We start from the raw sequence: 56949 nt of genomic DNA, 5'->3' as shown, positions 1-56949 counted from the left end.
CGGGTCGTCTGGCTGCTCGCCAACGACCTCGTCTCCGTGTCCGGCATCTTGGGACTCACCTTCACCCGCAAGGCCGCCGGGGAGCTCGCCCACCGCATCCGCTCCCGCATCGACCAGCTGTCGGCTGCGCGTCTCACCGAGACGGTCTTCGATCCGTTCGACTCGCCGACTGTCGCCACCTACAACTCGTTCGCGAACAGCATCTTCCGCGACAACGCCCTCCTCGTCGGAAGGGAGGGTGATTCGAGCATCCTGAGCGAAGCGTCCGCGTGGCAGATCGCGCGCCGGCTCGTCATGGGGAGCACGGATGACCGCCTGGTCGGCCTCGACAAATCGACCGACTCCCTCACCGAGGCCGTGATCTCCCTGAGCCGAGCCATGAGCGAGAACGTCGTGACCTCGAGCGAGGTCGTGCGGATGGCCGAGGAGTTCACGGGTCTCGCCGAACTTCCCACGGGCTCGAAGCGCGTTCCCACGCTGAACGCCGAGCTCCGCGCGTCGCTCCAGGCCGTCAGTGCCCTCCCCGTGCTTGTCGATCTTGCCGACCGGTTCGCAAAAGAGAAGGTGCGGCGCGGCTTCGTCGAGTACTCCGACCAGGTCGCCCTCGCCCTGTCGATCGCCGAGCGGGTGCCGCGGGTCGCGGCCGAGTACCGGGAGCGGTTCCGCGTCGTGCTCCTCGATGAGTACCAGGACACGAGCGTCGTGCAGACACGCCTGCTCTCGACGCTCTTCGGGGGCCGTCCGGTGATGGCGGTCGGCGATCCGCACCAGTCGATCTACGGCTGGCGCGGTGCGAGTGCGGCGAACCTCGGAACCTTCGCGCTCGACTTCACCGGTGACCGCTCCGGGGCTCTCGCCTTCCCGCTCTCGACGAGCTGGCGCAACCCCGTTCGGGTTCTGGATGCCGCCAACCACCTGGTGGCTCCACTCACCGAAGCGTCGACCGTGCCGGTCTCGCGCCTCGACCCCCGCCCCACAGCAGGACAGGGCCAGCTCGATGTCTTCTTCGGGGAGACGGTCGACGAGGAGGCTGCTGCCGTCGCGGGCTGGTTCGCCGCAGAACTCGAACGCCCGACGCCCAGCGGGGGAGTGCGCTCCGCCGCAATGCTCTGCCGTTCCATCAAACGGATCGGTGCCTTCACCTCGGCTCTCACGGCACGGAGAGTTCGGTTCCACGTGCTCGGCCTGGGCGGGCTGCTCGAGGAGCCTGCCATCGCCGACCTGGTATCGGCGCTCCGCGTGATCTATCACCCCACCGCCGAGTCCGAGCTGGTGCGCCTGCTCACGGGGGCTCGCTGGCAGGTGGGTCTTCGCGACATCGCCTCGCTCAGCGCCGTGGCGGTCTGGCTGGCCGAGCGCGACCACCACCACGCGAAGCTCGATCCGGCCCTGAAGCAACGCATCCGTGAGTCGGTGGTCGTCGACGAGTCACGTTCGCTCGTCGATGCGCTCGACTTCGTGGCCGAGGCTCCCGTCGGGCACCGGATGCTCGAGCACTTCAGTGCGACCGGCGTCGAACGCCTGCGCGCCGCCGGCCGGCAGTTGGCCTTCCTCCGTACCCGCACCGGGCTCGACCTGCCCGACCTCGTGAACCTCGTCGTGCAGGAGCTCCTGCTCGACATCGAGGTCGCGGCGAACGAGGGATCCGCTCTCGGGCGCGCGAGCCTCGACGCCTTCTCCGAGCAGATCGCAGCATTCATCGCCGCGGATCCGTCCGCCGGTCTCGGTGCCTTTCTCTCCTGGCTCCAGGAGGCGGAGAAGCGCGACAGGCTGAGCCCCCGTTCCGACGACCCGGAGCCGGGCACCGTGCAGATCCTCACCATCCACGGGTCGAAGGGTCTCGAATGGGACAGCGTCGTGGTACCCCGGATGGTCGAGGGCGAACTCCCGGGCAAGCCGCAGAGCAAACAGGGTTGGCTCGCTTTCGGCGAACTGCCGTACGAGTTCCGGGGCGACTCGCGGGAGCTTCCCGTGCTGGCATGGCGGTCGGCCGCCAGCCAGGCGGAGTTCGCCGCCGCGAAGCAGATCTTCACCGAGCAGATCGTCGACCGCTACGCCGAGGAGCAGCGCCGGCTGGTCTATGTTGCTGTGACCCGAGCCCGCGGGAGCCTGCTGCTCAGCGGATCGTTCTGGTCCACCACGACGAAGCCACGGATGCCCGGACTCTTCCTCCGCGAACTCGAAAGCGCCGGGCTGATTCCGCCGGATGCCCTGCCGGAGGGCCCCGCAAGCGAGGATAACCCGCTGGCTGAGTCGACACAGCTGGTGCCGTGGCCGCTCTCGCCGCTCGGCTCGCGCGCCGCCCGGGTCGAGGCCGCGTCCAGAGCAGTGGTCGACGCCGACGCGGGTGCGACGACTCCGTGGTCCCACGACATCGACCTGCTGCTTGCCGAACGGCGTGCGGGGCTCGAGGGGGAGCAACTCGTCGTTCCGACGCGTGTGGCGGCCTCCCGGTTCAAGGACTACGTGACCGACCCCGACGAGGTGCTCCGCCGGCTCCGCCGCCCGATGCCGGAGCGACCCTACCGGCAGACGAGGCTCGGCACTCGCTTCCACTCCTGGGTCGAGAGTCGGTTCGGCCGCGTCGGCGGTTCTGAGCAGTTGGATGCCGGCCCCGGCGAGCTCGATCTGGATCTGGATCTGGATCTGGACGTCGATCTGGACTTGGATCCCGTCGCCGCCTCGGAGACTCCCACCATCGACGGGGGCGCTGCCGAAGAGGAGGAACTCCAGCGGCTGCAGGTGACCTTCGAGGCCTCGCCGTGGGGCGGCCGGAAGCCGGAAGAGGTCGAGATCGAGATCCACCTCGTGCTGGGTGGCAACATCGTCGTCTGCAAGATCGATGCCGTCTTCCGCGACGGTGACCGCTACCAGATCGTCGACTGGAAGACCGGCCGCGCTCCCTCAGGCGCCGACGACCTCGAGGTGAAGCAGCTTCAACTCGCTCTCTACCGGCTCGCCTACGCGCAGTATCGGGGCATCGATCCCGAGCGGATCGATGCCGTGTTCTACTTCGTGTCGGTCGACGAGATCATTGCTCCTGATCGCGTGTACTCCGAGTCCGAATTGCTGGCACTCTGGGAGCAGGTGACGGCGACGACGGCGGCGACGAGCCCAGGGGCCCCGAATCCCGTGGCCCCCACCCCGCCGGCCCCGTTCAGTCGTCGTCGCTGATCCGGGCCGCGTTCACGTGGTCGTGGGCCGGCACAGGCTGGCTCCGCGGCGTCTTGCTGAGCATCGCCTCGACCTCGTCGACGGCGAGCACCCGCCCGGTGTCGGTCGACAGCGGGTTCACCAGGTCGGCCTGCGAGCTCGACGCCAGGCCGTTCAGCATCCCGACAGCATCGTTGACGATGGACGGGTCACGGAGGTCCGAGCCGTGCACCAGCCACTTCGCGATCTCGAGTTCGGCGTAGAGCCGTGCACGCTTGCGGAGCTGCCTGTCGACAGGGCCTGAGCGCGCAACGTTGTAACCCGAGAACACGCTGGTGGCGGACTCCTCACGGGTGACCGAACTGAGCCAGAAGAGGTCGGCGGCCGGGTCACCCACCTTGAGGTTCGACCAGTCGAGCACACCGGTCACCCGTTCGCCGGAGACGAGGAACGACTCCGGCCCGAGGGAGCCGTGGATGACCGCCGGCTGGAACTGCCAGAGCGCACTGTCTTCGAGGGCGAGCGACCACCGCGTCAGCAGTTCGACGGGAACCTTGCCCGTCGCGGCAGCGCGATCCTTCACCACCGTCGCCACGCGCGCGGACTCGGTGGCGCTCAGAACGGGCAGCCCCGCATCGGTGATCACCGAGGTGGGGAGGGAGTGGATGGCCGCGATGGCGCGCCCGAACGCCTCCGCCAGTTCGACACTGTTGTCGAGACTGTCGAGGGTGGCCGGAGAGCCCGGGATGAAGTCGTACACCACGCCCCGGGTCTGCCCGATCGGCGCCTGACCGCGGAATTCGGGGGCACGGAACGGCAGGCGCCCCCGCGAACCGGTGGTGAGTGCGCGCAGCGCCACGAGGTCGCCGGACTGCTCCGTCTCGGTCTCCTGCGAGGTGGGAACCCGGATGATCACCTGGTCGCCTCCCCGTACGGAGAGCAGCGCGGAGTCGAAACGACCGGTCAGACCGGTCGAGATGGGGGTCGTTGAAACGACGTCGAGCCCAGCGACGGCAGCGGTGGCGAGCGCGGCTAGAGTGAGAGAGGATCTGGCCATACCTTCAGGGTAGGGCGGCTTCCTCGCTCGCAGGCTTCCGCCACGCATGATTGGTCAACCCGTGCACAAGACTTTGCTTCCCTCCCTGCCTCTCTCGCGTTTCGAGATCGACCGCGACCACCTCTTCCGGGACACTCCCGACGTGTTCGAGGTGCTGTGGGCAGACCAGAGCACCCGGGTGCTGCCGATCTGGCGGCAGCAGGCCCTGCTCGCGAAGGGCGACCCCGAGTCGGGCGCGGCGGACTGGGCGGGAACACCGGTGCGCGAAGCGGGAGAGTCCGAGCATCCGACCCTCACGCTGTTCTCTCCGGCCGATGCACCGGCCTCCGACCTGTTGGTCTACCTCGGTCGTTCTCTGGCCGATGGCAGAGCCGAAACGCTCGGAACCCGGATCGTCGCGGCGAATCTCACCGACGAGGCTGCCGCCCTGCTCGAACCCGACGAGAGCCGCTGGGTCAACCTCCGAACGGTCGCAGCCGAACTCGACGACCTGGACGCCGGGGCCTTCACCGAGGCGCTCGGCATCATCAATTGGCACCGTTCCCACACGCACTGCCCGCGCTGCGGAGCCGAGACCGTTCCCGAGAAGGGCGGCTGGGTGAGGCGTTGTCCCGTGCAAGACATCGAGATCTTCCCCCGCACCGACCCGGCCGTGATCGTCGGCATCGTCGACGCCCAGGATCGCATCCTGCTCGGCTCGAACGCGCTCTGGGAAAACGACAGGTACTCCCTGCTCGCCGGTTTCGTCGAACCGGGGGAGTCGCTGGAAGCGGCCAGCATCCGCGAGGTGTTCGAGGAATCGGGCGTCCGGATCCTCGAGCCGCAGTACCTCGGCTCCCAGCCCTGGCCGTTCCCGGCCTCTCTGATGTGCGGCTTCCTCGCCCACGTCGACCCCGACACCGCGGCCGATCCGCTGCTGCCCGACGGCGAGGAGATCCTCGACGTGCGCTGGTTCAGCCGCGAAGACCTCGAATCCTCCGACGCGACGGTGCTGCTGCCCGGCTCGTCGTCGATCGCCCGCGCCATCATCGAGCACTGGTACGGCGGGCCGCTGCCCCGTCCGACATGGTGACGAGCGAACAGGAGGAGCGTTCGCTTCCGGCGACGGGCGTGGATGCCCTGCTCTCCGGCCTCGACGACGAGCAGCGCGTGGTGGCTAAGACTCTTCTCGGCCCTGTCGTGGTGCTGGCGGGAGCCGGAACCGGCAAGACCCGTGCCATCACGCACCGCATCGCCTATGGGGTCGCGACCGGGGTCTTCCCACCCGGCAAGGTGATGGCGCTCACCTTCACCAGCCGGTCTGCGGCGGAACTCCGTTCACGCCTCCGGCCGCTCGGCGCCGGCGGCGTCTCGGCGCGCACCTTCCACTCCGCAGCCCTGGCCCAGCTGAACTTCTTCTGGCCGACGGTCGTCGGCGGCGACGTGCCGCGTGTGCTCGAGGGCAAGGCCCGGCTGCTCGCCCAGGTCGCCGAATCCCTGAAGCTCCGGGTCGACACGGCCTCGCTCCGAGACCTCGCCGCCGAGATCGAGTGGCGGAAGATCTCGAACCTCTCGCTCGACGCCTACGCCGCGGCCGCCCACAGCAGTCGCACGATGCCCGGATCGTTGAGCATCGACCAGGTGATCGACCTGCAGCGCGGGTACGAGGCGATCAAAGACGAACGCCGTCAACTCGACTTCGAAGATGTTCTGCTCGCGACCGCCGGCATGATCGAGACGGAACCGTCTGTGGCCATGCAGGTGCGGGAGCAGTACCGCTTCTTCGTCGTCGACGAGTACCAGGATGTCTCGCCTCTCCAGCATCACCTGCTCTCGCTCTGGGTGGGGGATCGCCGCGACCTCTGCGTAGTGGGAGACGCGAGCCAGACCATCTACTCGTTCGCCGGGGCGCAGTCGGCTTTTCTGCTGACGTTCGCCTCCGCTTACGAGAACTCGACGGTCGTGCGACTGGAACAGAACTACCGCTCCACACCGGCGGTCGTCGACACGGCCAACCGACTGATGCGCGGCCGCACCGGTGCGCTCACCCTGCGGGCAGCCGGTGACGCACCGACACGCGGGGCGGAGCCTGTCATCACGGGGTACTCGTCGGAATCGACGGAGGCGCGCGGAGTCGCCGCCTCCATCGCCCGGCTGATCGCCGACGGAACCCGCCCCGAGGACATCGCGGTGCTCTACCGCATCAATGCCCAGGCGGCCGCGCTCGAGGGCGCGCTCGCTGAAGCGGGTGTCACCTACCAGATCCGCGGCTCCCAGCGCTTCTTCGACCTGCCCGAAGTGAAGCAGGCCATCATGTCGCTGCGCGCGGCGTCGGTCTCGATCAGTGGCGAACCGCTCTTCAAATCGGTCAGCGACGTGCTCCGCTCGCTCGGCTGGTCGCAGAGCCCGCCCGAGGGCCGGGGGGCTGTGCGCGACCGTTGGGAGTCGCTCAACGCGATCATGGGCCTCGCCGAACAGCTGCCGCCCCGCACCAGCTTCCGCTCGTTCACCGACGAACTGCTCGAACGCCAGGCCGGCCAGCACGAACCGACGATCTCGGCCGTCACCCTCGCCACCCTGCACTCCGCCAAGGGTCTCGAGTGGCCGACGGTTTTCGTGATCGGGCTGAGCGAGGGCCTGATGCCGATCAGCTACGCCACCACCCTCGAGCTCGTCGACGAGGAGCGCCGGCTGCTCTACGTCGGCGTCACCCGGGCCCGCCAGCGGCTGCTGCTGTCGTGGGCGGAGACCGGGGCGTCCCGCTCCCAGACCAGGGCGCCATCGAGGTTCCTGGCAGAGCTCGGCACGCGCACTCCGGATGCGACGCCAGCCGGCTCTCGCTGACCTCACCTGTCACCGCGTCGACGTGCAGCACCAGGCCCTCGGCGGTTGACGCACCGCCCCGCAGGGAGTCGATGCAGAACGACGCCACCAGGGGAACGACCCGCGCGATTGTGAGCGGAACTTCGGTGGGTGCGGGCCTGCCGAGCAGTTGGCCGGCGATCGCGGGCCAACTGTCGTCCGAATCGATCCGGAAGCGTTCGCGGCAGTGCAGGCACGCCCCGGCGCCCGGTGTGACGAACGGGCCGACCGTCACTTCGGTGTCGCTGAACACCACATCGACGTGAGGCAGGTCCCGCTGCATCCACACCGCGGCTTCGGGGGGAGGTGTGAACCACGAGGAGGCGATGAGCGCGAGGTCTGCCGGCTCCGTCGGTGAGCCGATCTCGGCCGCCGGCAACACGACCGCGCCGAGTTCGCCGAGCAGCCGCGCGATGGCCCGGGCCGGAGCACCTCCGCAGAGGGCGATGGTGCGTCCCGCCAGCGGCCGGTCTTCTGCGGAGGAGGCCGCTCCACCGACCAGCGCAGGGGCGACGCGGGCGAGCAGGCGCGCTACGGACCTCTCGCTTGCATGCGACCGGGATCCGATCATCCGGAGTCCCTCGACGCTCACCCCACGCGTGAGGGCGTGGATCATCTGCTCCTCGGCCGGGCTCACCCGAGCGAAGTGGGCCCGCGGCCGGTCGACGCCGATCTGCAGGCAGGTGGGGGAGCGCCAGACCACGGGGAAACGGGGGTCGAGCCGAAGGGTGCCGCTGTCTGTTCTCATGGGCACAGCATGCACCCATCGGGCGGGTGGCGTCAGAAGTTATCCACAGGCCCGAGCCACTGCCCTGACGGCCGGATCAGACCGCGGGCGGCGCTTCAGGATCCTGCTCGGTCTTCGTCTCTGTTGCCGACTCGGTCGCTGTCTCCGTCTCTTCCTCGCGGAAGAAGTCCTCCAGCGCCAGATCCATCTCGTCGGGCTCCGGGGCACCGGCGAGCAGCCGGGCCACGAGTGCGTCGGGGTTGTCGATGTCCTCTGTGGTCGGCACCACGTCCGGGTGCGACCAGAGTGCGTCGCGAGCCTCGGGGCCGACGGCATCCGTCACGGCCTGCCACATCGCCGCGGCCTCACGGAGCCTCCGCGGCCGGAGCTCGAGGCCGACCAGCGTCGAGAAGGCGGACTCGGCGGGCCCCCCGGTCGCGCGTCGGCGCCGCACGGTCTCCGCGACGGCATCGCGCTTCGGCAGTCTGACCGTTGCGGCGGCGGTGACGACATCCACCCAGCCCTCGACCAGCGCAAGCGTCGTCTCGAGACGGGCCAGCGCCTGCAGCTGCGATTCGGACTTCGGCGGGATGAGCGCACCGCTCACCATCGCCTCCCTGAGTTCTTCGGGATTCGACGGATCGAAGCTCGAGGCCAGGTCTTCGAGCCGGTCGGTGTCGATCGTGATGCCGCGCGCGAACTCGGTGATCGAGGAGATCTCGTGCAGCCGCAGCCACTTGGCGTGCCGGAAGAGCCGCGCGTGGGCGATCTCCCGAACTGAGAGGTACAGCTCCACCTGGTCGGCCGGGATGTCGAGCCCGTCTCCGAAGGCGGCGAGGTTCTGGGGCACGAGGGCGGCCTGCTGGTCGTTCATCAGCGGGATGCCGACATCACCACCCGAGACGACCTCAGTCGAGAGCTGCCCGACGACCTGGCCGAGCTGCATCGCGAAGAGAGCCCCACCGATGTTCCGCATCAGCTGGCTGGCGTTGGCCATCATGCCCGACAGCTCCTCGGGCGCCTGGTCTTTGAGCACCCGGGTGAGGGCGTCGGCGATGCTGAGCGCCACGGGCTCGGCGACCTGGCTCCAGACGGGCATGGTCGCGCTCGTCCACTCCTTGCGGGTGAGCACGCGGGGAGGGGCGGCGAGTTCGGAGACGAAGGTCACCTCGTCGAGCCAGAGCGCGGCAACGTGCAGTGCCTGTTCGAGCGCCGAACGCTGGCCGGGCGTGATCGTGACGGCATCGGCGGAGGCGATCTGCTCCGCAGCATCCTGCGCGACCTTCCAGTCGACCCCGTCGCCGGTGTGCTGCATCGCGTTCTGCAGCTGTTGCATGAGGGCGGCGACAGCGGCCGGATCCGACGGCAGGCCCGCAGCGCTCGCGAGCTTCGACGGATCGAGCTCGGAGTTGCCCGACAGGAATTGGCGGAGCATGTCGGTGAACTCGTCTTCGGGGTTCTTGTCTGGCTCGTCAGTCACGGTCTTACCCTTCTTGCGCGTCAAGCCGGCTCTGTGCGGCCTGTCAGCATTGGCTTCTACGCTAGCCGGTGGCCTCTTCGTCAAGCTGGGATTTCTCATAAGCTGGGAAGTCGGGCCGTGCGCCCGTGGCGAACAGCGCCCCCCCTCGAAAGGAACCCGTGAGCATCTTCGACGACCAGGAGGCGCCCGCGCCCGCGAAGCCGCGCTCCCGTCGTCGAACCGTCGGTTGGACGAGCCTGATCGTCGCGCTCGTGCTGGCGCTCGGGATGAGCTTCATCCCCCTGCCGTATGTGATCGAGCAGCCCGGTCCGGTCTTCAACACGCTCGGCACGAGCGATCACGACGGATCGGCCGTGCCCCTGATCTCCATCTCGGGAACAACGACCTACCCGACCGCCGGCTCCCTCGACATGCTCACCGTGTCGGTCGTCGGCACGCCTTTGTCCCGGCCCAGCTGGGCGGAGATCATCGGTGCCTGGTTCGACTCGACCCGCGCGGTCGTGCCGATCGACGCCATCTACCCGCCGTCGGTCAGCGTCGATCAGCAGAACGCCCAGAACGCAGCGCAGATGGTCGACTCGCAGCAGGAGGCGATCGCCGCCGCCCTCACCGATCTGAAGATCCCCTTCACCTCGAGCCAGAAGGTCGGTGTCGCACAGCTGACGGCCGATTCGGCGGCCACGGGCATCCTCGAAGCCGGGGACCTCATCGACTCCGTGAACGGATCGGCCGTGAGCACGATCGACGAGCTGAAGGCCGCGATCACGGCGAACGGGGATGCCGCCGCCGCCACCCTCGTCATCACCCGTTCGGGCGCCGACCAGACCGTGCAGGTCACGCCCAGAAAGGCGGCGGACGGCAGCATCCTGCTCGGCATCGCCGCGGCGTCGGCCGACTCGTTCGAGTTCCCGTTCACCGTCGACATCCAGCTCGACAACGTCGGCGGCCCGAGCGCCGGGATGATGTTCGCGCTCGGCATCATCGACCAGTTGACTCCCGGCGATCTGAACGGCGGCGCGCAGGTCGCCGGCACCGGCACGATCACGGCCGACGGCACGGTGGGCCCGATCGGCGGCATCCGCCAGAAGCTCTATGGGGCATCCGAGAGCGGTGCGACCGTCTTCCTCGCACCGGCCTCCAACTGCGACGAGGTCGTCGGGCACGTACCCGACGGACTGAAGGTGTTCGCGGTCGAGAGACTGAGCGACTCCCTGACAGTACTGAACGACCTGGCCTCCGGGGCGAGCACGGATTCGTTGCCAACCTGTGACACGGTTCAGGCCGCGGGCTGAGCCGAAGGGGCCGCTTCCCAGCAAGGGTTGTCTAGGATGGGCGAACACCCCACAGCAACCACAAGAGGCTATCCGTGACTTCCTCCACAGCCCAGAAGCCAGCACGCAGATCGCGCACGGTGATCGCAGTCGCCATTGCGGTCATCGCCGTTCTCGCGATCCTGTTCTTCGTCTTCACCAACCTCTACACCGAGGTGCTCTGGTTCAACCAGCTCGGCTTCCTCAGCGTGCTGACCACCCAGTGGTTCGCCGGCGCGGCCATGTTCGGCATCGGTTTCTTCGCCATGGCCATCCCGGTCTTCGTGAGCATCGAGATCGCGTTCCGCTTCCGTCCGGTCTACGCGAAACTAAACTCGCAACTCGATCGCTACCAGCAGGTCGTCGAGCCCCTCCGCCGCCTTGCGGCCTTCGGCATCCCCGCGCTCCTCGGCCTCTTCGCCGGCGTCTCGGCCGCGGCCCGGTGGCAGGTCACGCTGCAGTACCTGAACCGCACCTCGTTCGGCACGACCGATCCGCAGTTCAACCTGGACATCTCGTTCTACGTCTACGACCTGCCGTTCTGGCAGGGCGTGGTCGGCTTCGCTTCGGCTGTCGTGCTAATCGCGGGCATCTCGGCGATCGCGACCAGCTATCTGTACGGCGCGATCCGCTTCGGCCAGCGCGAGGTGCGCATCTCGAAGACCGCGCGCATCCAGGTCGCGATCACCGCGGGCATCTACCTGCTCCTGCAGGCCGTCAGCATCTGGCTCGACCAGTTCGCGACGCTGTCGAACTCCGGCGGTCTCATCACGGGTGCCTCGTACTCCGACGTGAACGCCACCATCCCGGGCCTGCAGATCCTCGCCGGCATCGCCGTGATCGTGGCCGTGCTGTTCCTCCTCGCCGCGTTCATCGGTCGCTGGCGGCTGCCCGTCATCGGCACGGTGCTCCTCATCGTGAGCGGGCTGATCCTCGGATCGCTCTACCCGTGGGTCGTGCAGCGCTTCCAGGTCGCCCCCTCCGAGCGGAGCCTCGAGCAGCCGTATCTCCAGGACAACATCGACCTCACGCGTGACGCTTACGGTGTCAGCAATGTCGAGTCGATCGCCTACGACGCGACCACGACCGCTGCGCCCGGCGCGCTCCGGGCGGATGCGGCCACCACCTCGAGCATCCGCATCCTCGACCCGGCCCTCGTGAGCAGCACCTTCGCGGCACTGCAGCAGTTCCGGCAGTACTACCAGTTCCCGACAGACCTGAATGTCGACCGCTACACGATCGGCGGCAAGACGCAGGACGTCGTCTCGACCGTTCGTGACCTGAACCTCGCCCAGCTCGGTACATCTGCCAGCTGGTACAACCAGACCGTCGTCTACACCCACGGCTACGGCATCGTCGCGGCCTACGGCAACCAGCGCGCGGTCGACGGCCAGCCGGTGTTCGCCGAGCAGGGCATCCCCAGCACGGGTGTGCTCCGCGACTACGAACAGCGCATCTACTTCGGTGAGAACTCGCCCAACTACTCGATCGTGGGTGCGCCGGCAGGCTCCACCCAGATCGAGCTCGACTACCCGTCGGGAACGGATGGCGCGTCGCAGACCTACACGACCTTCACGGGTGATGGCGGGCCGAAGCTCGACAACGTCTTCAACAAGCTCGCCTACGCGCTGAAGTTCCAGTCGGAGCAGATCTTCCTCTCCGAGGCTGTCAACAACGATTCGCAGATCCTCTACGACCGTGACCCTGCCACCCGGGTGTCGAAGGTCGCGCCCTACCTCACGATCGACTCCGCACCGTATGCCTCAGTGGTCGACGGCAAGGTCGTCTGGATCGTGGATGGCTACACGACGACATCCGAGTACCCGTACTCGCGCACGGAGGGGCTCAGTGCGGCGATCGCCGACACGTACACCACGAAGCCCGGGTACGCGCCCGACAACAACATCAACTACATCCGCAACTCGGTGAAGGCGACTGTCGACGCGTACGACGGCAAGGTCACGCTCTACGCGTGGGACGAGACGGATCCGCTGCTGCAGACCTGGCAGAAGATCTTCCCGTCGACTCTCAAGCCGATGAGCGACATGAGCGCCCAGCTGATGAGCCACGTGCGGTACCCGGCCGACCTCTTCAAGGTGCAGCGGGCCATCCTCGGGCAGTACCACGTCACCGACGCCGGATCGTTCTACTCGCGTGAAGACGCCTGGACGACGCCGAACGACCCGACATCGCCCGCCTCGAACCCGACGACGCAGCCGCCGTACTACCTGACGCTGCAGGTACCGGGCCAGGATGCTCCGTCGTACTCGATCTACTCGACCTTCATCCCGCTCACCGGGCAGGACACGTCGAAGAGTCTCAACGGGTATCTCGCGGTCGATGCGAACGCGGGTTCCGTGGCCGGTCAGAAGGCCGCGGACTACGGCAAGATGCGATTGTTGACTCTGCCGAAGGATGCGACGGTGCCCGGCCCCGGCCAGGTGCAGAACAAGTTCAACTCGGATCCCACCGTCTCGCAGGCTCTCAACCTCCTGAAACAGGGGTCGACCGAGGTGCTGAGCGGTAACCTGCTCACCCTGCCGGTCGGGGGAGGGCTGCTCTACGTTCAACCGGTGTATGTGCGCTCGCGCGGTGAGACGAGTTACCCGCTGCTGCAGAAGATCCTGGTCGGCTTCGGCGACAAGATCGCCTTCGAGGACACCCTCGACGCTGCGCTCGACGATCTCTTCGGAGGCAATTCGGGAGCCACGGCCGGCGATGGGGGCATCACGACGCCCGCCACGGGCACAGGAGCCGGAACGGGCACCTCCACGAGCACGGGTAACAATGCTGCCCTCACGAAGGCGCTGAGCGACGCCAAGGCCGCACTGGATGCGCGCACGGCGGCGCTCCAGGCTGCGGACTGGACCGCGTACGGCGTCGCCGACCAGCAGCTCAAGGACGCGGTGGCCGCGGCAATCGCGGCCTCCGGCGCCCAGTAGGGGCTCGCCCTGCCGCGGTCTTCGGGCCGCGGGAGGGCTCGGTGGTCGAGACCATCCAAATGCTGTGATAGTGTTACATCTTGTGCCGCGGGGTGGAGCAGTTCGGTAGCTCGCTGGGCTCATAACCCAGAGGTCGCAGGTTCAAATCCTGTCCCCGCAACAAAAGCAGCAAGCAGAAGGCCCGGTCTCGGTGAGATCGGGCCTTCTGCTTTGCGCCGGTGCTGGTTCTGGTGCCCGTTCGACTGAGCTGCGCGGGCGTTCTAGGTCTCGGGTTCGAGATAGGCGCGGAGCGAGTCCGTCATCGACTCGACGCCGACGAGTTGTTCAGGTGTCAGCGCCTCGAGAAACAGATCCTGTACTGCTCGCAGGTGGGGGACCGAGCCCCGGCGGAAAGCGGTTGCCCCCATCTCGGTGAGCCGGATCTCCGACCCCCGGGTGTCCTCGGCAGAGGGGCTCCGGCAGATCAGCTCGCGCTTCTCCATCCGTCCCAGGTGATGGGACAGACGGCTGCGCTCCCAGCCGACCACGGCCGCCAGGTCCGACGAACGGAGAGTGTGCTGGTCGGCCTCGCTGAGCGCGAGAAGCACCCCGTAGTCGCCGGAGGACAGCGAGGAGTCGCTCTGCAGCCGTCGCTCGAGACGAGCCCGCAGAAGCTCGGCGGTCTCGATGTAGTTCCGCCAGATGCGGAGCTCGTCTGCTGAGATCGACTCGCGCCTCGGTTCAGTCATCTGCAACCCCTCCCGACTCGTGTGCTCTCGTAGCCGCGACCAGCTGGCCGCGGGGGGTCGCTGGAAAGTCGTCGATCGCCGTGCGCACTGCGTCCGCGGTGAAGTTGGCGCCGAACAGCGAGCTTCCCGGCTGCAGCGAGATGCTGTCTCGCAGGCTGCCGATGGGCACGGGGTCGAACCCCACCGCGTCGACGAGCTGCGCCACCCGGGCAAGGCCGGCGTCATCGTCTCCAGCGATACCGATCGCCGTGCGGTCGACACTGCCCGCGGGTCGCGGGCCCGCGTCGAGGTCGTGGTACCCGACGTGATTGAAGGCTTTCACGACGCGCGACGTCGGCAGGAAGTCCTGGATGATCTCGCTCGTCGAGACCCGCGGGTCGTCGAGGTCGTCTCGGATGCCGTCGATCTCCCACCAGTAGTTCATGGCGTCGATCACCAGTTTGCCCTCGAGCTGACTGCGCGGGATGGAGCGATACTTGCCCAGGGGCAGCGCGAGAACGACGATGTCAGACTCACGAGCGACGACATCCGCCGTCGCCGTCACCGCGCCCGGAACGAGCACCTCGATGGTGAGTTCGATGCGCGAAACCGGTCCTGATCCTGCGATGAGAACGCGGTAGCCCGCCGCCAGGAGCAGCCGGCCGAGCACCGTGCCGACCTTGCCCGCTCCGAGGATTCCGACCGTGACGTCAGACATTGACGCTCTCCTCGGCGAGGATCTCCCGCACGCGCGGTGCCACGACCGTGCCGAGCAGCTCGATCGAATGCGCCCGAGCCGATCGTGAGAGGCCCGGTACGTCGTACTTGAGGTCGAAACGGCTGATCCGCAGCTCGCGCACCATCCGCGCGATCTTCTGTGCGACGGTTTCGGGGGAGCCCACGAAGAGGGCGCCCGTCAGAAGCTCCGATTGGTAGCGCTCGCGTGTGGGCGGATAGAAGCCTCGCTCCTTTCCCATCATCTCGATCATCGGCTTCCATGATGTCCACCAGGTCTCAGCGGCCTCGTCGTCCGTGTCGGCGACCAGTCCGAGCGAATGCTGGCCGACCGGTTGCAGCGGCTTTCCGAACTGCTCGAGGGCGCGAAAGTACAGGTCGACGTGACCGGCGAATCGTTCTGGCTCGCCGCCGATGATGGCGAGCATCAGGGGCAGGCCGTATTGGGCCGCGCGGATGACGGAGTTCGGGCTCCCCCCGACGCCGATCCACGTGGGGATGCCGCCTGCACGCATGGTCGGGTGCAGGGTCACGTCGACGAGAGGCGCACGCACCGTGCCGGACCAGGTGATCGGTGACTCGCGCTGCAGCCTCATGAAGAGCTCGAGCTTCTCTTCGAACAGTGCCTCATAGTCGGCCAGGTCATAGCCGAACAGCGGGAACGACTGGGTCTGTGATGCCCGCCCCAGCACCAGCTGTGCGCGGCCGCCGGAGAGGGCATCCAGGGTCGAGAACTCGTTGTACAGGCGCACAGGGTCGTTGGTGCTGAGCACCGTGACGGCTGTGCCCAGTCGAATGCGGTCGGTGACGGACGCGATCCCGGCGAGAATGACTGCGCCTGCCGAGTCGACGAAGCCTTCACGGTAGTGCTCGCCAACGCTGAAGACGTCGAGACCGACCGCTTCGGCGAGTTTCGCCTCCTCGACGATGAGTCGCACCGTCTCGGCATCGGTGAAGGTGCGCCCGTTCTCCGTCGGTACATCGCCGAACGTGTTGAGACCGAGTTCGAACGGAACAGCACTCACAACATCCTCCAAAGTAGTTGACGTTTCAATTATGTCTACATTTGATTGACGCGTCAACTAACGGGGGCGAATACAGTGTCAAAACGGATTGCTGAGGGAATGTCAGTGGTTGGTGTTTGACTTGGAGCATGAACCAGCCAGCCTCCTCTTGTGACATTGCTTCGGTGATGGAGTGGGTTTTGGATGCCCGGCAGCGGTTCGACGCCTTGTTGGCTTTGGGTGGTGGTGGGGCTGCCGCGCCCTGCGGGCTTGCCGATGGGGATGTGATGGTCGCGACGGCGGAGGTCGAGTCGTTGGGCCGGATTGTGGATGGGTTGCGTGTGCGGATGGCTGGGGAGGTGGCGGCTTTGTCTGCTGTCGAATACGGCGATGACAGGTTGTGCAAAGTGCATGGGTTCAGTTCTGTGCAGTTGTTCCTTGAGACGGTGACGCAGGCGTCTAAGCGGACCGTTCAGGATCGCCTTCGGCTCGCCACCCGAACCCACACGACGATGTCTCTGGCGGGGTTGCCGAACCCGCCGCAGTTCCCCCGCGTCGCAGAAGCTCTCGCGCGCGGTGATATTGGGGTGGATGTTGCGGCGTTGATCACCCGCCGTCTCACTGATGTGGCTTCCCGGGTGGGGTTCACTGAGGAGGTCGAGGAGGCGGAGGGTGGGCTGGTGTCGTATGCGCAGGATCGGGTCGCGGGGTTCGGGTATTCGGTGCGTGAGGTCGACGATCTCGCGATCCGGTACAGGGAGCACCTCGACCCCGACGGCGCGGAACCCCGCGACGCGGAACTGCATGAGCGCCGGTACCTCACGCTGACACCGCACTGTTCCGGGATGACTCGTATCACGGGGATGTTGTCCGCCCCGATGGCCGGGATCATCGGCGCCGCCCTCGAACCGTTCACAAGCCCGCGGATCGTCTCGTTCCAGCCTGACACCCCCGATCCTGATGCGCTCGACGATGATGGTGTGCCGGGTGATGCTGTGACGGTGGATACCCGGAGTGCGGGTCAGAAGCGCGCTGACGGTCTTGTGCAACTGATCGAGCTGGGGGCGAAAGACCCAATCGTGCCCCGACTGAACGGTGCGGCACCGACTGTGAACCTGCACGCCACCCTCGACGACGTCACCTCCGGGCGTGGTGTGGGCTGGATAGACGGCCTCACCGAACCCGTCCCCTACACCACCGTCGAAGCGCTCCTCTGTCACGCGGATGTCATCACGACCCTGTTCGGTCAGCACGGGCAGGTCCTCCAACACGGGAAGACCCGACGCCTGTTCACCGCCGCCCAGAACCGGGCCCTGGCAGCCCGGGACGGCGGGTGTGTCTGGCCAGGCTGCAACGCACCACCGTCATGGTGTGAGAGTCACCACGTCGACGGGTGGCTTTCCCCAACCCATCCGGGCGGCCTGACGGATCTGGACAACGGGGCCCTGCTCTGCCACTTCCACCACTCAAACGTGCACAAAGCCCGCTGGAAACTGACCATCCGAAACGGCACACCACACGTCATCCCACCCCAATCCCTCGACTGGAACCAAACCCCCCGACCCTGCCAACAAAACCGGGCCAGACAGTTGAAACCCGGCCACCACCCACCAGGTCATGAAGTCGACGACCAACTCCGAGACGACCATTCCAGCGACACCGGGTAGAACGACGCCCTCACCCGGCCACCACAGCCAACCATCTGCATTTCGAGCCTCGCTCGGCTGGCCACCCCACCGATCCAGCCACGCGCATCCAGAACCCATCCATCCGACGGCAAGCCCGCAGGGCGCGGCAGCAGCGGTACGGAGCGGCCTACGAGCGAGCCGCGAGAAGCTCCGTCATGTAGCCGATCTCGCTGGTCTGCGCCTTGATGATCGAGTTGGCGAGAGCGAGTACGTCTGGGTTCGTCGACCGCTCGACGAGCGCCTGCGCCATCTCGACGCCGCCCTTGTGGTGCGCGATCATCAGGGTGAGGAAGAGCTTCTCGGCATCCACTCCTGTGAGGGTACGGAGGCGCGCCAGATCCGCAGCCGACGCCATCCCGGGCATCAGCGTGCCGGGCGCGAAGGCGTCTCCGGCGCCGGGGGTCGACTCCGCGGCGCTCATGTTCATGCCGTGGTCGGAGGCGCTCTGGTCGAGGGTCGGGAGAGTCATCCACGTCATCTGCGGCGACGGCGAGACCTGGGGCAGACCCCAGAGGTTCAACCAGGCGAACATCTGCCCGGCCTGCTGGCTCTGGGAGGTGGCGATGTCGTAGGCGAGTTGGCGCACGTCCGGGTTGGTGGTCTGCTCGCGCACCGTCATCGCCATGTCGACGGCCTGCTGGTGGTGCACCTGCATGTCGCGAGCAAAACCCGCCTCTGCGCTCAGGATCGAGGGAAACGTGACGGTCGGGGTGGTGACCCGCCCGACGACGAGTCCGATGGCGACGAGAAGCACGGCTCCGACCGCGATGGCGAGCCGTATCCGCACGGTGCGGCCCGAGCGGGAACCGAACCCGCCCGAACCGCCAGGGGTGCCGGCCTCTGGCGGCCCGGGCTCGTCGAGCAGGTCGTCGGGGCCGACGACATCCGTGGATGCGCTCACGACACCAGGCCGGGAGCCGTCACACCACCGGTGCAGGCTGCGCCCGGCTCAGGAGCGTTCGGAGACTGCCAGTACGTCTTCAGGAAGTCGGCCAGGCGGGTGTCGTCAGCCCCGGTCAGCTGGATCTGGGCGCCCCACGCGGAGGCGACCACGGGGGAGGGCAGCCCGACGTACGGCGAGAGCACGATGTAGGTGGTCGGCAGTGCGGCTCGAAGCGCCGTCAGCTGGTCGCCGCTGACCCGGGAGGCGTCGTAGGTCACCCAGACGGCCCCGTGCTCGAGGTCGTGTACGGCGTTCTCGTTGGGTACGGGCTGGTCGTACACGCCGCAGTTCAGCCAGGCGGCCGCGTGGTTGCCTCCGACGGGCGGCACCTGCGGATAGGTGACCGTGCCGGTGACGTGGTTCTGCGTCAACCCGGTGAAGGTCTGAACGCCCTCGGCCTTCGTCGCGACCGGTGCGGGTGCAGAACCCGATCCGGTGACCACGAAGACGACGACCAGAACGATGATCAGCGCCGCGGCTCCGATGCCTCCGCCGATTCCGAGGCGGCGATTGCGCGTCTGCCTCGCCTGCGCGCGTTTCATCGCCGCGACTTTCTCCGCCCGGCGCGCATCGCGCTCCTGCTTGACGGTGAGCGCGCTGTTCTCGTTACCGGATGCCACGGGGGGAGCCTCTTCTTCTCAGGGGTGTTCTCGCAGGTGTGCCTGGACAGACTAGCGATGCCAACCGGGAGGAATCTGTTAAAGCGACAACTAACTGGCACTCTTCTTGGTGCGAGCGGGAGTCTTCGTCTCGGCCCCGCGCGCACCCCGGCTCTTCTCGACGCTCTGGCGGAGCGCCTCCATGAGGTCGAGCACCTCGCCGCCCGAGCCATCCGCATCGCCATCGCCGTCGTCCGCCGATTCGCCGAACGTCTCCTCGGTGTCGACGGAGTCGCCCTTCGCCAGTTTGGCGTCGATCAGTTCCCGCAACTGCAGCTGGTAGTCGTCGCTGAACTTGCCGGGTTCGAAGTCGGTCGAATACGACTCGACGAGCTTGGCCGACATGTCGAGTTCCTTGCGGGACACGGTGGGATGATCATCCAGACTCGGGAACTTCGCCTCGCGCACCTCATCGTCCCAGAGCAGGGTCTGCAGCAGCAGCACGTCGCCTGCCACGCGAAGGGCCGCGAGTCGCGTCTTCTGGCGGAGGGCGAAGTGCACGATCGCGACACGCTCGGTCTCCTCGAGGGTGCGGCGCAGGAGGGCGTAGGCCTTCGACGACTTCGAGTCGGGTTCGAGGTAGTAGCTCTTGTCGAAACGGATCGGGTCGATCTGCTCGCTGGGCACGAACTCGACGACATCGATCTCGCGGCTCTTCTCCGCCGGCAGCGAGGCGATGTCGTCGGAGGTGATGATCACCGTGCGTTCGCCGTCGTCGTAAGCCTTGTCGATGTGGGCGTACTCGACGACCGCGCCGTCGATCTCGCAGACCCGCTGGTACCGGATGCGTCCACCGTCGGCGTCGTGCACCTGGTGCAGGGAGATGTCGTGGTCTTCTGTCGCGCTGTAGACCTTCACGGGCACGTTCACCAGCCCGAACGTGATGGCACCCTTCCAAATGGACCTCATGCCCTCCAGTGTGGCGCGGCGACCCGTCAAGAGCTAGTGCCTTGACGCGCGGGCGGGCAGGATGGGGCCATGAGCGCCGCACAGCGAAGGCCAGGCTCCCGGGCATCCACCTCCTCGGCTGATGTGATCGTCGACGTCGACGGTCATCGGCTGAGACTCACCCACCTCGAAAAGGTGCTCTACCCGGAGACCGGTACGACGAAGGCGGACGTGCTGCAGTACTACTCCGAGATCGCCGAGTACCTGCTGCCGCACACGCGCGACCGGGCGGCCACCCGCAAACGCTGGGTCAACGGTGTGGGCACTGACGAGCATCCGGGTCAGATGTTCTTCCAGAAGAATCTGGATGACTCGACGCCGTCGTGGGTGCGCCGGCACTCGATCGAGCATTCCGACCACGCCAACGAGTATCCCCTGGTCAACGACCGTGCCACTCTCACCTGGCTGGCGCAGATCGCGGCGCTCGAGCTGCATGTGCCGCAGTGGCGGTTCGGGCCGCGGGGGGCGAGACGGAACCCCGATCGCCTGGTGCTCGATCTCGACCCGGGCGACGGTGTGGGCCTGGCGGAGTGCGTCGAGGTCGCGAAGCTGGCGCGGGTGCTCCTTCAGGGGATGGGGCTCGAGCCGATGCCGGTGACGAGCGGGAGCAAGGGCATCCACCTCTATGCCGCGCTGGATGGCACCCAGAGCAGTGAGCAGGTCTCCGCCGTGGCGCACGAGCTCGCCCGCGTTCTCGAAGCCGATCACCCCGATCTGGTTGTCAGTGACATGAAGAAGTCGTTGCGGGTCGGGAAGGTGCTCGTGGACTGGAGCCAGAACAACGGATCCAAGACCACGGTGGCGCCGTATTCGCTCCGCGGGCGATCGCACCCGACCGTTGCGGCGCCCCGCACGTGGCGGGAACTCGCGTCGCCCACGCTGGCGCAGCTCGACTGCACGGAGGTGCTCGCGCGGGTGAAGCGGCGCGGAGATCCGCTCGCGGTGCTGCTGGACGGTGGAGTGCATCTGGAGCCGGAGTCGGACGCGCTGCACACTTACCGCAGCATGCGCGACAGCGCGAAGACCCCCGAGCCGGTTCCGGATGCGCGGCCAGCGCCCGGCGCCGGTAACACGTTCGTCATCCAGAAGCACGACGCGTCGCGGCTGCACTACGACTTCCGGCTCGAGCATGACGGCGTGCTGGTGTCGTGGGCGATCCCCAAGGGGCCGCCGACCGACATGAAGGTGAACCACCTCGCGGTGCAGACCGAGGATCACCCGCTGGAGTACGCCACCTTCGCCGGCACGATCCCGAAGGGCGAGTACGGCGGTGGCACGGTCGAGATCTGGGATGAGGGCACCTACGACCTCGAGAAGTGGCGAGACGGCAAGGAGGTCATCGCGACGCTCCACGGCACGAAGAAGGGCGGGCTCGGGGGCGACCGCAAGTTCGCACTCATCCATACGGGTGCGCGGGGCGCTGCGGGGCCCGGTGCGGCCGGAGGCGGCGAGGAGAAGGGCGCCAGGAACTGGCTGATCCACCGCATGGAGCTGACGTACACGAAGGCCCAGGAGGAGAAGCACCGGGGGCTGCCGCCCCAGCCCGACGACGAGGCGCCGGCCATGAATGCGGCTCAGGCGGCGGCGCGATCGACGGGGCGTGCCCTGCCCGAGAAGCCGATCACGCCCATGCTCGCCACGCTCGGCTCGGAGAAGGACCTCGGAAAGGCCGGCGACTGGGCCTTCGAGATGAAGTGGGACGGCATCCGGGCTGTCGCCTACGTCGAGGGTGCAGATGCCGCGGGCGAAGCCGGCGTGCGGCTGCTCACGCGGAACGGCAACGATGTGACGAGCCAGTATCCCGACCTGCTCGACTCGATCCGGGCATCCGTCGGCTCGCACTCGGCTGTCATCGACGGCGAGATCGTGGCACTCGATGCGAAAGGGCGGCCCGACTTCGGCCGGCTGCAGCAGCGGATGAACCTGCAGGGCACGGCCGAGGTGGCCCGGGCCGCGCGGGGCGTCGCCGTGCACTACTTCGTCTTCGACCTGGTGAACCTCGACGGCCGATCCCTTCTCCACGAGGCGTACGACGAACGGCGGGCCCTTCTCGTGCAAGCGGTGGTTCCGGATGCCCGTTCCCGTGTTCAGGTGCCGCAGGCCTTCGACGGTGACTTCGATGGCGCGTTCGCGAGCAGTGAGCAGCTCGGACTCGAAGGTGTCATGGCGAAGAAGCACGGGAGCACGTACACGGCAGGATCCCGTTCGCGGTCCTGGATCAAGATCAAGCACCATCTTGCCGAGGAGGTCGTCGTGGGCGGCTGGCGTCCGGGAAGGGGGCGCCGCTCCGAAACCATCGGATCGCTGTTGCTCGGCATCCCCGACGACGGGCAGCTCCGCTACGTGGGTCGCGTCGGCACGGGCTTCAGCGAGAAGGATCTGGAGCGCCTGGTGCAGCAGATCGCGCCGCTCGCGCGATCGTCGAGCCCGTTCGCCGAGGTTCCCCGCGAGGTGGCGGCGGACGCGCACTGGATCGAGCCCACCCTTGTGGGCGAGGTCGAGTTCGCCGAGTGGACGGGCTCCGGGCATCTCCGCCAGCCGAGTTGGCGCGGCTGGCGAACAGACAAGTCCCCGTCTGATCTAAGATGGACCCATGAATGAGATCGGTAAAGGCCCTGTTGAGACCCGGCAGACGTCAGGTGGAGTGACCACCGTCGTCGCCCTGGTGTTGTCCCTCGGGCTGTTCATCGGCGGGATGTTCCTGTTCGGTGTCGCCTTCGAGTTCCCCGACTTCGGGGCGTTGATCTTCTCGTCGGGTCTCGTCGCCGTCTGCCTCGGTGTGTTCATCCCGCTGCAGGTGCTGCGTCACGTCGACGGTGCGTAGTTTGGACTGATCGTTCGAAGAAGCCCCGGACCCGTGTGGTCCGGGGCTTCTTCGTGTTAGCAGTGGTTCTTCGTGTTCGGAGGTCCTCTGGCCTGAACCGCTACTTGTAGTCGTGGATGAAGGCCGCCATCCCGTTCTCGGCATCGCCCGGTGTCGCCACGTCGCTCAGCCGCAGAACGGTGAGGCCATAGAAACGCCGGACCGGGTCGCGGTCGAACGCCTGGCGGATGTGGGACCAACCCGCGTGCGAGGCGTCGCCGTCACTGTAGAGGCCGCCGTTCAGGGCGTTCTCGCCCTTCAGGAGCACGCCGGCGTTCCAGGCGGCGTCGGCGATCCAGCCCACCTGGTCTGCGGCGGCAGAGTAGGCGCGATACGGGCCGTCGTCGACGAGGTTCGGCTTCTCGAGCTCGGTGTAGTGCAGCACGATCCGGTGCGTCACCGGCAGGGTTCCGTCGCCGTGCACGTTGACGTCGCCGATCATCGAGAGGATCGAATTGTAGCCGTGACCGGTGGCCGCACTGTTCATGTCGGTGTCGGTCGAGATGAGGCCCGCGGTGACCTCGGGCACCCGCTGGATGCTCGAAGCCGCCATCGTCTGCCAGTGCACTCCGGGGATCTTCTCGCTCAGGTCGAGGTTCTTGAACGCGCCGTCGAACGCCTGGATCGCGGCGTTCAGCACTTTCCGCCCGTGGCCGACCAGGCTCTGGGTGTTCCAGCTGGTGAAGTCCTTGCCGTACTGCAGGTTCTTGAACGCGCCGGAGGTGAAGAAGTTCTCGTGGTCGTTCGGTGCCGAGATGGTGTCGAGGGTGAGTCCGGGGATGCTCCAGGCCGTGGCCGCACCGGCGACGGATCCGTACTTCGCCAGCACCCACTCCGTGAACGAGGCTCTGGCTGCAGGGCTGTAGGTCTGCAGCACCCCACGGTTCGGGTAGTTCGCGGGCGAACCGGCGACACTCGCGTCGTGGGCGTTGTAGGACGGTTCGCGCAGCTCACCGGAAGCGCCGGCGCTCAGGGCGATCTCGCTGATCGAGCCGCGAAGGTCAGAGCCTGCGCCCGGCCCTGTGCCGCTGAAGTGGTCTTCGAACGCGTTCATGAAGTTCTTCATCTGCTGGTAGGTGCGCCCGGCGGCGGCTCCCCAGGGCGACACCGTCTCGCGGGAGATGTTGCCGTACTCGCTCTGGTAGTAGTTGTCGGCCGGCCGGGTGCCGACGACGCCGCCCACGGCCAGGGGCGCCCAGACGAACGACGGGATCGTGATCGGTACCTTGCAGTCGCCGTCGTCACCGACGTTGCCCCCGCACTGGTGGAACGACATCACCGGCACGATGCTGAGCCCGGAGGCCTTGATCGCCCCGAACGTCTTGTCGTAGTAGGCCCAGTTGTAGCTGGTGGGGCTCGTCGCCGCCTTGCCCCACCAGACGTCGACGGAGATTCCCGTTCCCCCGATGCGTTTGAACTCGGTGAGCTGGCGGGTGAAGGCCTGCCACTGGGGGCCGTCACTCGACCAGTCAGCCATCCAGAGCGGAGCCATCGCATTGACGGTGGGGGAATCGCCGGCGTCGGCCAGGGCCGTGCTCGGCAGCGCGACCACACCGGCCGCGAGGGCAGTGGTGAGGCCAGCGACGAGCAGCAGCCGGCGGAGGGGGTTGGAGTGCACGGGGTGGGAGTGGGGGTTGTGTCTGATCTTCATCGATCTCTCTCGGTACGAAAATGGTGAGCTCACGTCCCCTCGGGCGTGAGCTCACCATGGTAGCTGAGAGAGACTCAGTTAAGCGTCCGGTGTCGCGAGACTCTCAGCTTCGCGCTTCGCGACTGCCTCGTCGTATTCTTTCCGCACCTCGGTCATGTCGAGCGCGCGCACCTGGTCGATGAGGCCTTCGAGGGCCGGTTGCGGCAGCGCGCCGGGCTGTCCGAAGATCGGGATGCCGTCGCGGTAGACCACGAGCGTCGGAATGGAGGTGATGCCGTAGCTGGCCGCAAGGGCCTGCTGGTCCTCGGTGTCGACCTTTGCGAAGGTGATGTCGGCATTTTTCTCGCTGGTCGCCTCGAAGACGGGAGCGAACTGCTTGCACGGGCCACACCAGTCCGCCCAGAAGTCGATCAGGACGATGCCGTCTGCGACCGTCTGGTCGTGGTTGTCTTGTGTCAGTGTCTGGGTGCTCATAGTGAGTAGAACGTTCAGCTCTGAACCGTATTCCCCGTCGCTTCGCCAACGAGCGATCTCACGGGCTTCACGAAGGCCTGGCGCATGTGGTCGGTCGAGAGGTATTCGCTGATACCGAACAGCACCAGGCTGAAGAGGATCTGCTCCACGATCATCCAGAGCGGGTAGAGACCGGGGATCGCGGCGATGACCAGCGTGACGATGGGGAAGATCCGGCTGAACAGGCGGAGCCTCGAGTACGCCCAGTAGTAGCCAGCGCGGGCCCGCCAGGCGAAGTAGAAGAGTGTCGTGGTGATACCGAGCACGACCAGCCCGCGGAACCAGACCGGCCACGGCACCTGCTGGCCGTCGAGGGTGAGCACGGAGGCGATGGTCAGGGCGGTGATCCCGAGCAAAAGCTCGACCGCCAGCAACCAGGTGATGACGGTGAAGGAGCGCTCGGTTCGGGGGTGGGTGCGCTGCCCCTCGGGGATGCGGATGCTCGCGTTCCGCCCGGCAGCGAGGCGATCCAGCGACTCCACGATCATGTCGGGAAGTCTACGCGTTGGCCGTCTGCCGGAGCGCACAGCGGCGGTGCCCGCTTAGGCTTGACGCATGAGAGCAGCCGTCTACAACGCCCCGTTCGACATCTCGGTCGAGTCGAGGCCGGATCCGGTCATCCAGAGCCCGCGTGAGGCGATCGTGCGCGTGACCTCGACATGCGTCTGCGGGTCGGACCTCTGGTACTACCGCGGGGAGAGCAAACGGAAGGGCGGCGGCCCGATCGGCCACGAGTTCCTCGGAGTGATCGAGGAGATCGGTGCCGATGTGAGCGCCCTGAAGGTCGGTGACTTCGTGATCGCACCGTTCATGTGGAGCGACGGCACCTGCCCGCACTGCCTGCACGGCGTCACGTCGTCGTGCGTGCACGGCGGGTTCTGGGCCATCGGCACCGACGGCGGCCAGGGTGAGTACGTTCGTGTTCCCGAGGCCGACGGCACGCTGGTCGTCGTGCCCGGTGGGGCTCCGGATGCCGCACTGCTGCCCTCGCTCCTGACCCTGTCAGACGTGATGGGCACGGGCCACCACGCGGCGGTCAGCGCCGGCGTCGTGGCCGGCTCGACCGTGGCTGTCGTCGGCGACGGTGCTGTCGGACTCTGTGGTGTGCTCGCCGCCCGTCGCCTGGGCGCCGGCCGGATCATCGCGCTCAGCCGGAACCCCGAGCGCCAGGCCATCGCTCGGGCGTTCGGCGCGACCGACATCGTCTCCTCGCGCGGCGACGACGCCGTGGCCGAGGTACGCGACCTCACCGACGGGGTCGGCGTCGACGCCACCCTCGAGTGCGTCGGCACGGCGCAGGCCTTCACCACGGCGTTCGCCGTCGCGCGCCCGGGTTCGCGGGTCGGTTTCGTGGGGGTGCCGCACGGCGTCGAGTTCCCGTTGCAGGCGGCATTCGCCAACAATGTCGGGCTGAGCGGTGGGCTCGCCCCCGTGCGCGCCTACCTCCCCGCGCTTCTCGACGACGTGCTGAACGGGTCGATCGACCCGGGGCTGGTATTCGACTACGAGTTCGACTTCGAGAACATCGCCGACGCCTACGCGGCGATGGACGGCCGCCGCGCCATCAAAGCGATCGCGCACCTGTCATGAGTGCGGTGGCAGAAACGGGTGCTGCGCCTGAACATGACGAACCGGAGCAGGGGGCGCCTCTCGGGATCGCCGTGGCGCAGTTCGCGCCGGGCGGCGACAAGGCGGCGAACCTCGGGACGATCCGCGGGCTTGTCGAGGCTGCTGTGGCCCGGGGGGCGTCGCTCGTCGTGCTCCCGGAGTACTCGATGCACTTCGTGTCGCCGCTCGGCAGCCAGACCCTCGGGGCCGCGGAAGCCGTCGACGGGGAGTTCGTCACGGCGCTCGGTGCGCTCGCGGTGGAGTTCGGCATCCACCTCGTCGCCGGCATCATCGAGAAGGCCGACGGGCCGCGGGTGCACAACACGCTGGTCGCGCTGTCGCCGGCGGGCGCGGTCGTCGCGCGGTACCGCAAGCTGCACCTCTACGACGCGTACGGGGCTCGCGAGAGCGAGTGGATGCAGCACGGCACCATCGCGCATCCGCAGACGTTCGGCGTGGCCGGCTTCACGGTGGGGCTGCAGACGTGTTACGACATCCGGTTCCCCGAGGTGACACGGTGGCTGGTCGATGCGGGGGTCGACCTCGTGCTGGTACCCGCGGAGTGGGTTCCGGGGCCGGCGAAGGAGCGGCACTGGACGAGCCTGCTCGAGGTGCGGGCCATCGAGAACACGGTCTTCGTCGCGGCGGCAGATCACACCGCACCCGGTGGGGTGGGCCTCAGCCGGGTGATCGACCCGACCGGTGTGACGGTGGCGGCGCTCGGATCGGAGGCCGGCGTGGCGGTGGCGTTCATCGCGCCGTCGCGGCTCACCGAGGTGCGGCGCGTGAACCCGGCGCTCGACCTCCGCCGTTTCGGCGTCGTGCCGCGCTGACCTGCCGCCCGCCCCGCGCCCCGTGCCCCGCGCCCCTAATGAACCGCGCCCATTTGTCGCATCCGCGGGTGCGCGCGCAGGCGCCAAAGCGACATTGCGTAGCGGATGGCGCGGCGCGGGTCAGCGGCCGAGGCGAGAGAGCTGCTTTGCGGCGAGCTCGAGCACGTCGACGCGCTTGCAGAACGCGAAACGCACCAGCGACGAGTACTCGGCGCCCAGCTCGTCGTGGCAGAAGGCCGAGATCGGCACCGCGACGACCCCCGCGAGCTCGGGCAGCTGCCGGCAGAGCTCGGTGCCGTCACTGAATCCGAGGGGAGCGGCGTCGGCGACGACGAAGTAGCTCGCCTGCGACTCGAAGACCCCGAAGCCGGCCTTCGCGAGGCCCACCGAGAGCACGTCGCGCTTCTGGCGGAGGTCGTCGGCGATCCCGGCGAAGTACTCATCCGGCAGGCCGAGCCCGACCGCGATCGCCGGCTGGAACGGTGCGGCGTTCACATAGGTGAGAAACTGCTTCACGGCCACGATGGCGGTGATCAGCTTGTGGCGTGCCGTGATCCAGCCGACCTTCCAGCCCGTGGTGTTGAACGTCTTGCCCCCGGAGGAGATGGTGATCGTGCGCTGCCAGGCGCCCGGCAGCGTCGCGATCGGGATGTGCTGGCGCCCGAAGGTGAGGTGTTCGTAGACCTCGTCGGTGACGATCAGTGCGTCGTGCTCGTGGGCCAGCTCGACGATCAGTTCGAGCGTCTCCTGGGGGAGTATCGTGCCGGTCGGGTTGTGCGGGTTGTTGATGACGATCAGCTTGGTGCGATCCGTGACGGCGGCGCGCAGGTCGTCGTGGTCGGGCAGGAAGTCGGGCAGCCGGAGCGGCACGGTGCGGTGCTCGCCGCGACTGAGCGCGATCAGCCCGCCGTAGGCGTCGTAGAACGGTTCGAGCGTGACCACCTCGTCGCCGTCGTCGACGAACGCCAGGATGACCGCCGCGAGGGCCTCCGTGGCGCCCGCGGTGACCAACACCTGTCGGTCGGGGTCGACGTCGAGGCCGTAGAACCGGCGTTGGTGGTCGGCGATCGCCTCGCGGAGCACCGGCATCCCCAGGCCGGGTGGGTACTGGTTGAGCCCCTCGCTGATCGCACGGCGTGCTGCATCCAGAACCTCGGCGGGAGCGTCTTCGTCGGGGAACCCCTGTCCCAGGTTGATCGCTCCCGTCGCCGCCGCGAGTGCACTCATCTCGGCGAAGATCGTGGGCCGGACGACTCCGTCGGCCCCCAGGAGGCCGGCTCCCACTGCGGTTCGCTGCCAGGGTCCACTGATCGACATCGTCCCAATCTACCGTCAAGCCCCTCGGCCCCGGAGCGCCGGACACCTCGCCGGAGTGCACAATTGAAACAACAGTCTGCTCGCAGCCCACGCATAGTGAATGCACAGGTGACACGGTAAGGCTGGGAACGCTTGGAAGGAGCACCACTTGACCGACAGCACCGAAAACTCCGCAGACATTCCGGACCGTCGACCGAACGAGCCCGAACACGGCGCCAGCGAGAACCCGACCGAGAACCTCAGCGCTGCCGCTGAGACGCCCGTCGCTGTTGCCCCGGTGGCACCTGTCGCTCCTGCACAGCCGCAGGCACAGACGCAGGCACAGGTCCAGCCGCCCGCCCAGCCCCAGCCGCCCGCGCAGGCCGGCCACGGCTACGCCCAGAATCCCGGTTATGCCCAGCCCGTCGGCTACGCGCAGCCCGGCTACGCCCAGGCCACGCAGCCGACCACCCCTCTTCCGAACTACGGCAACGGCGCCTTCGGACAGCAGCCCGGCCAGCCGGATGTCGCAGGCGCAGATGCCCGTTCCGACGCTCCGAAGCGCCGCGGCGGTGTCGCCCTCGTAGCGGCGCTCGCGATCGGCGCACTGATCGGTGGGGCATCGGGAGCGGGAATCAGCGTCTGGGCCATGTCGGGCAACAACCAGAATGCGACCAGCCAGGCGTCCAGCCCCCAGACGATCACCGTCAACAACCCGAATTCCGCCAACCTCATCACCGCGGTGGCTGCGAAGGCGTCGCCGTCGGTCGTCACCCTCTCGGTCTCCGATGGAACCACCACGTCTGGCACCGGTTCAGGCGTGATCCTGAGCGCGGACGGCTACATCCTGACCAACACGCACGTGGTGACCCTCGACGGTGCCACAGCGAGCCCCACCATCTCGGTGACCGCCGCCGACGGCAAGATCTACGTGGGCAAGGTCATCGGCACCGACCCCGTGGCCGACCTTGCGGTCGTGAAGCTGCAGGATGCCTCGGGCCTCACCCCGATCGAGTTCGGAGACTCGTCGAAGCTCAACGTCGGCGACACGGCGATCGCGATCGGCGCGCCCCTCGGCCTCTCGGGAACGGTGACCAACGGAATCGTGAGCTCGCTGAACCGCAGCATCACGGTTGCGTCGTCGGCCGCTCCCAACACGAGCGGCGAGCAGGCGACGCCCGACCCGAACAGTAGCGGCAGCCCCTACGACTTCTGGAACTTCGATATTCCGGGCCAGGGCCAGTCGCAGACCCCATCGACGGCCACGAGCACGATCTCGCTGGCTGTCATCCAGACCGATGCCGCGATCAACCCCGGCAACTCGGGTGGCGCGCTGCTCGACTCGGAGGGCAAGCTGATCGGTATCAACGTGGCGATCGCCAGTGCCGGTAGCACCAGCTCGTCGAGCGGCCAGTCGGGCAACATCGGAGTGGGCTTCTCGATCCCGGCCAACTTCGCCAAGCGCATCTCCGACGAGATCATCAAGAACGGATCCGCCACGCATGGCCTGCTGGGTGCCTCGATCGGTGCGGCGGCCAACACGACCCAGACGGTCGTCGGGGCCAACGTCGTGGCGGTCACCGATGGCGGCGCTGCTGCTGCTGCGGGGCTCGAGAAGGGCGACATCATCACCGCCTTCAACGGCATCGCCATCACCGACGCGACCGACCTCACCGCCCAGGTGCGGGTGCTGCCCGCCGGAGGCACCGCCACGGTGACGTACCTGCGCGGCACCACGTCGAAGACGGTAGACGTCACGCTCGGCCAGCTCGCCAACTAGCTGTACCCGGCGCCCGGCGTCTGGCGCCCCGCGCACGACCCGCTTCACGCCCAGGCCGGGCATCCGGAAACGCACCTGATAGGCTCAACGCTTGCTGCGACTGAAAGCGGAGGGCCTATCGGTGTGTCCGGCGGCCTCCACTGCGGCGGCGTCTCCCCGAAACACCGAGCGGACCGAATGAACGACTCCCTTCCTGCTTCCCCCTCCTCGTCTGTGCTCCCGCCCGTGACGGCGATCCTCGTCGCTCGGAACGATCGCACGACGATCGAGGCAGCCCTCCAGAGCATCGCAGCCCAGAGCTACCCGATGGGGCTCGACATCATTGTCTCCGTCGGCCCCAACACCGACGGCACCAGCCAGTTCGTCGAATACGCCGCCAGCCTCAACCCCCGGCTGAGTGTGATCACCACCAAATCGGCTTCGGTCGTCATCGGTCTGAACGAGGCCATCGCCGCGGCCCGGAGTTCGCTGATCATCCGCGTGGATCCCCGCGCCGAACTACCGGTCGACTACACGCGCCGCGCTGTGGAGGCCATGGTCCGAACGGATGCCGCGGCCCTCGTCGGGCGAACGACGCCGGTCGGCGCGAACGCGTTCGAGCGTGCCGTCGCGCGGGCCTTCACGCACCGGTACGGGCTGTCGGCCGATCCGCTGAAGCGTGCGAACGGGGCGGGCCCGACGAACATCCCCGAAGACCACGTGATCCGTCGCCGGATGTTCATCGAGGCCGGACTCTTCGATGAGGAGATCCGCCACGGGCAGACCTGGGAGATGAACGCCCGGCTCCGCGAGTCGGGGCGCCAGATCGCCTTCGTGCCCGAACTCGACGTGACCTATCGGCCGCCGTCCCGTGTGGTGGATCTGACACGTGGCTCGTTCGCTGAGGGGCTGTGGCGCGGAGAGTTCGCCCGGGCCTTCCCCGAGCAGAAGGAGTTGCGCTTCCTGCTGCCACCCGCCGTGGTGCTCGGAACGATCCTCGGCTTCGTTCTCGGTGCCAGCGGGCTGTTCGGGTTGGTGGCGGGCGCGCTCGGCGTCGCGGCCGTGATCTCCTGGATCCTGCTCGCCCTCCTCCTCGTTCCCGTCGTCTACGTGGTGGGTCTCGTCGTTCTGGGAATCGCCGTGGCCTCCCGCGACGATGTCAGAACCGGCGCGTGGTTCGCCCTCGCGCTTCCCCTCTTGCACTACAGCTGGGGTTTCGGTTTCCTGGCCGGCTTCTTCAATCTCGAGGGCGCCGCAGACACGGTCATCGTGAACCTCGACCAGGCCTAGCGGCGGCCAGGCTCCTTCGATTCGGCCACTCCTGTCAGAAGCTCACCCGCCAGAGGTATTCCTCACCGGTGGGCCTGAACCAGCGCACGACCAGCACACTCCGCCGGGCCAGGTCTTCGCCGCGGATCGTCACCTCGAGCGACGCACCGACGTCGAGCGACCGTGGGGTGCCGGCGTTCATCACACCGGAGCCGAGCAGGCAGAACGTCAGCCCCTCGAGCGGTTCGTGGCCCAGGTTGACGATGCGGTAGACAGGAGCCGCAGATCTGTCGACCCGGAGTGGCACCGCATAGGCTGCCTCGGCCCAGGGGTTGGACGTGGCGACGGCGGTTCGGCTGGCGAGCATGCTGGAATGATACGTCGACCCTCCGACACTCCGTTTTCGATCAGCGCGTCCCCGGGTCGGCCTGTGCAGATCGCGTTCGGATCGAGGTCTGTGGGGGAGAGGAGGCGGGCTTTCCGGGGTCAGGCAGGGTCCGGCGGGGTCGTGTTCGTGTAGGGCGGCGGGGCCGTTTGGGTTTTGGGGGTTTTGGGGGTTTTGGGCGTCTTCTGGGTCTTCGGCGCCTTGGGCATCTTCAGAGCCTTCGGGGCTTTCTCGCGCAGCACGATCCTCGGCTCGAGGCCCGCCGGGAACACGGCCGGCGCAGGGCCGAAGGCGGAACGGGAGCTCTTCACGACCCGGCGACCGAGCACATGGTTGCCGGCCCCACCGACTACGGCACCGACACCGAACGGCAGCAGGCGTCCGACAGCGGTGGATCCCGTCCACGCCAGGAAATGTTTGAGGAAGGTCTTCTTGACCTGGTCGGCGACCGGACCCACCGCCGCCTGGGGGAGGCTCTTCGTCACCATGGTGCCCCAGAACTCCGAACGGGGCGCGCCTGCTCCACCGGCCTGCCGCGCGAGCTGCTGCACCAGGTCGGCGCCCCCGCCGCCCATCAGGAGGCTCATGACGAGCGCGCGTGCGCGATCCGGATCCTCCATGGAGATTCCGTGCACCTCGGTGACCGACTGGGAGAACAACGCCGTGGCCTCGAGAAAACCGAGGGTCTCGACGCCGGTCAGAGCCAGTGACGCCGCGGTTCCGACGGCCGGGATCGCGGCGGACGCACCGACGGCCGCTCCGCCCGTGGTCACTGCTGCGAGGTAGTGCCGCTCGAGTGCGGAGATGAGCTGGGCGGGCGTGAATCCGGGGTGTCGCTTTCTCATGTTCCTGATGTGGGCAAGCACGACAGGACGATGGATGCTCAGCACCCGGTCGATGCCCTTGAGCACATTCGGGTTCACCGACGGCGGGAGGGTCTTCTCGCTTGATGCCATGGTGTGGTGCCTTCCCAATCACGGTGAGCCGCAATTCTAAGGCGCACTCTGCGACGCTTCGAGGCCCAGCGTGCGCGGGAGACTCTGTGATATACATGCTGGGTCGGAGCTTGCTTCAGCGCTGTCGGGGGAGTCGGTCAGCCCAGCGAACGGGCACGGCCAGACCCTCCGCACAGCACCACGGGGATTGATAGGTTTAAGCAGTGAGTCCAGAAGCAGAGCCCTCCGCGACCGGGGGCGACCAGTCGGTTTCCGGTGCGCCCGCCTCCGCCGTGTCAGGCCGCACCCCGGTGCGCCGTGCGCCGGCCAGGCCACGCGCCGCGACCGGCGCTTCTGCGGGCCGGGTGCAGAAGGATCGGCCGGCGGAGGGCGCGGATGCCCCCAAAGGTGAAGGAGCCACGACGGCGAAGAAGCCGTCCGCCCCGCGGAAGCCCGCTGCGGCCAGAGCGCCACGCACGGAGGCGCCGCGCACGACGACGGCGAAACCGGCTGCGCCGCGTACCACGACGCCCCGAACCACTACACCGCGCACCACCACGCCACGTGCCAGCACGCCACGTACCACCACGCCACGTGCCAGCACGCCACGTACCACCACGCCCCGCAGCACTGCGCCCCGCACATCCACGCCCCGCGTGTCGACGGCGAGCACCGCTGCTGTGCCGGAGGTCGCGCCTGCGGTGCAGGAGATCGTGGTCGTCGAAGAGGTCGTGGTGACCGATGCTGCCGTGGTCGATGCTGCCGCGACCGTCGAAGCTGTCGCCGATGAGCCCGTAGTCGATGAGTCCGTAGTCGATGAGCCCGTAGGCAATGAGGTCGTCGAAGGGCCTGCTCTCGCCGAAGACAGTGTCGATGCGGCTGTTGTCGCGCGTGCAGAAGCTGCGAACGACCGGGTCGCTGCGGTCGAGGCAGCCGATGCGCCTGTCGCCGCGCTGTCGCTCGTCGGGCTCGTGAAGCGATTCGGGTCGACGATCGCTGTCGACGGAGTCGACCTCGAGGTCCACCGGGGCGGCTTCTACGGCATTGTGGGGCCGAACGGTGCGGGCAAGACCACGACGCTGTCGATGATCACGGGGCTGCTCCGGCCTGACGCGGGCGAGATCCGGGTGAACGGTCTGGATGTCTGGGCCGATCCGGTTGCGGCCAAGCGCTCGATCGGCGTGCTCCCCGACAAGCTGCGTCTCTTCGACCGGTTGACGGGCCGGCAGCTGCTGCACTACTCCGGGTCGCTCCGGGGCCTCGACGGCCGCGCCGTCCGCGAACGTGCCGATGAACTCGCTGAGGCTTTCGGCCTTCAGGATGCCCTGGGCAGGCTCGTCTCCGACTATTCGGCCGGAATGACCAAGAAGGTGGCACTCGCCGCCTCGATGATCCACTCCCCGCGGCTCCTGGTGCTCGACGAGCCATTCGAGGCGGTCGACCCGGTCTCGGCCGACACCGTCACCGAGATCCTCCAGCGCTACGTCAGTGCCGGTGGCACGGTCGTTCTCTCGAGCCACAGCATGGACATGATCGAGCGCGTCTGCGACGGCGTGGCCATCATTGTGCACGGCAGGGTTCTCGCAAGCGGCACCGTTGACGAAGTACGGGAGGGTTCCACCCTCGAAGACCGGTTCATCGAGCTCGCCGGTGGGCACAAAGCAGTCAGAGGCATGGAATGGTTGCTCAGCTCGTTGGACTGAGGCTCTCGCTCCTCAGGAACATCTTCGCCGGCTCCCGGGCCCGGCGTTTCGGCGTGGGCATCGGGTTGCTGGCGGGGCTCATCGCGGTGATCGCGGTCTTCCTCCGCATCTCGGGACTCGCCAGCCTGGACGTCGTGCTCGCGCGCAACGAGACGGTGATCGGCGGCTCGGCCATTGTGCTCGCCTTCGTGCTGGTGCCGCTGCTGCTGCAGCGCGACGACCCGATGGATCCGCGCCGGTTCTCGCTGTTCGGCATTCCCGCCCCCCGGCTCGCGCTGGCCGAAGCGGTGAGCGCCCTCGTGGCGTTGCCTGTCGTTGCGGTCGTCGTGTTCGCGGTGGCCACGGTCGTCGCGTGGTCGCCCACGCCGCTTGGCGTGTTGCTCGCGTTGGTCGGGTCGGTGCTCGGGGTGGCCACCTGCGTGCTCTGCGGGCTCATCTTCTCGTCGATCTCGGCCCTCGTGCTTGTGACCCGTCGCTCCCGGGAGGTCGCGGGCGTGGTCGGGGTCTTCGTGCTGGTGCTGCTGGCACCGGGGGTCGCCCTCGCGCTCACCGTCAACTGGGGCTTCGCGGTATCCAGTCTCAGCCTGAGCGTCGCCCTCCTGTTGGGCTTCACCCCCCTGGGCGCCGCGTGGGCCATCCCGGCGGCGGCCGCGAACGGGGACTCGGGCGGTGCTCTGCTCTGCTTCCTGATCGCTGTCGTCACGGTTGCTGTGCTCTGGCTTGTCTGGCGATCGCTGGTGACTCTGATGCTCACCTCCACGCGCCCCGAGAGCGAAGAACAGGCCCAGCCGGGTGGGCTCGGCTGGTTCGGCAGTCTCCCGTCGACGCCGGCCGCCGCCGTCGCGGCGCGAAGCCTCACGTACTGGTCCCGCGACCCGCGCTACTACGTTCCGCTGATCATCGTGCCGATCGTTCCGGTGATCCTGGCGATACCGCTGCTGGTCGTCGGCTTCCCGCTGGAGTTCTACGCCCTCGTACCCCTGCCGATCATGTGTCTCTTCCTCGGGTTCGCCATCCACGACGACGTGGCGCTCGACAACACGGCGGTGTGGTTGCACATCGTCTCCGGTAGGCGGGGGCTGGCCGACCGGCTCGGCCGCCTGGCCCCGGTTCTGCTGATCGGCCTCCCGCTGATCGGCATCGGCTCGGTCGTCACCGTCTTCGTCTCGCGGAACGCGGATGCACTGCCTGCCCTGCTCGGTGTGAGTTCGTGTCTGCTGTTCGCCTCCGTCGGCTTCGGCAACCTGATTTCGGCGCGGTTCCCGTATGCGGCCACCCGGCCGGGCGAGAGTCCTTTCACGCAGCCCCAGCTCACCGGTTCGACGTCGGTGTTCGTGCAGGTGGGAACCCTGGTGGGAACGCTCGCCGTCTCCACACCGGCCGTCGTCTTCGGGGTGCAGGCCATCCTGCTCGGGCAGCCCGACCTCTACTGGGCCGCCCTCTGGTGGGGTGTACCGACCGGCGTGGTCGTGCTCGTTCTCGGCACCCTGGCGGGAGGCGCGGTGTTCAACCGCCGCGGGCCGGAGATCCTCGCGGCCTCCGTTCGCGGCTAGACTTTTGCCATGAGTATTTCAGAGCCGGGCGGCCTGCCCGATGGCGGCGGAACCGCAACGCTCGACCGTGAGCTCGAAGAACTGCTCGAAGCCGAGCAGATCGATCCCGGAGACCACGACCGCTTCTCGCACTACGTGCAGAAGGAGAAGATCCTCGAGTCCGCGCTGAGCGGCGCGCCGGTGAAGGCCCTCTGCGGCAAGACCTGGGTGCCGGGGCGCGACCCCGACAAGTTCCCGGTCTGCCCGACCTGCAAGGACATCTACGAGGGCCTCATCGCCGACGAGTAGGTCTCCTCGCCTAAACGGCTCACTGCCTAGCTGCCTGACTGCCCACCTCCCTAGCTGCCATCGGCGTACTCGGTCGGGATGATCGCCTCGCCGCCCCGCGAGAGGCGGAACGCGCTCGGGGCCAACTCCCGGCGCACTTCGGCGTGGTGCTCGCGGGCTCGCTGAACGCCGACCGGGCCGAGGTGATCGCCGACAACCACACCGTCGACGATCAGGTCGACGAGGAGCGGGCGTTCGGATCCGGCCGTTGCGGCCGCAGTTAGCGTCACGCCCTGCGGGCCGGCTCCGGATGCCTCGTCGCCCGCGATCCCGTCATGCGCCCCGCGCGCGGCGCCCCCCTCGACGTAGAGCACCTCCGCTGTGGCCGTGCCGGAGGCGTCTAGTCGCCTGGCGGCGTTCTTGCGCCCGCCGACAGTGCTCTTCTTCGCGGACCGTTTGGCCACCGACATCCAGTCGCCGTCATCCCGGCGGTGCGCAACCAGCTTGTAGACCATGCCGGCCGCGACCGAACCCGAGCCGGTGACGACCGATGTTCCGACACCGTAGGAGTCGACGGGGGTTGCCGCGAGGGCGGCGATCGTGTACTCGTCGAGATCGTTGGTGACGGTGATCTTCGTGTCGTGGTTTCCGAGGGAGTCGAGATGCGTCCGCACGGAGGCGACGAGCGCGGGCAGGTCGCCTGAATCGAGTCGCACGGCGCCGAGACCGGGGCCCGCCACCTTGACAGCGAGCTCGGTGGCCTGCTCCACGTCGTAGGTGTCGATCAGGAGGGTCGTACCGGGCCCCATCGCCTCGATCTGCGAGCGGAAGGCGTCTTCTTCGGAGTCGTGCAGCAGCGTGAAAGCGTGCGCGGCCGTTCCCATGGTCGGCACGCCCCATGAGCGCCCCGCCTCCAGGTTGGAGGTGGCCGCGAAGCCGGCGATGTAGGCCGCACGGGCTGCCGCGACGGCCGAACGCTCACCCGTCCGCCGGGAGCCCATCTCGGCCAGCGGGCGATCGCCCGCCGCCGACACCATGCGCGCGGCGGCTCCCGCCACCGACGAGTCGTAGTTCAGCACGCTCAGCACGAGCGTCTCGAGGATGACGCCTTCGCCGAAGGATGCCTCGACAGTGAGGATCGGCGAGCCGGGAAAGTAGAGCTCACCCTCCCGGTATCCCCGGACGGTGCCCTGGAAACGGTAGTCGGCGAGCCAGTCGAGCGTCGCCGAGCGCACCACGTTGTTCTCGCGGAGCCAGTCGAGCTCGGGTTCGCCGAAGCGGAAGTCGCCGATGAGGTCGAGCACCCGCCCCGTGCCCGCCACGACGCCGTAGCGCCTGCCGTGCGGAAGGCTTCGGGCGAACACTTCGAAGAGGCACGCCCGATCGGCGGTGCCGTCGGCGAGAGCGGCGTCGAGCATCGTGAGCTCGTACCGGTCGGTGAGGAACGCCGACGAGCTGCGGGGCTCCGGAGAAACGAGGGGCGGGGTGGACGAGGGAACCGCGGGGGAGGAGCTCACAGGATCGAGCGTAGCCTGCGGGTAGGCTCGTCAGTTGTGAGCGACGCACCGATTGGCATCTTCGATTCCGGAGTGGGCGGCCTGACCGTCGCCCGGGCCATCCGCGACCAGTTGCCCAACGAATCGCTCCTCTATGTCGGTGACACCGCGCACTCGCCGTACGGGCCGAAACCGCTCGCCGATGTGCGTCGCTTTGCGCTGGCGGTGCTCGACGATCTGGTCGATGAGGGCGTCAAGATGCTGGTCATCGCCTGCAACACGGCGTCGGCCGCGATGCTGCGGGATGCCCGGGAACGCTATTCGGTGCCCGTGGTCGAGGTCATCCAGCCCGCGGTGCGCGCCGCCGTGACGGCCACCCGCAATCACCGCGTGGGGGTCATCGGCACCACGGCGACCATCACCTCACGGGCCTACAACGACGCATTCGCCGCGGCTCCCCACCTCGAACTGTTCAGCGAAGCCTGCCCGCGGTTCGTCGACTTCGTCGAGAGCGGTGACACGTCGAGCCCCGAACTGCTCGCTGTGGCCGCCACCTACCTGGCGCCGCTGAGCGAGGCCGGTGTCGACACGCTGGTTCTCGGATGCACGCACTATCCGTTCCTGAAGGGCGCGATCAGCGTGGTGATGGGCGACGGCGTGACGCTGGTGTCGAGCGACACCCAGACCGCGAACGATGTCTATCGCGAATTGGTGCAGTTGGGCATCCAACGCACCGCGAAGACTGCCCCGACCTACCGTTACGAAGCGACGGGCGAGAGCGCAGAGGAGTTCCTCCGGTTGGCGAACAGGTTCCTCGGGCCGCAGGTCTCGGCGGTCGACCTCGTCGAGACCGGCGCGATCTCGCTGCCCGACATCGCCCTCGTGCGCGCCGCCCTCGCCGAGCAGTCCACAGAGCGCCCCGGCATCCGACCCCACCCCCGTTTCAAGGAGAACCCATGACCGACACCACTTCCTCCCCGCTCGTGCGCGCCGACGGCCGCGCCGCCGCCGACCTCCGCCCCGTGACGATCGAGCGCGGGTGGAGCAGCCAGGCCGAGGGATCGGCGCTCATCTCCTTCGGCAACACGAAGGTGCTCTGCACGGCGTCGTTCACCAACGGTGTGCCCCGGTGGATGTCAGGGAAGGGCAAGGGCTGGGTCACCGCCGAGTACGCGATGCTGCCGCGGTCGACGAACAGCCGCATGGACCGGGAATCGGTGAAGGGCAAGATCGGCGGCCGCACCCACGAGATCTCGCGCCTGATCGGCCGTTCGCTCCGCGCTGTCGTCGACATGAAGGCACTGGGTGAGAACACCATCGTGATCGACTGCGACGTGCTGCAGGCCGACGGTGGCACCCGCACCGCCGCGATCACCGGCGCCTATGTGGCCATGGTCGATGCGATCGAATGGGCAAGGGGTCGCAAGTTCATCGGCCAGAAGGCCCAGCCGCTCATCGACAGCGTCGCCGCGATCTCGGTGGGGATCATCGACGGATCGCCCATTCTCGATCTGGCATATGTCGAAGACGTGCGTGCCGACACCGACATGAACGTCGTGGTCACCGGCCGCGGTCTCTTCGTCGAGGTGCAGGGAACCGCCGAGGGCGCCCCGTTCGACCGTTCGGAACTGAACGCGCTTCTGGATCTGGCTCTCCTTGGAACCACCGAACTCACTGCAGCCCAGACCGCTGCACTCACCCCTGGGGCGGCCGCGTGACCCGCGTGCGCGTCGTGCTGGCCACGCACAACCAGCACAAGGTCGACGAGTTCCAGAAGATCCTCGGTGCCCGGCTGCCGGAGCTCGAGATCGTGAAGTACGAGGGCCCGGAGCCGATCGAGGACGGGACCACGTTCGCGGCGAACTCCCTGATCAAGGCGCGAGCGGCGGCCCTGCACACCGGGCTGCCCGCGCTGGCCGACGACTCGGGTATTGCCGTCGACATCCTCGGCGGGTCTCCCGGGATCTTCTCCGCACGTTGGGCAGGCCACGGAAAGGGCGACATCGCGAACCGCGAGCTCCTGCTCGACCAGCTCGCCGACATCCATGACGACCAGAGGGGCGCGGCTTTCGTCTGCCATATCGCTGTTGTCGTGCCTGCGGGAGCAGGGGGCGAGCCGGATGCCGCGGCCTCCGAAGATGTGGCGTCGGGCTTCTGGCGGGGCACGGTCATCCGTGAGGCGCGGGGGACGAACGGTTTCGGCTACGACCCGGTGTTCGTGCCGACTGGTCTCGACGTCACCGCGGCCGAACTCAGCGCCGATCAGAAGAACGCGATCAGCCACCGCGCGCTGGCGTTCGAGAACGTCATCCCCCTGCTGAGAATGAACGTCATTCCCAAGTAGCGCTGCAAGGCCCGGCGCCTGCGTTTCCCGCCCTATCCTGTAAGCGATGAGCACCGAGAGCGAAGACCAGGGCATCGCGGCAGGCGAGGCCGTCGGCGGCAACGGCCACGGCCACAGCCACAGCCACGCCTCGGGAGCGATGAACCGCACCCGGCTGCTGATCGCCATCGGCATCGTCACCCTCGTGCTGATCGTCGAGGTCGTCGGTGCGCTGGCCAGCGGTTCGCTGGCACTGCTGGCCGATGCCGGTCACATGCTGTCGGATCTCTTCGGGTTGGTAATCGCTCTCGTCGCGTCGATCATCGCTCTGCGCCCGGCGTCCGACCGTCACACGTTCGGGTTCCAGCGCGCGGAGGTGCTGGCTGCCCTCGCCAATGGGCTGATCCTGGTCGTGGTCGCTGTCTTCGTGGGCGTCGAGGGGATTTCGCGGTTGCTCTCGCCCGGGACCGACCACGTGCAGGGCACGCCGATGCTCATCATTGCGTCGATTGGCCTCGTTGCGAACGTCGCTGCGCTCCTTGTGCTCCGCGGTGGTGACCGCACATCGTTCAACATACGGGGCGCCTATCTCGAGGTGCTGGGCGACACTCTCGGCTCCATCGCCGTGATCATCGCGGGCATCGTGATCATCACGACGGGCCTGGTGGCTGCGGATGCGATCGCCTCCCTCGCCATCGCCGTGATGATCGTGCCGCGTGCCTTCGTGCTCATCCGCGACGTGGTGGCGGTGCTCATCCAGTCGGCTCCGAAAGAGACGGACGTGCAGCAGATCCGCCGTCACATCCTCGAGACCGAGGGTGTTCTAGAGGTGCACGACGTGCATGTCTGGGCGATCACCTCAGGGGAGCCGGTCTTCTCGGCCCACGTGGTCGTCGACAAGCAGATCTTCGCCGACGGCGAGACGGGCGCGCTACTCGATCGCCTGTCGGGCTGCCTCACGTCGCACTTCGATGTGGAGCACTCGACGTTCCAACTCGAGCCTGCGGAGCACGCCGGGCACGAGAACGAGCAGCACCGCTAGACGTCGATCAGCTTCCGCGCTCGATGCGCCGCGCTTGGGGCGGGTGGCCGTTCAGGCCAGCTGCCGCGCTCGATGCGCCGCGCTTGGGGCGGGTGGCCGTTCAGGCCAGCTGCCGCGCTCGCCTACTTTGCGTCGTGCGTGCCGTGCGCGCCGCGGTTGAAGACGGTGGGGTCGAGCAGCAGCTCCTCGGCAGCGCCGGTGGCTTCGACGGCTTCGGCGTCGCTCGCCGCGGCGGCCTTCTTGGCCTTCCGTGAGGACTGGATGGTGTGGAAGACGGTCGGAACCAGCGTCAGCACCACGACGGCCAGCAGCACAACGTCGATGTACTTCTCGGTGAAGTCCTTCACCATCGGGATCTGGCCGAGGAAGAAGCCCAGCATGACGATGCCGCCGCCCCAGATGAGGGCGCCGATCGCGTTGAAGAAGCTGTACTTGCGGGAATCCATTTTGCCGACACCGGCAGCGATCGGGGCGAAGGTGCGGACGACCGGGACGAAGCGCGCAACGACGACGGCGAAGCCGCCGAACCGCTCGAAGAAGGCGTTGGTGCGCTCGACGTTCTTGATGCTGAAGAAGCCCGATTCCTTACGCTCGAAGATGCGGGGGCCGGCCTTCCGGCCGATGAGGTAACCGACTTCACCGCCGATGAAGGCGGCGAGAGCGATGGCGGGTGCGACAAAGTAGATGGGCACACCGATGGTGCCGGTGAAGGTGAGGAGGCCCGTGAAGAAGAGCAGCGTGTCGCCAGGGAGCACGAAGCCCACGAGCAGGCCGGTCTCGGCGAAGATGATGAAGCAGATACCGAGCAGCGCGAACGGTCCGAACCCGTTGATCAGCGTGTTCGGATCGAGCCAGGGGATCAGGGCTGCGTGCATGGTCTAGCTCCAGTCGTCGGGATCTCAGCGGCCGGCCGCAAGGAATCGGCTTTCTCGCGTACGGGAGAAGGGACTTGAACCCTCACGCTCGAAAGCACAGGTACCTAAAACCTGCGTGTATACCAATTTCACCACTCCCGCGTAGAACACCCTCAGTGTAATGGTTCGGGTTCAGCCCCTTGCGCGGAATCCCAGCGATTTGTGAGCAAGGCTCCGCGGTACGAATCGTGGGATGTAGCGGAGCATCACACCCGCCCCGAGGAAGCCGATCACACCGACGGTTCCCACGGCGAGCGGCAACCCCGCGACGGCCACGACGGCCGCGATGAGCACCGGCGCGGCGGCGGATCCGAGGTCCCCGGTGAACCGGAACGCACCGAGGAACGGGGCCGGCGAGCTCTTCGGCGCGAGATCTGCACCGAGCGTCATCACGATTCCGCTGGAGATGCCGTTCGAGAGCCCGAGCAGGATCGTCAGCACGATGAACCAGCCGAGGGCGTGGCTGAAGTCGTGTGTGAACGACAAGATGACCAGGCAGACACCCATCCCGATCATCGATGGCATCACGCTCCAGAGCCGGCCGAAGCGGTCCATGATCTGGCCGCTGGTGTAGAAGAGTGCGAAGTCGATTGCCGCGCCGAGTCCGACTATGAGAGCAGTCGTGCTCTCGCTGAGCCCGAGACTCAGCGCCCACAGGGGGAGCACGACGGTGCGGCTCGCCCGCAGCGCGCTGACGATGGCGACGCCCAGCCCGATCCGGGTCAGCACCTGCCGGTGGGCCCAGATGGTACTGAACAGGCCCGCGGCTTCGGCGGCGACCAGGGTCTCGCCGGCATCCGGTTTCGTCAGCTTCTCCGTCGGGTCGTCGACAATCAGCAGCAGCACGATGATGGCGACACCGCAGACGCCCATGACGAAGAAGACCGAGAGGGCGGAGCCTGTAAGCGCGATGATGCCCGCCCCGAGGAACGGGCCGATGAACCAGCCGGCCCGGAACGTTCCGCCGAGCGTGGAGAGGGCGCGCGCCCGGAATTCGACGGGCACGAAACTCGTCATGAAAGCGTGGCGGGCGAGCGCGAAGATCGCCGCCGACAGCCCGAGCAGGAAGATCCCGATGCCGAACAGCAGTGGCTCGCGGGCGAGCAGGCACAGGATGATCGCAGCGATCGAGAGCACGGCGGCGTAGATCATCGACCGGCGTTCGCCGATCTTCGAGACGACCCACCCGCTCGGGATGTCGCCGACCAGCTCGCCGATCATGGTCATGCCCGCAATGAAACCCGCCAGAGCAAGGCCGGCGCCGAGGTTGCCGGCTACCGCAGGGATGATCGGGATGATCGCGCCCTCGCCGATCGCGAAGAGCAGGGCTGGGATCAGAGCGGATGCTGCCACCGACCTGATGCGGAATGCGGTGGCAGGCTCGGCGGGGGCCGGCTCGGAAGTACTCATCAGGTAACCAGTTTACGTGCGCGGAACCGTGGCCCCGGCACCCGGCCCGCGGCACCCGGCCTGCCGAGAGGTGGAGCGGGTAGGCTGGGGGATCGTGTTAGAACTCGACCTCTCTGAGCAGATCAGTGCCCTCCGTTCCACCTTCGGCGACATCCAGTCGGTGGTCGACGTCGAGGGGCTCAAGGTGCAGATCGCCGATCTCAGCGAGCAGGCGGGCGTGCCCGACCTCTGGAACGACACCGAGAAGGCCCAGAAGGTCACCAGCGACCTTTCGCACCGGCAGGCCGAACTCGCCAAAATCGTGAGCATCAACTCACGGCTCGACGACCTCGAGATCATGGTCGAACTGGCAAACGACGAATCCGATGAAGACGCCGTTCTCGAGGCCCAGGCCGAGCTCCGGAGCATCACGAAGCTCCTCGGCGAGCTCGAGGTGCAGACGCTGTTGAACGGGGAGTACGACCCGAGGCCGGCGGTCGTGACGATCCGCGCCGGCGCGGGCGGGGTCGACGCTTCCGACTTCGCCGAGATGCTGATGCGCATGTACCTCCGCTGGGCCGAGCAGCACGGCCACAAGTCGACCGTTCTCGACACCAGCTACGCCGAAGAGGCGGGTATCAAGAGTGCGACGATCGAGATCGACTCGCCCTATGCCTTCGGAACCCTCTCCGTCGAGGCGGGCACGCACCGCCTGGTGCGCATGAGCCCGTTCAACTCGGCCGGAAAGCGCCAGACGAGCTTCGCGGCTGTCGAGGTCGTTCCGCTGATCGAGACCACCGACGTGGTGGAGGTGCCCGAGAACGACATCCGGGTCGACGTGTTCCGTTCGAGCGGACCGGGTGGCCAGTCGGTCAACACCACCGACTCCGCCGTGCGGATCACCCACCTCCCGACCGGGATCGTCGTGAGCTGCCAGAACGAGAAGAGCCAGATCCAGAACCGTGCTGCGGCCCTCCGGGTGCTGCAGTCGCGCCTGCTGCTGCTCCAGCGCGAGCAGGAGAACGCGACGAAGAAGGAGCTGGCGGGTAACATCACTGCGAGCTGGGGCGACCAGATGCGGAGCTACGTGCTCGCGCCGTACCAGATGGTGAAGGATCTCCGCACCGACTACGAGGTCAACAACCCCAGCAACGTGTTCGACGGCGACCTCGACGGCTTCATCTCGGCGGGCATCCGCTGGCGGAAGCGCAAACAGGACTAAGAGATCACCGAGCCATTTCCCAGCTTCGGCGCCACGCTTGGGCATTGGGCATGTCGCTGGGCGGATTGCCCGCACGTGCTGCTTAGGCTGACCTCGCCATGATTCGATTTGACCAGGTAAGCAAGATGTACAAGGGCACGGCCAAGCCGGCGCTCAACACGATCGACCTCGAGATCCTGCGGGGTGAGTTCGTCTTCCTCGTGGGTGCCTCAGGCTCCGGCAAGTCGAGTTTCCTCCGCCTCGTGCTGAAGGAGGATCGCCCCTCGAGCGGCAACATCCACGTACTGGGTCAGGACCTCGGGTCGATCTCGTCACGCAAAGTGCCGTACTTCCGCCGGAATCTCGGCGTCGTCTTCCAGGACTTCCGCCTCCTGCCGAACAAGAACGTGTTCGACAATGTGGCGTTCACGCTCCAGGTGATCGGCAAGTCCCGGGGATTCATCCAGGAGGCCGTGCCCGACGTGCTCGCCATGGTCGGCCTGGCCGAGAAGGCCGGCCGCCTACCGCACGAGCTCTCCGGTGGTGAGCAGCAGCGCGTGGCCATCGCCCGCGCTGTGGTCAACAAGCCCGCCATCCTGCTGGCCGACGAACCGACGGGAAACCTCGACCCCGTGACGAGCGCCGGCATCATGAACGTGCTCGACCGCATCAATGCCGGTGGAACCACGATCATCATGGCCACCCACGACAACGCGATCGTCGACCAGATGCAGCGCCGGGTCGTCGAACTCGTCAGCGGCCAGGTCGTGCGCGACGACCGCCAGGGCGGCTACGGAACGACCACCGAGATCAGCCTGCAGGACTCCGGCATGACCGCCGAGATCACCCGTCCCGATCCGCTCTCCCTCCGCATGCAGGCCACGGGAGCCATCGAACGTCCCGTCTTCGCCACGACCGAGACCGGGCAGCAGGTGCTCGTGCAGCCTGTCGGCATGTCGCTGCCTGCTTCCGGAACCACCGCGGTCATCGAGGATGTCTCCGACGACACTCCGTTCTTCTTCCCGCCCGCCGACACCGGCGAGGTCGAGGTTCCGGATGCGCGGGGCGTGGCCGCGCCGGAGCCTGCAGCCGTGCAGCCTGCAGCTGTGCAGGCCGCAGCCAGGCAGACCGCCGAGCCTGATCCGGAGCCTGAACCTGAACCCGCACCCGCACCCGCCGACGACAGGGATTCGCTGATGACCGGGCAGATCAGCCTGGCCGAGACCCTCGGTCTTCGTGCGCGCGGCGAGAGCCACGACAGAGCCGCCGACCAGAACGTGGGGCCCACCCAGTGAGACTCGCACTCATCCTCGGCGAGGTCGGCACCGGCCTTCGTCGCAACATGTCCATGGTCGTCTCGGTCGTGCTCGTGACTTTCATCTCTCTCACTTTCGTGGGCGCCGCCATTCTGCTCCAGATGCAGATTGGCCAGATGAAGAGCTACTGGTACGACAAGGCGCAGGTCGCCGTGTACATGTGCACGACGACCTCCGGCGGCGCGAACTGCACGAACGGTGAGGCCACCGACGACCAGATCGCGGCGGTGGATGCCCAGCTGAAGTCGCCGACGCTGTCGCCGTTCGTCCAGCAGTACTACTTCGAGACGCACGAGCAGGCCTACGAGAAGTTCAAGCAGCAGTTCGCTGGAAATGACGTCGCCCAGTACGTGACGCCCGACCTCCTCAACCAGACCTTCTGGATCAACATGGTCGACCCGCAGCAGTCGGCGGTGCTCGTCGAGAGCCTGTCGGGCCTCCCGGGGGTGGACAGCGTGGTCGACCAGCGCAGCTACCTCGAGCAGATCTTCTCGATCCTCAATGCGGCGAGCTACACCGCCATCGGTATCGCTGTGCTGATGCTCGTGGCCGCGGTGCTGCTGATAGCGACCACGATCAGGCTGTCGGCGTTCTCCCGAAGACGGGAGATCGGCATCATGAGGCTGGTGGGGGCATCCAACCGGTTCATCCAGACGCCGTTCATCCTCGAGGGCGTGATCGCCGCGCTCATCGGATCGGTGCTGGCCGGTGCGGCTGTCTGGGGCGTGGTGCATTTCTTCGTGCAGGGCTATCTGCAGACAGCGCTGCCCTTCACCGCCTTCGTGACCGACAACGACGCCTTGCTCTTCGTCGTGCCGACGCTCATCGTGCTGTCGGTCGTGCTCGCCGCGCTCTCCGCCAAGTTCGCCATCACCCGGTACCTGAAGGTCTGAGCTGTTCGAACGGCTGAGCAGTTCGAACAACTGAGCAGTTCGGACGGCATAGACTGGAGGGCTGCTGCGCGCTTCGCAGCTCTTCCACCACCGATCTTCCAGGAGTGCTCGTGCCACGCGAACGCGGAGAAAAGGTCGTCGCGACCAACCGCAAGGCCCGCCACGACTACAGCATTGAAGACACGTATGAGGCGGGCCTCGTGCTCACCGGCACCGAGGTCAAGTCGCTGCGGGCCGGTCGGGCATCCCTCGTCGACGGCTACGGCTACATCGACGGGGGAGAGGCGTGGCTCGACGCCGTGCACATCCCCGAGTTCAACCAGGGTTCGTGGAACAACCACCCGCCGCGCCGGAAGCGCAAGATGCTGCTGCACAAGGCGCAGATCCTCAAGATCCACAACAAGGTGAAAGAGGGCGGCTACACGCTCGTGCCGCTGCGGCTGTACTTCAGCGACGGCAAGGCCAAGGTCGAGCTCGCGGTGGCGAAGGGCAAGCGCGAATACGACAAGCGCCAGACGCTTCGCGAGCGACAGGACAAGCGCGAGGCCGGCCGCGCGATGGGAACGCAGCGCAACCTCGGGGACTGAACTGAGTTGTGATCAACTCGTTACGATGTGAACAGTGTCCACCATTGTGGATGTCGGGGGCGCTGGCTACTCTCGGCGCATGACCTTCATCATCGCAAGTGGGCTCCGAAAGACCTACACGCCCCGCGGCGCGGGCCCCGTGCACGCGCTCGACGGGCTGGACCTCGAGGTGCCACAGGGCACCGTCACTGCGCTCCTCGGCCCGAACGGAGCAGGCAAGACCACGACGGTGAAGGTGCTGACCACCCTCACGAAACCCGACTCGGGCAGCGCCACGATCGGCGGGATCGACGTGGTACGGCAACCGGAGCGCATCCGGCCGATCATCGGGGTGTCCGGCCAGTATGCGGCGGTCGATGAAAACCTGACCGGCTTCGAGAATCTCGACATGGTGGGGCGGCTCTACCATCTCGGCTCCCGGGCGTCCCGGGCCAGGGCCACCGAACTGATCGAACTCTTCGACCTCACCGAGGCCCAGAACCGACCCGTCAAGGGATTCTCCGGTGGCATGCGGCGCCGGATCGACCTCGCCGGGGCGCTGGTGTCCCGGCCGCAGGTGCTCTTTCTCGACGAGCCGACGACGGGGCTCGACCCGCGCTCCAGGCTCGGCATGTGGGACATCATCACCACGCTCGTGGGCGAGGGCACCACGGTGCTGCTGACCACCCAGTACCTCGAGGAGGCCGACCAGCTCGCCGACAGTATCTCGGTGATCGACGACGGGAAGGTGATCGCCGAGGGCACCTCCGACGAACTGAAGGCGTCGATCGGCGGCCAGCGCGTGGAGATCAGTTTGGTGCGCGCAGAAGACAGCGCGGCGGCACGTGATGTGCTGGCCCGTGTGGGCAGCGCGGCGCCGGCCGTCTCCGACGATCGGCGTGAGCTGACCGTCAACGCCACCGATGCGCCCGCCGCCCTGCGGGAGGTGCTCGGCGAGTTCGAGAGGCTCGGCATCCCGCTCTACGACGCCGGGATGCGGCGACCCACGCTCGACGACGTGTTTCTGACGATCACCGGCCACATGGCGACCGCCGACGAGGAGGCGGCCGCATGAGCGCCACCCCGACAGCCCTGAAGCCCGCGACGGCCAACCCCGCCGCATCCACCTCCCGCATCGGCAACCTGCTGAACGACGGCTGGATCACGACCCGCCGCAACCTCATCAAGATCAAACGGGTGCCCGACATCCTGGTGTTCACGCTGCTGCAGCCGATCATGTTCGTGCTGCTCTTCAGTTATGTGTACGCCGGCGTGATCGACATTCCGGGCAGCAGCTACACCGAGTTCATCATGGCGGGCATCTTTGCCCAGACCGTCGTGTTCGGGTCGACGTACTCGGGCTCGGCGATGGCGCAGGATCTGAAGGACGGCATCATCGACCGCTTCCGCACGCTGCCCATGAACCAGGCCTCCGTGCTGATCGGGCGTACCACCGGCGACCTGCTGATCAACACGATCTCGATGGCGGTGATGATGACGACGGGGTTCATCGTGGGCTGGCGGGTGCGATCGAGTTTTCTCGAGGCAGCTGCGGCGGTCGTGCTGCTGCTGCTCTTCGCCTACGCGTTCTCGTGGGTGATGGCGTTCATCGGGATGAGCGTACGGAGCCCCGAGGTCATCAACAACGTGTCGTTCCTCGTGCTGTTCCCCCTCACGTTCATTTCGAACGCGTTCGTACCGAGCGACACGTTGCCGACGCCGCTGCGCATCTTCGCGGAGTACAACCCGGTCTCGGCGCTGGTGCAGGCTGCTCGAACGCTGTTCGGCAATGTTCCGCCGGGCACTCCGGTGGCCGACGTCTGGACGCAGCAGCATCCGGTACTGACGGTGCTCATCGGCATCGTGGTGTTGCTGGCGGTGTTCATTCCATTGAGTGTGCGCAAGTTCCGCACGGTGAGCTCGCGGTGACGGGTCAGAGCGTGAGGGACGTGCCGGTCAGGTTCTCGGCGATGCTCCAGAGCGCGCCGGCGGTGCGGATGTCGCGGGAGCGGCTTCGCGCGGGGACCACCGTCGGGTCGCCCTTCAGCTGGCGCCAGCCGTCGGGGCCCCAGTAGTCGCCTCCCTCGGCCAGCGGATCGGCGGCGGCGCGGACGATCGGCAGGGCGCCGGCGTCCTTGCCCTGTGCGAACGTGGCGAGGGCCGTGCGCGCCGCGGCGTTCGAGCGTTTCGCGCCGATGCCCGGGCGTGACGCGCCCAACCCATCCAGTGCGAATCCTGGGTGGGCGACGAGGCTCCGGGTGCTGTGGCCCGCCTTCCGGAGGCGGCGGTCGAGTTCGAATCCGAAGAGCATCACACTGAGTTTCGAGCGGCCGTAGGTGCGAAAGCTCGAATAGTCCTCGCTCTGCAGGTCATCCAGATCGAGGTCGAAGAATTCGTGGCTGATGCTGCCGAGCGAGACCACCCTCGAGCCGGCCGTGGCGAGCAGGGTCGGCATGAGCCGCGCTGTGAGCGCGAAGTGGCCGAGGAAGTTGGTGCCGAACATGATCTCGAAACCGTCGGCCGTGAAGGCACGTTTCGACGACTCGGTGAGTCCGGCGTTCAGGATGAGGCCGTCGACGGGGCCCGTCGACAGCTCTCGGGCGGCGGCCTCCACCGAGGCCAGGTCTGCCACGTCGAGCTTCACAGAGCGCACACTGCCAAGCGGGGCGCGGGTGAGGATCGACGCGATCGCGCGGCTGGCCTTCTGCTCGTTGCGTGCGGCGATGATCACGGACGCGCCACGTCTCGCGAGGAACTCGGATGCCCAGTAGCCGAGCCCGGCGTTCCCGCCCGTGACCACGAAGGTCTTGCCGCTGAGGGAGGGGAGGAGGGCCGGGGTCCAGCGGGAAGTCGTCATGAGCCGACATTAGCTGTTAGAGTGGAGGGCTGCCTGAGAGGGTGGCGACCTTGACAACTCAACAGTGTGCAACAGTGGCCCAGCTCTTCAGCTGCTCGCGGGGATGATCGGTTTCGACATTGCCTGAGTGAGTGTGAGAAGCGGGCCGAGGACGCACGGTTATCTCGTAAACGATCCGCGCAAACAATAAGTGCCAATCAAAACAGCACTGTTCCGGCCAAGCAGGCCGCTTTCGCTCTCGCAGCCTAAGCTCCAGCTAGCCGCATAAGGAACCGTCAGACCGGGAATGCCCTCTACCCGGATCCTGGCGTTATCTAGAGGGATTGCTCGTGTGTTGTGTCTGAGGGCACACGGGGACTTGCACTCAGGCTGGGCTCGTCGGATCAGGTGCCAGCGACAACTTCCGGAGCCGAGTAGAACATCTTGCTGGCTACGCCCGTAGAAGGCATACGACCACAGCAGTGGACCGGGGTTCAATTCCCCGCATCTCCACCGCCGGCCGCTGTTGCGCACCGCTGTCATGAGGCCTGCGACCCCCCCCAGGGTGCCGCGGGCCTTCGTCTTTCCCGTTCGGGCTACTGGTTCAGTCCCGCGCGTTCAACCCGCTTCGCAGCCGCAGCACCGCTGCCGCGAGTAGCGGAAAATCGTCGGTTGCCGTGGCTCGAACAAATGAATGGGCCGTGTCGAAGTAATGATGAGTCAGATGGTCTCGCATCCGCGCGATCTCTGTCCAGGGAAGAGGCCGACGGCCTCGCAGGCGGCCGAGATGTCGGCGAGCCTGTCGGAGTCGGAACGCTTCACAGTCGCACAGCTTCGGCGAGGACGTGGCTACGAAGGTCAGGTTTGAGACTGTTCACGGGCACGATGTTGACCGGACTCGAAAGGATTTCCTCTGCTTTGGACCTCATGCGGCCGAGAGCAAAGAGCCCGACGGAGTCATCGATATCGACGAGGAGGTCGACGTCGCTGTCGACACCATCGTTGCCCCGCGCAACGCTGCGGAAGACGCTGACCGATCGTGCGCCCTCGGCTCGAAGCGACCGGACCAGGTCGTTTCGGTGTTCACGAATGCGAGTGTGGAGAGGTGTCGAACGGGCCGGTGAGAGGGCGCGCGAGAGGTCGAAGCCAGCCGATTCGACGATCCGGCGAAGCGTTTCCACGCTCGGTTCGCGGCGGCGCGATTCGTAAGCGCTGACCACACTCTGCGTGACGCCGGAACGCCCGGCGAGTTGCGACTGGGTGAGGTTCGCGAGTCTCCGCGCTTCCCTGATCGTCGATGCCGAAGTGATCAGGACTGAAAGTATAGCGAATTGTGACTATTTACGGTGTGGAGACGTGCGAAGGCGGGGCTATTTCAGGGCGGCCGTGCGGTTGGGGTAGGCCTGCCAGAACTCGCCCTGCGTGAAGGTGCTGATCGCCGATTCGGTGCAGCTGGCACCGTAGGTGGCGAGCAGGTCGACGTGGGAGTCGTCGACGACGATGAGCTTCTCGACGGAACGGATGCGGAGGTCTGTGGGGTTCACATTCGTCCAGGTGGCGCCGCCGTCGGTGGTGAGTTCGATGACCGAGTCGGTGGCGGTGCTGTTTCCGGTGCAGGTTCCGGGGGTGGCGCGGTAGCCGACCTTCGCGTCGGCCATACCGCTGAGGTTCGCAGGAGCGGACGACGGAACGGGCGTGCTGGGCGCAGCCGTCGAGGGTGCCGTGCTGGTGGCCGAGGGAGTGGGCGAAGCGGTCGGAACGGCGGTGGACGTGGCGGGAGCGTCAGTCGTCGGTGTCGGTGTCGGAGCCGGCGTCGCCACAAAGGTGGGCTCCGCCGCGCTCACCGGATCACCGTCCACGGAAGGCCCGCTGAGCGCGAACGCAACGAGGGCGAGGTCGGCGAGAACGAAGGCGATCAGGCCTGCGATGATCCACGGAGTTCTTCCGCGCGAGCGTTTAGCCATTCGACAAGACTATGCGAGTGGGCCGGTGGTAGCCACTGAGCGCCGTGATGCGAGCCAGGTCGCCCAGGCGATCACGATGGCCACGGCGGTTCCGAGCAGCGTCTCGACCCCCCGATCGGTGATGAGTTCGGTGGGGTCGCCCGGGTGCACGCCTCGCGACGAGTTCGACGTTCTGTCAGCCGTTCGCCGGGCTGCCGAGCCGCCCACTCCGTCACAGCTGGCGAAGTCGATCGCTGCGTCGAATGCCTCGATCACGAAGCGGGTGGTGGGCCTCGAGGCGGCAGGACTGGTGCTCCGCGAACGGAGCACCAGTGACCGGCGAGTGGTGAACATGGTCGCGACGCCTGAGGGAAGGGCCAGCATCGACGGTGCGTTGCCTGACCAGTTGTCGCTCGAGCGCGAGCTGGTCGGAGTGCTCGGCGCGCCGGAGCGGCAGGAGCTCGAAGGCGCGCTCCGCCGGGTGCTGCTCGAATGCGACCGACGGGCCGGGCCGGCACAGCCGCAGCCGCAGCCGCTGCCGGAGCCGGAGCCGGAGCCGGAGCCGCTGTAACCTGATCGACTTCTGGAGTCGGTACCGTCGGCGCATGCAGCAGACGCCACACACCCTCCTCACGATCGTCAACGCCGTGATCATCCCGGTCGCCGACGGAACGGACTGGTTCCGTGGCTGGATGAGCGTCGACAGCGACGGCCGCATCAGCGGTCTCGGCGAAGGCGAGCCTCCCAGTACGGCAGAAGGCGAGCTGCTCGACGTCGGCGGCGCGTTCGTCGCCCCGGGGTTCGTCTCGGCGCACAGCCACATCTTCACCTCGGGGATGCGCGGCATGACCCCGGGGGACAACCTCTACGGCTGGGTCGGCGTGCAGTCCGAGTTCATCTCGGCCGCCGACGTCGACGACATCTACTGGTTCACCCTGCATGGCTGCCTCGACTTCATCGGCAACGGTGTGACGAGCGCCTACAACTTCACCGACTCGCGGGTGGTCGGTCGGTACGATCCGGAGACGGACCGGCGGGAGATCTACTCGATCCGGCCTGAGTCGTACCTGCAGCGGCAGATCGATGCTGCTCGGGATGCGGGGATCCGCACGATGACGGCGATCCGGGTCGACAGCGAGTTCCAGCCGGTCGACCAGGCCTTCCGTGTCTTCGCTGACGCCGTCGACTACGCCCGCACCGAGGTTCCGGCGCACCTCAGTCTCGGCCAGAGCGTCTTCGGCGCGGTGCAGTGGAGCCAGGCGGAGCAGGCCGCCCGCGACGAGGTGCACGTGATGGATGCCCACGGCATCGGCAACCAAGCGCACTTCCTCGAGACGAGCGAGGCGCTCGACCAGCAGCGCGAGAAGTTTCGCTGGTACGAAGACGCGGGCGCCTTCCGGGAGGGTTTCCTTTTCGGTCACTTCGTGCATCCGGATGCCCACCAGGCCGAGACCGCAGCGAGCTCCGGCTCGGGGATGGTGTGGCAGCCCACCTCGAACGGGCGACTCGGTTCGGGTGTGGCCGACATCCCGCGCTACCGGGATCTCGGCATGCCGATCGGGATGGGGCTCGACGACCAGAGCTGCACCGACATCTCGGACCCCTTCCAGAACATGCGGATCGGAATGTACACACAGCGGGCGGTGCACCAGGACGCGTCGATCATGATGCCGCGGGAGGTGCTCAGGATGCACACCCTCGGTTCGGCGGAGGCGCTCGGTGTGGCAGAGCGCGTCGGCAGCCTCGAGGTGGGGAAGTTCGCCGACTTCCTGGTGGTGGATCCGTCCTCGCCCGACACCGGCCCGGTCTGGGACGTCTCTGCCAGCTATGTCTTCGCCTGCGGCCTCCGCAACCTGAAGAAGGTCTTCATCGGGGGCGTGCTGGCCTCCGAGAACGGGGTGAGCGTGCATCCACTCGCCGCCGATGCCGCCCTGCACCTGCATGACCGGGTACGGGCCGCCGCGACCCGGAGCGGGCTCCGGCTGGCCTGGGAGTAGGGCTCGGCGCTCAGGCTGGCCGGCAGCGGCGCAGCTCAGTCGGTCTGGCAGGCGCCGGAGCTGACCGCTGCCGTCGCCCCGGCTGCCGCCTGCACGACCGGGGCGATCTCTGTCAGGGTCATCGCGTAGCCGGTGTCGGAGTCGGTGGTCGAGCGGGCGAACACCACGCCGACGACGTCGCCGGAGGTGTCGAAGAGCGGGCCGCCCGAGTTGCCGGGAAGCACCGTGCCGCGAAGGGAGTAGATCTCGCGGGTGACGTCTTCGGTGCCGTAGATGTCGAGCCCGGTCGCTTCGACGACCTGGCGGACGCGTGCCGGAGCGGTGACGAAGGGCCCGTTCTCGGGGTAGCCGGCGACGACGGCGGAGGCGGAGGCCGCGAGATCGGTGCCGAGGGTCAGGGGGGCGACCCCGAGGTTCGGCACGTCGAGCACCGCGAGGTCGCGCTGCGGGTCGTAAACCATGAGCCGGGCGGGAAGGAGAGCGCCCGAGCCCGCGACCTGCACGTAGATCTCGCTGCTGCCGGCCACGACGTGCGCGTTCGTGATGATCCGGCCGTCGGAGACCACCCAGCCGCTGCCCTCGGCATCGGTGTTGCAGTTGGGAGCGGAGGAGAGGATCTTCACGACCCCCTGGGAGGCGTTGTCGACCGCCGCCGGCACGCCCTGCTCGGGTGCCTGCGCGCCGGCGATGATCTCCGCCCCGTCGGCGAAGACGGTGGGGAAGCCCGCGCTGCCGAGGGCCTGGTCGAGGGTGCCGAGCGCGGTGGTCGCCGGAACCGGGGAGATGCTGTTCAGCGTGCTGACGATCTTCGACGAATTCACCAGCTGGGTGGCCTGGAGCTGCCCCGTCGAGAGCAGGAAACCGCCCGCGAGCCAGACGATGACGGCCCAGGCGAGCGCGCCGAGAAGCGCGCCGCCGAGGGAGTCGAGGCCGCGCACCACCTTCACCCGGCCGATGGTGCGGCGGATGACCAGGGCGAGGGAGCCGAGCACGGTGGAGGCGATCACGATGCACAGCACGAAGACGACGCCGGCCGCGATCGATCGCTGGAGCGAGCTCGTCCAGCCGTGGTCGGCGAGCAGGGTCACGACCGCAGGAGCGGCGAGCGTGGCGATCCAGGCGCCGAGCGCGATGCCGACGAGCGATGCCGCCATCACCAGCAGGCCGCGGCCCCAGCCGGCGATGACCGCCAGGAGGCCTGCGACAGCGAGCACGAGGTCGACGGCGATTTCCATAGACGTCCAATCTGTCGGATGAAGCTGGATGATCCCTGCGCCGGAGTCCTTCGGGGTGCCCGCCCGTAACATGCTGTCAATCTGGGGGCGCTAGCGTGGATGGGTGAGCACATCCGAAGACCAGACCAGGCGAGACATCCGCGACGAAGTCGACGAGGACCTGCGGAGCGACGTGCGCCGCCTCGGGGCGCTGCTCGGCCGCGTGCTCACCGAGGCGGGGGGCGACGATCTGCTGCGCGATGTGGAGGCACTCCGCGCCCTGACCATTGCGGCCTACGAGAGCAACGCCCAGGGCGGAGCCGCCGACGCGTCGGCCGGCACGGTGTCGATCGAAGACGCCGAGCGCCTCGTCGACTCGTTCACACCCGAGCGTGCAGAACAGGTCGCCCGCGCCTTCACCTGCTACTTCCATCTCTCGAACCTCGCCGAGGAGCACCACCGCGTGCGGGTTCTGCGGGCCCGTGACGGCGCGGGCGACACGGTCGTCACCGACTCGCTGCCGGGCGCGATCGAGCAGCTGGTGGCCGAGGTGGGCACTGAAGAGGCCGCTGAACGGCTTCGCGGCCTGCGGTTCCACCCGGTACTGACCGCACACCCGACGGAGGCGCGCCGGAGGGCCGTCGCTTCAGGGATCCGCCGCATCAGCGAGCTGCTCGAGCACCGCGACCAGCTGCGCCAGGGCACCCTCACGACGGCTGAGAACGACCGTCGCCTGCTCGAGGAGATCGACGTGCTCTGGCGCACATCGCCGCTCCGAACGACACGGCCGACGCCGCTCGACGAGGTGCGCACCGCCATGAGCATCTTCGACCAGACCCTGTTCGAGGTGGTACCGAAGGTGTACCGGATGCTCGACGACTGGCTGCTCGGGAACGCCGCCGGTGCCCGGCCCGCCGAAGCGCCAGCGTTCCTCCGTCTCGGCAGCTGGATCGCCGCCGACCGCGACGGGAACCCGTTCGTGACCGCGGC

General features: G+C 67.5%; 51 protein-coding genes, 2 tRNA genes, 1 other RNA gene and 1 pseudogene (2 of these 55 running past the window's edge). 30 read left to right on the top strand and 25 right to left on the bottom strand.

All coding sequences use genetic code 11. The features are described 5' to 3' along the window. On the top strand, positions 1-3174 hold the 3' portion of the coding sequence (locus tag B7R22_RS10455) for an ATP-dependent DNA helicase (protein WP_253259006.1). The gene continues 144 nt to the left of window position 1, outside the view; only the last 3174 of its 3318 coding nucleotides appear in the window; its start codon lies beyond the left edge, outside the window; it ends in the stop codon at positions 3172-3174. Here the strand turns inward: B7R22_RS10455 and B7R22_RS10450 are convergent. Then, complete coding sequence (locus tag B7R22_RS10450; RefSeq protein WP_116411684.1) at positions 3158-4210, bottom strand: phosphotransferase; 1053 nt, start codon at positions 4208-4210, stop codon at positions 3158-3160. The two genes, B7R22_RS10455 and B7R22_RS10450, sit on opposite strands and share 17 nt — an antisense overlap. A gap of 61 nt (positions 4211-4271) precedes the next feature. Between B7R22_RS10450 and nudC the strand changes: the two genes are divergently transcribed. Next, positions 4272-5282, top strand: coding sequence for an NAD(+) diphosphatase (nudC, locus tag B7R22_RS10445; protein WP_253259005.1), 1011 nt, complete (start codon positions 4272-4274; stop codon positions 5280-5282). After that, positions 5276-7033: an ATP-dependent helicase gene (locus B7R22_RS10440; RefSeq protein WP_116411682.1), complete on the top strand. Its 1758-nt coding sequence runs from the start codon at positions 5276-5278 to the stop codon at positions 7031-7033. Before nudC ends, B7R22_RS10440 begins: the two co-directional genes overlap by 7 nt. On the opposite strand, the pseudogene B7R22_RS19810 reads toward B7R22_RS10440, so the two are convergent. Both B7R22_RS19810 and B7R22_RS10430 read right to left on the bottom strand, forming a co-directional pair. Then, a pseudogene (locus B7R22_RS19810) lies at positions 7017-7334 on the bottom strand (hypothetical protein); the annotation flags it as partial. The gene B7R22_RS10440 and the pseudogene B7R22_RS19810 overlap by 17 nt on opposite strands. A gap of 541 nt (positions 7335-7875) precedes the next feature. After that, positions 7876-9258 (bottom strand): zinc-dependent metalloprotease, encoded by a 1383-nt coding sequence (locus B7R22_RS10430; RefSeq protein WP_116411862.1) that lies wholly within the window; start codon positions 9256-9258, stop codon positions 7876-7878. A gap of 158 nt (positions 9259-9416) precedes the next feature. Here B7R22_RS10430 and B7R22_RS10425 point away from each other — a divergent pair, with 158 nt between their 5' ends. The 3 genes from B7R22_RS10425 to B7R22_RS10415 all read left to right on the top strand — a co-directional run bounded on the left by B7R22_RS10425 (position 9417) and on the right by B7R22_RS10415 (position 13670). Next, the gene (locus B7R22_RS10425) at positions 9417-10550 is read left to right on the top strand and encodes a YlbL family protein (protein ID WP_116411680.1); all 1134 of its coding nucleotides are present in this window, start codon (positions 9417-9419) and stop codon (positions 10548-10550) included. A 74-nt stretch (positions 10551-10624) separates the two neighbouring features. Further along, positions 10625-13510: a UPF0182 family membrane protein gene (locus tag B7R22_RS10420; RefSeq protein WP_116411679.1), complete on the top strand. Its 2886-nt coding sequence runs from the start codon at positions 10625-10627 to the stop codon at positions 13508-13510. Positions 13511-13596: 86 nt separating this feature from the next. Beyond that, positions 13597-13670, top strand: a tRNA-Met gene (locus B7R22_RS10415). Positions 13671-13770: 100 nt separating this feature from the next. Here the strand turns inward: B7R22_RS10415 and B7R22_RS10410 are convergent. Genes B7R22_RS10410 through B7R22_RS10400 form a run of 3 tightly spaced genes read right to left on the bottom strand, consistent with a single transcriptional unit; the run spans position 13771 to position 15977 of the window. Continuing rightward, on the bottom strand, positions 13771-14238 hold the full coding sequence (locus tag B7R22_RS10410; protein ID WP_116411678.1) for a MarR family winged helix-turn-helix transcriptional regulator: 468 nt from the start codon (positions 14236-14238) through the stop codon (positions 13771-13773). Beyond that, positions 14231-15004 (bottom strand): NADPH-dependent F420 reductase, encoded by a 774-nt coding sequence (locus B7R22_RS10405; RefSeq protein ID WP_253259028.1) that lies wholly within the window; start codon positions 15002-15004, stop codon positions 14231-14233. The genes B7R22_RS10410 and B7R22_RS10405 overlap by 8 nt, the downstream gene beginning before the upstream one ends. Then, complete coding sequence (locus B7R22_RS10400) at positions 14928-15977, bottom strand: LLM class flavin-dependent oxidoreductase (protein ID WP_116411676.1); 1050 nt, start codon at positions 15975-15977, stop codon at positions 14928-14930. The genes B7R22_RS10405 and B7R22_RS10400 overlap by 77 nt, the downstream gene beginning before the upstream one ends. A gap of 128 nt (positions 15978-16105) precedes the next feature. Between B7R22_RS10400 and B7R22_RS10395 the strand changes: the two genes are divergently transcribed. Next, complete coding sequence (locus B7R22_RS10395; protein WP_116411675.1) at positions 16106-17623, top strand: HNH endonuclease signature motif containing protein; 1518 nt, start codon at positions 16106-16108, stop codon at positions 17621-17623. A gap of 148 nt (positions 17624-17771) precedes the next feature. Here B7R22_RS10395 and B7R22_RS10390 read toward each other — a convergent pair whose 3' ends face one another. From B7R22_RS10390 to B7R22_RS10380, 3 genes are all read right to left on the bottom strand, one after another. Further along, positions 17772-18545, bottom strand: coding sequence for a DUF305 domain-containing protein (locus B7R22_RS10390; RefSeq protein ID WP_253259004.1), 774 nt, complete (start codon positions 18543-18545; stop codon positions 17772-17774). Then, positions 18542-19207 (bottom strand): DUF3105 domain-containing protein, encoded by a 666-nt coding sequence (locus B7R22_RS10385; RefSeq protein ID WP_253259003.1) that lies wholly within the window; start codon positions 19205-19207, stop codon positions 18542-18544. Before B7R22_RS10385 ends, B7R22_RS10390 begins: the two co-directional genes overlap by 4 nt. 90 nt (positions 19208-19297) lie before the next feature. After that, entirely contained in the window at positions 19298-20155 is an 858-nt protein-coding gene (locus tag B7R22_RS10380; RefSeq protein WP_116411674.1) for a Ku protein, read from the bottom strand. A 69-nt stretch (positions 20156-20224) separates the two neighbouring features. Here B7R22_RS10380 and B7R22_RS10375 point away from each other — a divergent pair, with 69 nt between their 5' ends. Beyond that, positions 20225-22795, top strand: coding sequence for an ATP-dependent DNA ligase (locus B7R22_RS10375; RefSeq protein ID WP_116411673.1), 2571 nt, complete (start codon positions 20225-20227; stop codon positions 22793-22795). Continuing rightward, positions 22788-23018: a hypothetical protein gene (locus tag B7R22_RS10370; protein ID WP_147305353.1), complete on the top strand. Its 231-nt coding sequence runs from the start codon at positions 22788-22790 to the stop codon at positions 23016-23018. The genes B7R22_RS10375 and B7R22_RS10370 overlap by 8 nt, the downstream gene beginning before the upstream one ends. A gap of 100 nt (positions 23019-23118) precedes the next feature. On the opposite strand, the gene B7R22_RS10365 is transcribed toward B7R22_RS10370, so the two are convergent. The 3 genes from B7R22_RS10365 to B7R22_RS10355 form a co-directional block, all read right to left on the bottom strand. Continuing rightward, positions 23119-24708 (bottom strand): family 14 glycosylhydrolase, encoded by a 1590-nt coding sequence (locus tag B7R22_RS10365; protein WP_116411671.1) that lies wholly within the window; start codon positions 24706-24708, stop codon positions 23119-23121. 78 nt (positions 24709-24786) lie between these two features. Then, a complete protein-coding gene (gene trxA / locus B7R22_RS10360) occupies positions 24787-25182 on the bottom strand; it encodes a thioredoxin (protein ID WP_116411670.1) in 396 nt (131 codons plus the stop codon). A gap of 14 nt (positions 25183-25196) precedes the next feature. Beyond that, on the bottom strand, positions 25197-25709 hold the full coding sequence (locus tag B7R22_RS10355; RefSeq protein ID WP_116411669.1) for a hypothetical protein: 513 nt from the start codon (positions 25707-25709) through the stop codon (positions 25197-25199). Positions 25710-25776: 67 nt separating this feature from the next. Here B7R22_RS10355 and B7R22_RS10350 point away from each other — a divergent pair, with 67 nt between their 5' ends. Both B7R22_RS10350 and B7R22_RS10345 read left to right on the top strand, forming a co-directional pair. Further along, positions 25777-26811: a zinc-dependent alcohol dehydrogenase family protein gene (locus B7R22_RS10350; protein WP_116411668.1), complete on the top strand. Its 1035-nt coding sequence runs from the start codon at positions 25777-25779 to the stop codon at positions 26809-26811. Further along, positions 26808-27662, top strand: a complete 855-nt coding sequence (locus B7R22_RS10345) for a carbon-nitrogen hydrolase family protein (protein ID WP_116411667.1) — start codon at positions 26808-26810, stop codon at positions 27660-27662. Before B7R22_RS10350 ends, B7R22_RS10345 begins: the two co-directional genes overlap by 4 nt. 120 nt (positions 27663-27782) lie before the next feature. Here B7R22_RS10345 and B7R22_RS10340 read toward each other — a convergent pair whose 3' ends face one another. Next, the gene (locus B7R22_RS10340; RefSeq protein ID WP_116411666.1) at positions 27783-28979 is read right to left on the bottom strand and encodes an aminotransferase class I/II-fold pyridoxal phosphate-dependent enzyme; all 1197 of its coding nucleotides are present in this window, start codon (positions 28977-28979) and stop codon (positions 27783-27785) included. A 148-nt stretch (positions 28980-29127) separates the two neighbouring features. Here B7R22_RS10340 and B7R22_RS10335 point away from each other — a divergent pair, with 148 nt between their 5' ends. Both B7R22_RS10335 and B7R22_RS10330 read left to right on the top strand, forming a co-directional pair. Further along, positions 29128-30738, top strand: coding sequence for a S1C family serine protease (locus B7R22_RS10335; protein ID WP_253259002.1), 1611 nt, complete (start codon positions 29128-29130; stop codon positions 30736-30738). A 177-nt stretch (positions 30739-30915) separates the two neighbouring features. Continuing rightward, a complete protein-coding gene (locus tag B7R22_RS10330) occupies positions 30916-32007 on the top strand; it encodes a glycosyltransferase (protein WP_116411665.1) in 1092 nt (363 codons plus the stop codon). Positions 32008-32041: 34 nt separating this feature from the next. Here B7R22_RS10330 and B7R22_RS10325 read toward each other — a convergent pair whose 3' ends face one another. The 3 genes from B7R22_RS10325 to B7R22_RS10315 all read right to left on the bottom strand — a co-directional run bounded on the left by B7R22_RS10325 (position 32042) and on the right by B7R22_RS10315 (position 33979). Then, positions 32042-32353, bottom strand: a complete 312-nt coding sequence (locus B7R22_RS10325) for a hypothetical protein (protein WP_116411664.1) — start codon at positions 32351-32353, stop codon at positions 32042-32044. A gap of 119 nt (positions 32354-32472) precedes the next feature. Further along, the gene (locus B7R22_RS10320; protein WP_216363435.1) at positions 32473-33327 is read right to left on the bottom strand and encodes a hypothetical protein; all 855 of its coding nucleotides are present in this window, start codon (positions 33325-33327) and stop codon (positions 32473-32475) included. A gap of 196 nt (positions 33328-33523) precedes the next feature. Beyond that, on the bottom strand, positions 33524-33979 hold the full coding sequence (locus B7R22_RS10315; protein ID WP_116411663.1) for a hypothetical protein: 456 nt from the start codon (positions 33977-33979) through the stop codon (positions 33524-33526). On the opposite strand from B7R22_RS10315, the gene B7R22_RS10310 reads away from it, so the two are divergent. Genes B7R22_RS10310 through B7R22_RS10300 form a run of 3 tightly spaced genes read left to right on the top strand, consistent with a single transcriptional unit; the run spans position 33963 to position 36850 of the window. Further along, positions 33963-35009 (top strand): ABC transporter ATP-binding protein, encoded by a 1047-nt coding sequence (locus tag B7R22_RS10310; RefSeq protein WP_253259001.1) that lies wholly within the window; start codon positions 33963-33965, stop codon positions 35007-35009. The two genes, B7R22_RS10315 and B7R22_RS10310, sit on opposite strands and share 17 nt — an antisense overlap. Beyond that, positions 34985-36562 carry an ABC transporter permease gene (locus tag B7R22_RS10305; RefSeq protein ID WP_116411662.1) on the top strand — a complete coding sequence of 526 codons (1578 nt, stop codon included), beginning with the start codon at positions 34985-34987 and terminating at the stop codon, positions 36560-36562. The genes B7R22_RS10310 and B7R22_RS10305 overlap by 25 nt, the downstream gene beginning before the upstream one ends. A gap of 9 nt (positions 36563-36571) precedes the next feature. Continuing rightward, positions 36572-36850, top strand: a complete 279-nt coding sequence (locus tag B7R22_RS10300) for a DUF3039 domain-containing protein (protein ID WP_116411661.1) — start codon at positions 36572-36574, stop codon at positions 36848-36850. Positions 36851-36900: 50 nt separating this feature from the next. Here B7R22_RS10300 and B7R22_RS10295 read toward each other — a convergent pair whose 3' ends face one another. Next, the gene (locus tag B7R22_RS10295) at positions 36901-38247 is read right to left on the bottom strand and encodes a nicotinate phosphoribosyltransferase (protein WP_116411857.1); all 1347 of its coding nucleotides are present in this window, start codon (positions 38245-38247) and stop codon (positions 36901-36903) included. Positions 38248-38382: 135 nt separating this feature from the next. Between B7R22_RS10295 and murI the strand changes: the two genes are divergently transcribed. The 4 genes from murI (at position 38383) to B7R22_RS10275 (ending at position 41690) form a co-directional block, all read left to right on the top strand. Continuing rightward, a complete protein-coding gene (gene murI, locus B7R22_RS10290; RefSeq protein ID WP_116411660.1) occupies positions 38383-39285 on the top strand; it encodes a glutamate racemase in 903 nt (300 codons plus the stop codon). Further along, positions 39282-40043 carry a ribonuclease PH gene (gene rph / locus B7R22_RS10285; protein ID WP_116411659.1) on the top strand — a complete coding sequence of 254 codons (762 nt, stop codon included), beginning with the start codon at positions 39282-39284 and terminating at the stop codon, positions 40041-40043. The genes murI and rph overlap by 4 nt, the downstream gene beginning before the upstream one ends. After that, positions 40040-40669 (top strand): RdgB/HAM1 family non-canonical purine NTP pyrophosphatase, encoded by a 630-nt coding sequence (rdgB, locus tag B7R22_RS10280; protein ID WP_116411658.1) that lies wholly within the window; start codon positions 40040-40042, stop codon positions 40667-40669. The genes rph and rdgB overlap by 4 nt, the downstream gene beginning before the upstream one ends. Before the next feature lie 139 nt (positions 40670-40808). Continuing rightward, positions 40809-41690: a cation diffusion facilitator family transporter gene (locus tag B7R22_RS10275; protein WP_116411856.1), complete on the top strand. Its 882-nt coding sequence runs from the start codon at positions 40809-40811 to the stop codon at positions 41688-41690. Between the two features lie 122 nt (positions 41691-41812). Here the strand turns inward: B7R22_RS10275 and B7R22_RS10270 are convergent, their stop codons facing one another. The 3 genes from B7R22_RS10270 to B7R22_RS10260 all read right to left on the bottom strand — a co-directional run bounded on the left by B7R22_RS10270 (position 41813) and on the right by B7R22_RS10260 (position 44014). Then, complete coding sequence (locus B7R22_RS10270) at positions 41813-42565, bottom strand: DedA family protein (RefSeq protein WP_116411657.1); 753 nt, start codon at positions 42563-42565, stop codon at positions 41813-41815. A gap of 59 nt (positions 42566-42624) precedes the next feature. Beyond that, a tRNA-Leu gene (locus B7R22_RS10265) sits at positions 42625-42706 on the bottom strand. A 30-nt stretch (positions 42707-42736) separates the two neighbouring features. Next, complete coding sequence (locus B7R22_RS10260; RefSeq protein WP_116411656.1) at positions 42737-44014, bottom strand: MFS transporter; 1278 nt, start codon at positions 44012-44014, stop codon at positions 42737-42739. 94 nt (positions 44015-44108) lie between these two features. On the opposite strand from B7R22_RS10260, the gene prfB reads away from it, so the two are divergent. The 6 genes from prfB (at position 44109) to B7R22_RS10230 (ending at position 49898) form a co-directional block, all read left to right on the top strand. Next, positions 44109-45215, top strand: coding sequence for a peptide chain release factor 2 (gene prfB, locus B7R22_RS10255; protein ID WP_116411655.1), 1107 nt, complete (start codon positions 44109-44111; stop codon positions 45213-45215). Positions 45216-45313: 98 nt separating this feature from the next. Then, complete coding sequence (gene ftsE, locus B7R22_RS10250) at positions 45314-46489, top strand: cell division ATP-binding protein FtsE (protein WP_116411654.1); 1176 nt, start codon at positions 45314-45316, stop codon at positions 46487-46489. Continuing rightward, complete coding sequence (gene ftsX, locus B7R22_RS10245; RefSeq protein WP_116411653.1) at positions 46486-47403, top strand: permease-like cell division protein FtsX; 918 nt, start codon at positions 46486-46488, stop codon at positions 47401-47403. The genes ftsE and ftsX overlap by 4 nt, the downstream gene beginning before the upstream one ends. A gap of 110 nt (positions 47404-47513) precedes the next feature. Beyond that, on the top strand, positions 47514-47990 hold the full coding sequence (gene smpB, locus B7R22_RS10240) for an SsrA-binding protein SmpB (RefSeq protein WP_116411652.1): 477 nt from the start codon (positions 47514-47516) through the stop codon (positions 47988-47990). Positions 47991-48069: 79 nt separating this feature from the next. Continuing rightward, entirely contained in the window at positions 48070-49044 is a 975-nt protein-coding gene (locus tag B7R22_RS10235; RefSeq protein ID WP_116411651.1) for an ATP-binding cassette domain-containing protein, read from the top strand. Then, the gene (locus B7R22_RS10230) at positions 49041-49898 is read left to right on the top strand and encodes an ABC transporter permease (RefSeq protein ID WP_116411650.1); all 858 of its coding nucleotides are present in this window, start codon (positions 49041-49043) and stop codon (positions 49896-49898) included. Before B7R22_RS10235 ends, B7R22_RS10230 begins: the two co-directional genes overlap by 4 nt. 4 nt (positions 49899-49902) lie before the next feature. Here B7R22_RS10230 and B7R22_RS10225 read toward each other — a convergent pair whose 3' ends face one another. Then, positions 49903-50826 carry an oxidoreductase gene (locus B7R22_RS10225; protein WP_116411649.1) on the bottom strand — a complete coding sequence of 308 codons (924 nt, stop codon included), beginning with the start codon at positions 50824-50826 and terminating at the stop codon, positions 49903-49905. Between the two features lie 99 nt (positions 50827-50925). Here B7R22_RS10225 and ssrA point away from each other — a divergent pair. Beyond that, positions 50926-51321, top strand: a transfer-messenger RNA (tmRNA) gene (ssrA, locus tag B7R22_RS10220). Between the two features lie 88 nt (positions 51322-51409). Here ssrA and B7R22_RS20240 read toward each other — a convergent pair. The 3 genes from B7R22_RS20240 to B7R22_RS18805 form a co-directional block, all read right to left on the bottom strand. Beyond that, on the bottom strand, positions 51410-51583 hold the full coding sequence (locus tag B7R22_RS20240) for a HepT-like ribonuclease domain-containing protein (protein WP_367379191.1): 174 nt from the start codon (positions 51581-51583) through the stop codon (positions 51410-51412). 40 nt (positions 51584-51623) lie between these two features. Next, positions 51624-52097 (bottom strand): helix-turn-helix domain-containing protein, encoded by a 474-nt coding sequence (locus B7R22_RS20235; protein ID WP_367379190.1) that lies wholly within the window; start codon positions 52095-52097, stop codon positions 51624-51626. Positions 52098-52175: 78 nt separating this feature from the next. Then, the gene (locus B7R22_RS18805) at positions 52176-52769 is read right to left on the bottom strand and encodes a hypothetical protein (RefSeq protein ID WP_147305352.1); all 594 of its coding nucleotides are present in this window, start codon (positions 52767-52769) and stop codon (positions 52176-52178) included. A gap of 25 nt (positions 52770-52794) precedes the next feature. On the opposite strand from B7R22_RS18805, the gene B7R22_RS10205 reads away from it, so the two are divergent. Beyond that, positions 52795-53319: a MarR family winged helix-turn-helix transcriptional regulator gene (locus B7R22_RS10205; RefSeq protein WP_172582297.1), complete on the top strand. Its 525-nt coding sequence runs from the start codon at positions 52795-52797 to the stop codon at positions 53317-53319. Positions 53320-53353: 34 nt separating this feature from the next. After that, complete coding sequence (locus B7R22_RS10195; protein ID WP_116411646.1) at positions 53354-54745, top strand: amidohydrolase family protein; 1392 nt, start codon at positions 53354-53356, stop codon at positions 54743-54745. 35 nt (positions 54746-54780) lie between these two features. Here B7R22_RS10195 and B7R22_RS10190 read toward each other — a convergent pair whose 3' ends face one another. Continuing rightward, complete coding sequence (locus tag B7R22_RS10190; RefSeq protein WP_116411645.1) at positions 54781-55980, bottom strand: MarP family serine protease; 1200 nt, start codon at positions 55978-55980, stop codon at positions 54781-54783. Positions 55981-56083: 103 nt separating this feature from the next. On the opposite strand from B7R22_RS10190, the gene B7R22_RS10185 reads away from it, so the two are divergent. Beyond that, positions 56084-56949 carry the 5' end (the start) of a phosphoenolpyruvate carboxylase gene (locus B7R22_RS10185; protein WP_116411644.1) on the top strand. It continues 1813 nt past the right edge of the window, so only the first 866 of its 2679 coding nucleotides appear in the window; its start codon is at positions 56084-56086; its stop codon lies off the right edge, out of view.

Source organism: Subtercola boreus (assembly GCF_003399635.1).
Lineage (GTDB): Bacteria > Actinomycetota > Actinomycetes > Actinomycetales > Microbacteriaceae > Subtercola > Subtercola boreus_B.
This window is presented reverse-complemented; position numbering and strand designations above follow the sequence as displayed.

Excerpts from the sequence above, each read along its gene's own strand:
- B7R22_RS10350 (WP_116411668.1), top strand. The coding sequence starts at position 25,777 with ATGAGAGCAGCCGTCTACAACGCCCCGTTCGACATCTCGGTCGAGTCG.
- B7R22_RS18805 (WP_147305352.1), bottom strand. The coding sequence starts at position 52,769 with ATGGCTAAACGCTCGCGCGGAAGAACTCCGTGGATCATCGCAGGCCTG.
- B7R22_RS10300 (WP_116411661.1), top strand. The coding sequence starts at position 36,572 with ATGAGTATTTCAGAGCCGGGCGGCCTGCCCGATGGCGGCGGAACCGCA.
- B7R22_RS10195 (WP_116411646.1), top strand. The coding sequence starts at position 53,354 with ATGCAGCAGACGCCACACACCCTCCTCACGATCGTCAACGCCGTGATC.
- B7R22_RS10230 (WP_116411650.1), top strand. The coding sequence starts at position 49,041 with ATGAGCGCCACCCCGACAGCCCTGAAGCCCGCGACGGCCAACCCCGCC.
- B7R22_RS10355 (WP_116411669.1), bottom strand. The coding sequence starts at position 25,709 with ATGATCGTGGAGTCGCTGGATCGCCTCGCTGCCGGGCGGAACGCGAGC.
- B7R22_RS10305 (WP_116411662.1), top strand. The coding sequence starts at position 34,985 with ATGGTTGCTCAGCTCGTTGGACTGAGGCTCTCGCTCCTCAGGAACATC.
- B7R22_RS10325 (WP_116411664.1), bottom strand. The coding sequence starts at position 32,353 with ATGCTCGCCAGCCGAACCGCCGTCGCCACGTCCAACCCCTGGGCCGAG.
- B7R22_RS10275 (WP_116411856.1), top strand. The coding sequence starts at position 40,809 with ATGAACCGCACCCGGCTGCTGATCGCCATCGGCATCGTCACCCTCGTG.
- B7R22_RS10375 (WP_116411673.1), top strand. The coding sequence starts at position 20,225 with ATGAGCGCCGCACAGCGAAGGCCAGGCTCCCGGGCATCCACCTCCTCG.
- B7R22_RS10450 (WP_116411684.1), bottom strand. The coding sequence starts at position 4,210 with ATGGCCAGATCCTCTCTCACTCTAGCCGCGCTCGCCACCGCTGCCGTC.
- B7R22_RS10330 (WP_116411665.1), top strand. The coding sequence starts at position 30,916 with ATGAACGACTCCCTTCCTGCTTCCCCCTCCTCGTCTGTGCTCCCGCCC.
- B7R22_RS10395 (WP_116411675.1), top strand. The coding sequence starts at position 16,106 with ATGAACCAGCCAGCCTCCTCTTGTGACATTGCTTCGGTGATGGAGTGG.
- B7R22_RS10190 (WP_116411645.1), bottom strand. The coding sequence starts at position 55,980 with ATGGAAATCGCCGTCGACCTCGTGCTCGCTGTCGCAGGCCTCCTGGCG.
- trxA (WP_116411670.1), bottom strand. The coding sequence starts at position 25,182 with ATGAGCACCCAGACACTGACACAAGACAACCACGACCAGACGGTCGCA.
- B7R22_RS10410 (WP_116411678.1), bottom strand. The coding sequence starts at position 14,238 with ATGACTGAACCGAGGCGCGAGTCGATCTCAGCAGACGAGCTCCGCATC.
- B7R22_RS10340 (WP_116411666.1), bottom strand. The coding sequence starts at position 28,979 with ATGTCGATCAGTGGACCCTGGCAGCGAACCGCAGTGGGAGCCGGCCTC.
- rph (WP_116411659.1), top strand. The coding sequence starts at position 39,282 with ATGACCGACACCACTTCCTCCCCGCTCGTGCGCGCCGACGGCCGCGCC.
- B7R22_RS10225 (WP_116411649.1), bottom strand. The coding sequence starts at position 50,826 with ATGACGACTTCCCGCTGGACCCCGGCCCTCCTCCCCTCCCTCAGCGGC.
- B7R22_RS10235 (WP_116411651.1), top strand. The coding sequence starts at position 48,070 with ATGACCTTCATCATCGCAAGTGGGCTCCGAAAGACCTACACGCCCCGC.
- B7R22_RS10440 (WP_116411682.1), top strand. The coding sequence starts at position 5,276 with ATGGTGACGAGCGAACAGGAGGAGCGTTCGCTTCCGGCGACGGGCGTG.
- B7R22_RS10260 (WP_116411656.1), bottom strand. The coding sequence starts at position 44,014 with ATGAGTACTTCCGAGCCGGCCCCCGCCGAGCCTGCCACCGCATTCCGC.
- B7R22_RS10270 (WP_116411657.1), bottom strand. The coding sequence starts at position 42,565 with ATGCACGCAGCCCTGATCCCCTGGCTCGATCCGAACACGCTGATCAAC.
- B7R22_RS10345 (WP_116411667.1), top strand. The coding sequence starts at position 26,808 with ATGAGTGCGGTGGCAGAAACGGGTGCTGCGCCTGAACATGACGAACCG.
- ftsE (WP_116411654.1), top strand. The coding sequence starts at position 45,314 with ATGATTCGATTTGACCAGGTAAGCAAGATGTACAAGGGCACGGCCAAG.
- B7R22_RS10380 (WP_116411674.1), bottom strand. The coding sequence starts at position 20,155 with ATGAGGTCCATTTGGAAGGGTGCCATCACGTTCGGGCTGGTGAACGTG.
- B7R22_RS10365 (WP_116411671.1), bottom strand. The coding sequence starts at position 24,708 with ATGAAGATCAGACACAACCCCCACTCCCACCCCGTGCACTCCAACCCC.
- B7R22_RS10320 (WP_216363435.1), bottom strand. The coding sequence starts at position 33,327 with ATGGCATCAAGCGAGAAGACCCTCCCGCCGTCGGTGAACCCGAATGTG.
- B7R22_RS10295 (WP_116411857.1), bottom strand. The coding sequence starts at position 38,247 with ATGCTCGACGCCGCTCTCGCCGACGGCACCGCCGATCGGGCGTGCCTC.
- B7R22_RS10370 (WP_147305353.1), top strand. The coding sequence starts at position 22,788 with ATGAATGAGATCGGTAAAGGCCCTGTTGAGACCCGGCAGACGTCAGGT.